We start from the raw sequence: 56,162 nt of genomic DNA on the forward strand, positions 1-56,162 counted from the left end.
GGCTGGACTGGTACAACTACCACCGACCCCACACCGGCATCGGCGGCCGAACACCAGCCAGCCGCGTCACCAACCTGTCCAGTCAGCACACCTAGAGCACCTCGATGACCTCGGCGGTGCGATCACCCGCGTGCGTCCCCCAACCGCAGTTCGTCATGCCGTCGTTGGGACGCCGAGTTCTGTGAGCAGGGCACGCACGCGCTGCTCGATCTCGTCCCGGATGGGCCGGACCGCGTCGACTCCTCGACCCGCCGGGTCGTCCAGCTGCCAGTCCAGGTACCGCTTGCCGGGAAAGACCGGGCAGGCATCCCCGCAGCCCATCGTGATCACCACGTCCGAGGACTGCACGGCCTCGGTGGTGAGGGTCTTCGGCTTCTGGGCGGAGATGTCGATGCCCACCTCGGCCATGGCCTTGACGACGGCCGGGTTGACCGCGTCGGCGGGGGCGGAGCCGGCCGAGCGGACGTCGACCTGGTCGCCGCCGAGGTGAGTGAGGTAGGCGGCGCCCATCTGGGAACGGCCGGCGTTGTGGACGCAGACGAACAGGACCGAGGGCCGCGCGGCGGGGGTGCTCATGGCGGGCGTCCTTCCAGGAGGGCGGAGGAGGTCAGGAGGAGGCGAGTTCGGGTTCGCCGTGCGGTGCGACGACCTGGTCCCCGGCGGGGGCAGGACGGCCGTACACCGTCAGGACGGCGCCCAGCCCGAGCACGGCTCCGGCCAGTTGCGCGGCGATGAACGGGGTGACGGAGGCGGGAGCGATGCCGGCGAAGGTGTCGGTGAAGGCCCGGCCGATGGTCACTGCCGGGTTCGCGAACGAGGTGGAGGAGGTGAACCAGTAGGCGGCCCCGATGTACGAGGCCACGGCCGTCGGCGCCAGGGATGTCCGGCCGACGCGGTCGAGGCCGAAGACCAGCAGGATCAGCCCGGCCGTGGCGACCGCCTCACCGAGCCACAGGTGAGGGGCGGACCGGTCGTGCGTGGACCACTCGACCAGCGGCCTGGCGAACATCGCGTCGGCCAGGATCGCTCCGCCGACGGCCCCGGCGATCTGCGCGGGCACATACGCGGCCACGTCCCGCAGGGAGAGGCCGTCGGCCCTGCGGCGGCCGGTGAACCAGGCGGCGAGGGTGACGGCCGGGTTCAAGTGTGCGCCGGAAACCGGCCCGAGCAGGGCGATCAGCACGCCCAGGCCGAAGACGGTGGCGAGGGAGTTGGCGAGCAGCTGCACGCCCACGTCGTGCGACAGCTCGGTGGCCTGGATGCCGGAACCGACCACCACCGTCACCAGCAGCCCGGTGCCGACGGCCTCAGCGGCGAGGCGTCGGCCCAAGGGGGCGCTCACGCGCCGGCTCCGGCAGTCCGCGGTGCGGTCAGGAATGCGGCAAGCCGGTCCAGGACGCCGGGCAGGACCCAGTAGTACACCCAGGTCCCGCGCCGTTCGCAGTCGATGAGTCCGGCCTGCCGGAGCAGCTTGAGGTGGTGGGAGATCGTCGGCTGGGACAGCTCGAAGGCCGGGGTCAGTTCGCACACACAGACCTCGCCCTCCCCGCGAGAGGCGATCATCGACATCAGCCGCAGCCGGACCGGGTCGCCCAGGGCCTTGAACACCTTCGCCAGGTCGGCCGCCTGGTTCTCGTCCAAGGGGGCGGCGGACAGTCCGGCGCAGCAGGTGTCGTCCTGGCCGATCACCTCAAGCTCTTGTTTCGACATGCCTCTATGTTGACGTTTTTCGATTCAGCGCGCAAGGTTTCATCAATGAACGTCAATACAAGCCGTTCCGGGGCATCGTCGTGCCCCGTCCTCTGGGGGCGAGCCATGAGCGAGCAGTCCACTGACCTGCGCGAAACCGTCCGTCAGCGCTACGCGGCGGCGGCCGTGAAGGTGACCGAGGGGGGCATCGCCTGCTGCGGGTCGCAGCGGGTCGAGGCCGACGAGAACTTCGGCTCGACCCGGTACGCCGCCGATCAGCGGGACGCCCTGCCCGCGGAGGCGGTCGCCGCGTCGCTCGGCTGCGGCAACCCGACCGCTGTCGCTGAACTGCGTGAGGGCGAACGCGTCCTCGACCTGGGGTCGGGCGGGGGCATCGATGTCCTCCTCTCCGCCCGCCGTGTCGGTCCCACCGGCACGGTGTACGGGGTGGACATGACCGACGAGATGCTCGCCCTGGCTCTGGCCAACGCCGAGAAGGCGGGTGCGACGAACGTGGAGTTCCTCAAGGGCACCATCGAGGCGATCCCGCTGCCGGCGAACACCATCGACGTGGTGATCTCGAACTGTGTGATCAACCTGTCCGTCGACAAGCCTGCCGTGTTCGCCGAGACCTTCCGGGTCCTGAAGCCCGGCGGTCGCATCGGCGTCTCGGACGTCGTCGCCGACGACACCCTCGGCCCCGAGCAGCGGGCCGAGCGCGGTGACCACGTCGGCTGCATCGCCGGGGCCCTGTCCTTCGCCGAGTACCGCCGGGGCCTCGAGGCGGCCGGCTTCACGGACGTCGAGATCACTCCCACCCACCCGGTCGCCGACGGCATGCACTCCGCGATCGTCCGCGCCGTGAAGCCCGCCGGCGCCCCCGAGACGGACGGCCCCGCCGCGGCGGCCGTCTGTTGCGGCGTGACCAGCTGTTGCACGCCCGACGAGCAGGTCACCGATCCGCCGACCACTGTCGCTGAGGCCAAGACCGCGAGCGGCTGCGGATGCCAGGACTGACACCGGCGCGGCGGCAGACGGCTGCCGAGGAACGTCGCCCGGCCCAGGCCGCTCCGCCGCCCGGAAGCCGTTGTCAGACCTGCCCCTTACCCTCACGAGTGATGGCACAGGTATGGAAATGCTCGGGACTGCGCTGGTCGCCGGAGGGTCCCGTGCTGGTGTGGGACGGCGGGCGGTGCAGTGCGCTGCCCCGGGGGAAGCGGGTCGGCTTCGCCGTGCCGGAAGGGGGCGTGCGGACGTGCGTGGGGGCGCGGGGGCATGCCTGTCCGGTGCGGGCCGTGGTGCCGGGGCGGAGTACGGGGGCCCGGTGCGAGGAGTGCGCGCGGCTGGACCGGGCGCACTCCGTGGCCGCCGACACGTTCGCCGACGACCCGCGGCCGTACCGGGTGTATCTCGCGTGGTTCGGCCCCGGCATGGTGAAGGTCGGGATCACCGCGGTCGAGCGGGGCTCGGCCCGGCTGCTGGAGCAGGGCGCCGTCTGTTTCAGCCGGCTCGGCACCGGCCCGCTGATGGCTGCCCGGCGCGCCGAGGAGCTGCTGCGGGCCGCGCTCCAGGTGCCGGACCGGATTCCGTACGCCGAGAAGCGCGCGGTGCGGTCGGCGTTGCCGGGGACCGAGGAGGAGCGTGCGGCTCAGGTGCGGGAGCTGCATGCGCGGGCCGTGGCGCTCAGCGGATGGCCCGATTCCCTGCGTCCGGAGCCCTGTGAAGTCATCGATCACATGGGTGTGTTCGGGCTCGCCGGCGTTCCGGTCGCCTTCGGGGAAGTCGTGGAGCTCGTCCCGGGTGGCGGTGTGAGTGGTGAGCTGGTCGCCGCAGCCGGGCCCGATCTGCATCTGGCGGTCGGCGGGCGTGGGGTGGTGGTGCTCGACACGCGGCTGATGACCGGCTGGGAGCTGGTGCCCCCTGCGGCTGAGGGGGCCGCTGGACTCAGCTTCCCCGTCCGGGAGTTCACACGACGGCCGGAGGGCCTGTTCTGAGGCTTCCGGGATTCCAGGGGGGGTGAGGCAAAGACTCGCATCCCGTACGGATCCCTTTCGGCAAGGGGCACGGACGCCGAACAGGGCCGCACCCGACCGTGGTTGACATGAGTGATCGAAGTACTTCCGGGACCTCGCCGGGGTCGAGCACGCGCGCGTCTTCGCGGGAGTGACCGTTTCCCAGGGGCCGCCTGAGAGGTGCCTGTGTGTTTCTCAGGAAAATCACAGATGGGGGAAAGCCTCTTCTCAGAGGACCCCGACAAGGTGTGCACCATGACCACGACCTCGCCCCAGGGGCGCACCGAACTGCTGAGGCCGGACGGGAGCCCCGTCCGAGTGCTTGTGGTGGACGACGAGCTGTCGATCACCGAACTGCTGAGCATGGCACTTCGTTACGAGGGCTGGCAGATCAGGAGTGCGGGGGACGGACAGGGAGCCATCCAGAGCGCCCGTGAGTTCCGGCCCGACGCCGTCGTGCTGGACATGATGCTGCCCGACATGGACGGGCTGACCGTCCTCGGGCGGCTGCGGCGCGAACTGCCGGACGTGCCCGTCCTCTTCCTGACCGCCAAGGACGCGGTGGAGGACCGTATCGCCGGGCTCACCGCCGGCGGCGACGACTACGTCACCAAGCCGTTCAGCCTGGAGGAGGTCGTGGCGCGGCTGCGGGGGCTCATCCGGAGGTCCGGGGCCGCCGACCGGCGGTCCGACTCCGTGCTCGTCGTCGGCGACCTGACGCTGGACGAGGACAGTCACGAGGTCAGCCGGGCCGGCGAGGGCATCCACCTCACCGCCACCGAGTTCGAGCTGCTGCGCTTCCTCATGCGCAACCCGCGGCGCGTGCTCAGCAAGGCGCAGATCCTGGACCGGGTGTGGTCGTACGACTTCGGCGGGCAGGCCAACGTCGTCGAGCTGTACATCTCCTATCTGCGGCGGAAGATCGACGCGGGGCGCGAGCCGATGATCCACACCAGGCGTGGGGCCGGTTACCTGATCAAGCCCGCCGTGTCGTGAGCGGGCGACGACGGCCGGGTCCGCGGAAGCGACGAGCGGGACAGCCGCGCACCCTGCGGGGGCGGCTCGTCGTCGCTTCCGTGGTGCTGATCGCCGTCGTGTGTGCGGTGATCGGGACGGTGACGACGCTGGCGCTGCGGACCCATCTGTACGGCCAGTTGGACGGGCAACTGCGTGAGGCCGCGGCGCGTGCGTCGGGCGTGCCGCCCGGCCCGGACAAGGACGTCGGCCTGCCCGGCCAGGGCATGCGACGGAACCCACGCCGCAAGGCGACCGACCTCAGCGAGTTCGTCCGGCACGGCCCCCAGCCCGGCGGCACGGTCGCGGCCACGGTCGTGGGCGGCTCCGTCACCGATGGCAAGGTCGGCAAGAAGTCCACGTCGACGTTCGACATGAGCGCCCAGGACCTCACCGCCGCCCAGAAGACCGCCCTCGGCGAGGTCGTCCGGGACGGCAATGCGCACAGCGCGGAGCTTCCGGGGCTCGGTACGTACCGCGTCCAGTACGAGAGCGGCTACTACGTCGCCCTCCCGACCACGGACGTCGACGGCACCATCAGTACCCTCATCCTCGTCGAGATCAGCGTCACCGCCGCCGGTCTCATCGCCGCCACCCTCGCGGGGACCGTGATCGTCGGCGTGGCCACCCGCCCCCTCCGCAAGGTCGCCGCCACCGCCACCCGGGTCTCCGAACTCCCGCTGCACACCGGCGAGGTGAACCTCAGTGAGCGGGTTCCGGAGTCCGAGTGCGATCCGCACACCGAGGTCGGCCAGGTCGGCGCCGCGCTCAACCGGATGCTGGACCATGTGCACGGCGCCCTGCACGCCCGGCAGCAGAGCGAGATGCGGGTACGGCAGTTCGTCGCCGACGCCAGTCATGAGCTGAGGACTCCGCTCGCCTCCATCCGCGGGTACGCGGAACTCACCCGACGCGGGCGGGAGCAGGTAGGGCCCGACACCCGGCACGCGCTCGGCCGGATCGAGTCGGAGGCGGGCCGGATGACCCTCCTCGTCGAGGATCTCCTCCTCCTCGCCCGGCTCGACGCGGGCCGGCCGCTCCAGTTCGAGCAGACCGATCTGATCCCGCTCGTCGTGGACACCATCAGCGACTCCCGTGCGGCCGGGACGGACCACAACTGGCGGCTGGACCTGCCCGACGAGCCCGCGCTCGTGTCGGCGGACGCGGCACGGATCCAGCAGGTGCTGGTCAACCTGCTCGGCAACGCGCGCAAGCACACCCCGCCCGGTACGACCGTCACCGCGCGCGTGCAGCGGCGCGGGCCGTGGATGTGCGTCGACGTCGAGGACAACGGGCCGGGCATCCCGCCGGAGCTGCTCCCGCACGTCTTCGAGCGATTCGCCCGGGGGGACTCCGCCCGCTCCCGCGCCACCGGATCCACGGGCCTCGGCCTCGCCATCGTGCAGGCCGTCGCGGCCGCGCACGGCGGTGCCGTCACCGTCGACAGCGTTCCTGGCCGGACCGTGTTCACCGTGCACCTGCCGGCCCTCACCCCCGCCGTCCCGCAGCCCGCGCCCGAAACCAACCGGCAATCGCACTCACAGGCACAGCACAGTGCCACCACATGGGTGCAACAGGGCACTTGAGTTGAGTCGGTTCCATGCGAACCGACTCTTCTCCCGGCACCCTGCCGGCGCGGGAGCACCTCCCGGCCGGCGACGCCGGTACGCCTGTCCTGGACGTAGTGATCCCCGTCCACAACGAGGAGAAGGACCTCCAGCCGTGCGTCCGCAGACTGCACGAGCACCTCACGCGCACCTTCCCGTACGCCTTCCGCATCACGATCGCGGACAACGCGTCCACGGACACCACCCCGCAGGTGGCCGCGCGGCTGGCGGCGGAGATCCCCGAGGTCACCAACTTCCGCCTGGAGCAGAAGGGCCGCGGACGGGCCCTCAGGGCCGTGTGGTCCGCGTCCGAGGCGCCGATCCTCGCCTACATGGACGTCGACCTGTCCACCGACCTCAACGCCCTGCTGCCGCTGGTGGCGCCGCTGATCTCCGGTCACTCGGACCTCGCGATCGGCTCGCGGCTGACCCGCACCTCCCGGGTCGTGCGCGGTCCCAAGCGGGAGTTCATCAGCCGGGCCTACAACCTGATCCTGCGCGGCTCGCTCCAGGCGCGCTTCTCCGACGCCCAGTGCGGATTCAAGGCCATCCGGCGCGACGTGGCGCAGGTGCTGCTGCCGCTGGTGGAGGACACCGGCTGGTTCTTCGACACCGAGGTGCTGGTGCTCGCCGAGCGCGCGGGGCTCAGGATCCACGAGGTGCCGGTCGACTGGGTCGACGACCCGGACTCCACCGTGCACATCGTGAAGACCGCGACCGACGACCTCAAGGGCGTGTGGCGGGTCGGCAGGGCGCTGGCCACCGGGTCGCTCCCGCTGGACCGGCTCACCCGGCCCTTCGGCGACGACCCGCGTGACCGCGAGCTGACCAACGTCCCCACGGGGCTGGCCCGTCAGCTCGTCGGTTTCTGTGTCGTCGGAGGCCTGTCGACCCTCTTCTACCTCCTGCTCTACAGCGTCTTCCGGCAGTTCTCCGGCTCCCAGACCGCCAACGCGCTCGCGCTGCTGGTCTCGGCGGTCGCCAACACGGCCGCCAACCGCCGGCTCACCTTCGGGGTGCGCGGCCGGGGCGGCGCCGTACGGCACCAGGCACAGGGCCTGGTCGTCTTCGGCATCGGTCTCGCACTGACCAGCGGCTCCCTGGCCGCCCTGAACGCGGCCGGCTCCAGCCCGGCGCACTCCACCGAACTGGCGGTGCTCATCGCCGCCAACCTCGCCGCGACCGTGCTGCGGTTCCTGCTCTTCCGTGCCTGGGTGTTCCCGGACCGCGACGACTCCGGCACCGGCACCGGCCCGACGGCGGTCGCCCCGTCGTACGGCACGACCCCGCCGTACGGCACGAACGCTCCGTACGCGCCGCTGCCCCAGCGCCCGGTGCGGCACCCGTCGTACGAGCCGTACCAGACCCAGACGGACGCCACCATGCGGCTGCAGCCGGTGCGCCCGCACGACACCGACCCGGGGGATGCCCGATGACCACGCAGCACGACCAGCAGAGCGGTACGGCCGTGTGGGGGCCGCCCCCCACCGCTCCCCCGCAGCCGCACCGGGCCGGCGAAGCCAAGCAGCCGTTCCCGCGCAGACTGTGGCGCGGCCGGCCCGAGGACCCGCGCTGGGTGCGCCCGGCCTTCCTCGGCCTGCTGGCCGCCACCCTCCTGCTCTACCTGTACGACCTCAGCGCCTCCGGTTACGCCAACTCCTTCTACTCGGCGGCCGTACAGGCGGGCAGCAGGTCCTGGAAGGCGTTCTTCTTCGGCTCGCTGGACGCGGGCAACGCCATCACCGTCGACAAGCCGTCGGCCTTCATGTGGCCGATGGAGCTGTCGGTCCGGATCTTCGGCCTGAACTCCTGGGCGATCCTCACACCCGAGGTCCTCATGGGCGTCGGCACGGTGGCGGTCGTCTACGCGGGAGTACGGCGCCGGTTCAGCCCGGTGGCGGGTCTGGTCGCGGGCGCGGTGCTCGCGCTCACCCCGGTCGCCGCGCTGATGTTCCGGTTCGACAACCCGGACGCGATGCTGGCCCTGCTGATGGCGCTGGCCTGCTACTTCGTCGTACGGGCGGTGGAGGACGGCCGGACGAGGTGGCTGGTCTCGGCCGGGGCGGCGATCGGCTTCGCCTTCCTCGCCAAGACGCTGCAGGCCGTCCTGATCCTGCCGCCGCTGGCGATCGTCTACGCCGTCTGCGGGCCGGTGAAGCTGAGGAAGCGGCTCGGCCAACTGGCCCTTGCCGCGACCGCGTTGGTCGTCGCCGGCGGCTGGTGGGTGGCGATCGTCGAACTGTGGCCGGCCTCCTCCCGCCCCTACATCGGCGGTTCGCAGAACAACAGCTTCCTGGAGCTGACCTTCGGCTACAACGGCCTCGGCCGCATCAACGGCGACGAGACCGGCAGCGTCGGCGGCGGGGGCGGCGGCAACGGCTCCGGCCGCTGGGGTGCGACCGGCTGGGACCGGATGTTCGGCTCCGAGATCGGCAGCCAGATCTCCTGGCTGCTCCCGGCCGCGCTGATCCTGCTGGTCGCGGGCCTGTGGGCGACCCGGAAGCTGCGCCGTACGTCCGTGACGCGGGCCTCGTTCCTGGTGTGGGGCGGCTCGCTGCTGATCACCATGGCGGTCTTCAGCTACATGGCGGGCATCTTCCACCAGTACTACACGGTGGCGCTCGCGCCCTACCTCGCCGCCGTCGTCGGCATGGGCGCCGGGCTGCTGTGGGAGCGGCGGGGGGAGACCTGGGCGTCGATCACCCTCGCCGCGTCCGTGGTGGCGGCGGCTGTCTGGGGTTACGTCCTGCTCAACCGCACCTCGGCCTATCTCCCCTGGCTGAAGTGGCTGGTGCTGATCGGCGGTACGGCGGCCGCGCTGGGCCTGGTCTTCGCCGGCCGTATCTCCCGGCGGCTGGCTCTCGGGGCGGCGGCGGTGGGCCTGGTGGCCGCGCTCGCCGGTCCGACGGCGTACACCCTGAGCACGGTGGACTCCGCGCACACCGGCTCCATCCCGACGGCGGGCCCGGCGGGCGCGAGCATGATGGGCTTCGGCGGCGGCCGGGGGCCCGGAGGCGGCAACGGCGGCATGCGCGGCGGCTTCGGCGGTGCGATGCCGGGCCGGCAGGGTCAGCAGGGCAAGCAGGGCCAGGGCCAGCAGGGCCGGCAGAACGGCAACGGCTTCCCCGGTGGCGGTGGCTTCGGCGGTGGCATGCCGGGCCAGCAGGGCCAGAGCAGCCAGGGCCGGACCGGCAACGGCTTCCCCGGCGGCGGTCCGATGGGCGAGGGCGGTCGTATGGGCGGTGGCGTCGGCGGTCTGCTGAACGGCGCGAACGTGTCCTCCGCCGCGAAGAAGCTGCTGGCGGCGGACGCCTCGAAGTACACCTGGGTCGCCGCGTCCATCGGGTCCCAGAACGCGGCCGGCTATCAGCTCGCCACCGGTGACCCGGTGATGGCGATCGGCGGCTTCAACGGCACCGACCCGTCCCCGACCTTGGCGCAGTTCAAGAAGTACGTCGCGGAAGGGAAGATCCACTACTTCATCTCCGGCGGAGGCATGGGCGCAGGCATGGGCGGCAGCAGCAGCGGTGCGTCGTCCCAGATCAGCTCGTGGGTCCAGAGCACCTTCAAGAAGGTCACGGTCGGTTCGGCCACCTTCTACGACCTCACCCGGAAGAAGAGCGGCTGACCAGCCGAATTCGGTTGGCGGGAAAAGTGTCGTACACCGTATAGGAACCCCTATACGGTGTACGACATGTCCGTGTCCCAGGCTTCTCCGCCCCAGACCTCCCAAGGCCACCCCCAGCGCTGGCTGATCCTCGGCGTCATCTGTCTCGCCCAGCTCACCGTGCTGCTCGACAACACCGTCCTGAACGTGGCCATCCCCTCGCTCACCCGCGAGCTGCACGCGGCCACCTCGGACATCCAGTGGATGATCAACGCCTACTCCCTGGTGCAGTCCGGGCTGCTGCTCACCGCGGGCAGCGCCGCCGACCGCTACGGCCGCAAGAAGATGCTCATCGCGGGGCTCGCCCTGTTCGGCACCGGCTCGCTGGTGGCCGGACTCGCCGGGTCCACCGGCCAGTTGATCGCCGCGCGGGCCGGGATGGGCATCGGCGGCGCCCTGCTGGTGACCACCACGCTGGCGGTGGCCATGCAGATCTTCACCCCCGAGCAGCAGCCGAAGGCGATCGCGACCTGGAGCGCGGTCAACGCGCTGGGTTTCGCGGCCGGTCCGGTGATCGGCGGCTTCCTGCTCGACCACTTCTGGTGGGGCTCGATGTTCCTGGTCAACATCCCGGTCGCGGCACTCGCCCTGATCGCGGTCACGGCCCTCGTACCGGAGTCGAAGAACCCTCGCGGCGACCGCCCGGACCTGATCGGCGCGCTGCTGTCCACCATCGGCATGGCCTCGCTCGTCTACGCGGTCATCTCCGGCCCGCCGCACGGCTGGACCTCCCCGCGGGTGCTCGGTACGGCGGCCGTGGCGGTACTGGTCCTCGGTGCCTTCGTCCGGTGGGAGAGCCGGATCGCCGAGCCGATGCTCGACCCGCACTTCTTCCGGGACCGGCGGTTCACGGGCGCGGTCGCCGGCGCCGTGCTCATCATGTTCGGGATGGGCGGCGCGCTGTTCCTGCTGACCCAGCACCTGCAGTTCGTGCTCGGGTACGGGCCGCTGGAGGCGGGCCTGCGGACCGCTCCCCTCGCCCTGACCGTGGTGCTGCTCAACTTCACCGGCCTGTCCGCGAAGTGGTCCGGCCGGCTGGGCACGCCGGTGTCCATCGCGCTCGGGATGGCGCTGATGTCCTCCGGACTGGTGGCCATCGCGGTCGCCTCCGACGGTTACGCCGGGACGTTGCTCGGTCTGCTGCTGATCGGCGCGGGGTGCGCGGTGGCCAATCCGGCGATGGCGCACGCGATCATGAGCGCGATTCCTCCGGAGAGGGCGGGGGTGGGGGCCGGTGTCAACGGCACGCTTGCCGAGTTCGGGAACGGGCTCGGTGTCGCCGTTCTGGGGGCTGTGCTCAGCTCTTCCGTGGCGTCGGGGGATTCGTTGTCTTCTGCGCTCGGGGCCGGTCAGTCGGTGGGGGCGGTTGCTGTGCTGCTGGGCGGGTTTGTGGCAGCGGGGCTGTTGAAGCGGGCGGACCGGAAGGTTGCTTAAGAGCTCAGCCCCGCGCCCCTTAAGTTGGACCAGTGGGCGGAAATCAGAAAGGTGCGCCGGTGGTGAAGGACGCAGGTCGGTCGGCGCGAGCCAGCGTGTGGCTGGAGGACAAGGCCCGCCGTGGTGGCCGCAGTGGCGGGCAGCCCTCCGGGCTCGACCGGGCGCGGATCACCGACGCGTCCGTACGACTGCTGGACACCGAAGGCCTCGCGAAGTTCTCCATGCGGCGGCTGGCCGCGGAGCTGAACGTCACCGCAATGTCCCTGTACTGGTACGTCGACACCAAGGACGACCTGCTCGAACTCGCCCTGGACGCGGCCTTCGGCGAGCTGCGGCTGCCGGATCCGGACGCCGAGGGGGAGGACTGGCGCGAGCAGCTGCGCGGGCTGGCGGTCGAGTACCGGGCCCTGCTGGTGCGCCACCCCTGGCTGTCGCCGCTGGCGGGGCGCTACCTCAACATCGGCCCGAACTCGCTGGCCTTCTCCCGTGCCGTCCAGCGGGTCGTCCGCCGGGCGGGGCTGCCCGCGCACGGGGTGATGGGGGCGATCTCGGCGGTCTTCCAGTTCGTGTACGGCTTCGGCACGATCGAGGGCCACTTCTTCGCCAGGGTCGCGGACACCGGGCTGAGCCCCGACGAGTACTACGAACACGCCATGGCCCAGGTGACCGAGGCCCCGCGGACCGCGGAGGTCGTCGAGGAGTCGAAGGACCTCATGGCGGCCCGCGGCGGGGACACGGTCGGCGAGATGCTGGACCGGGACTTCGACTTCGCCCTGGAGCTGCTCATCGCCGGTATCGAGGCGATGGTCGGCCGGGGCTGAGCCCGGCTATCCCTCCTCCACCAGCCGCGCCGGAAACCCTCCGGTCGCCACCGGCCCCCACCGCTCGGGCGTCACCTGGATGATGGACTTCCCCTGCTTGACCATGGCCTCGCGGTATTCGTCCCAGTCGGGGTGTTCGCCGGCGATGTTGCGGTAGTACTCGACCAGCGGTTCCACCGAGTCGGGCGTGTCGATGACCTCGGCCGTGCCGTCGATCTGGACCCAGGGGCCGTTCCACTCGTCGCTCAGCACGACCAGGCTCACCCGGGCGTCCCGCTTGGCGTTACGGGTCTTGGCCCGCTCGGGGTAGGTGGAGACGACGATCCGCCCCGAGTCGTCGACCCCACAGGTCAGCGGGGAGGCCTGTGGCCCGCCGTCGGCACGGCGCGTGATGAGCAGGGCGCGATGGCGGGGCCGTACGAAAGCGAGCAACTCGTCCAGCGACACGCGGGTGTTGGTAGCGATGTTCGGTGCCATGCCAGCACCTTAGACCGCGGGCAGGGAATCTCCCTGTACCGCCTGGATGTCCAGCTCCACCTTCAGCGTCGTACCGATCGCCGCGATGCCCGCCTGGAGAACCTGGTTGTAGTTCATCGCGAAGTCCTCGCGGTGCAGCTCGGCCGTCGCGCGGAACGCGGCCCGCGTGCCGCCCCACGGGTCGGCGCCGGTGCCGAGGTAGGCGAGGTCCAGGTCGACCGGGCGGACCACGCCGTGCATGGACAGCTCGCCGTGGACCGTCCAGCGGTCGGGGCCCGACCGGGTCAGGCCCGTCGAGCGGTAGGTGATCTCCGGGTGCCGCTCGACGTCGAGGAAGTCCGCGGACTTCAGATGCCCGTCGCGCATGCCGTTGCCCGTGTCGATGGACCCGGCCCTGATCACCGCCTCGACGCGGGACTTGGTGACGTCGTCCGGTGCGATCTCGATCGTGCCGCCGAACTCCGTGAACCGGCCGTGCACGCTGGAGATCCCCAGGTGCTGCGCGACCGCGGCGACGGAGGAGTGCACCGGGTCGATGGTCCAGGGCCCGGGCGGCGGCAGTTCGGTGCCGCCCTGACGGGCCAGCGTGACCGTGCCGACCTCGGCCCGGCCGCTCGCGGTGACGATCGCGGAGGAGGCAGCGGGCGCGTAGCCGACGGCCGTCACGATCACGGTGTACGCCCCCGGTGCCAGCTCGGTGGCGTCCCGTACGGCTCCCTCGGCGTCCGCCTCGGCGCGCAGCACCTGCGTGCCGGTCATGTCGGTCACCGTGACGACCGCGTGCGACACGGCCCACCCGTCCCGCGTGCGGATCTTCGCGGTCAGTCCCATCCCGTTTTCTCCCTGCAAAAAGCCTTACAAAATGGTCGTACGACGAACCGGCCCGTGGCGGGGCGCCTCCGGTCGGAGCGTGCCCCGCCACGGGCCGGGCGGAACTACTCGCCGGGGTGGGCGAGTTCGATGTCGTGGCCGTCGGCGCCCGGGCCGGCGACGGTCAGGGCCGTCGCCACCGGCGGGTAACCGGTCGCGATGACCGTGTACTCGCCGCTGTCCAGGTCGGTGAAGGCGTACGCGCCGTCCGTGCCGGTGGTGGCGGTGCCGACCACGTTGCCCGCCTGGTCGACGAGCGTGACCCGGGCGTCGGCCAGCGGACCGTGCGGGGCCCGGACGACGCCCTGGAGGCGGGCGCCGGCGTCCAGGTCGATCTCGATCCGGGTGAGGCCGGTGGCACCGATCTCGACCGGCAGGGCGCGCGGACGGAACCCGCTCGCGTTGACCGCCATGGTCACCGCGCCCGGCACCAGGTCGGTGAAGGCGAAGTCGCCCTGCTCCCCGGTGGCCGCGGTGGCCAGCAGATCACCGCGGACGTCGGTGACGATCACCATGGCGTCCTTGACCGGCAGCGCGCTCCCGGCGGCCCGGACCACACCGGTCAGCCCGCTGGTGCCGCTGAGCAGGATGTCGTACGACACCGGCTCCTCGCCCACCACGACGGTGGAGGCCTGCGGCTGGTAGCCGTCGGCGGAGGCGATCAGGACGTACGACCCCGTGCCGGGGGCGTCGACCGAGTAGGAGCCGTCGGCCTGGGCGACCGCGCGGCCCAGCTGGCGGCCGGACAGCGAGATCAGGGTGACCGCGGCCTGCGGCACCGGGACGCTCTCGGCGCCGCGGACGAAGCCGTGCACCGGGGTGCCGCCACCGGTACCGGGCTCGGCGAGCGTGGCGACGGCGGTCGCCGCCGGTGCAGCGGCCGTGGCCTCGAAGGTGTCCGACACGACGGGGGCGGCCCAGCTGGGCACCTGCTGGTGCGCGGGTTCCTGCACGGTGTCCTCCGCAGTGGTCGCAGTGGTCGCGGTGGTCTCCACAGGGGCTGTGGCCGGGGCCTCGGTCTCGGCGGCCTGGGCGAGCGCGCCCTTCGTCTTCAGCGGGACCTCCTTGATGAACAGGGTGATCAGGAAGGCGAGGGCGGCGAGGCAACCGGCGATGAAGAAGACGTCGGCGATGCCGTGGCCGTAGGCGCTCTCCATGAGCGTCCGCAGCGGTGCCGGCAGCTTGTTCATGTCCGGGATGCTGTCGGTGGAGCTGGAGCCCGCCAGAGCCGCCTGGTACTTCGGGCTCAGGGCGGAGATGCCGTCCTTGACGTAGTGCGTGATCCGGTGGGACATCACCGCACCGAGCGCCGAGACGCCGACCGCACCGCCGAGGGAGCGGAAGAAGGTGACCGTGGAGCTGGCCGAGCCGAGGTCGGACGGGGCGACCTGGTTCTGGGTGGCGAGCACCAGGTTCTGCATCATCATGCCGATGCCGAGACCCAGCAGCGCCATGAAGATCGCCATCTTCCAGTACGCGGTGTCGTACCGGATGGAGCCGAGGAGGCACAGGCCGGCCGTCACCAGGACGCCGCCGCTGACCAGCCACGCCTTCCAGCGGCCGGTGCGGGTGATGAACTGGCCCGAGACGGTGGAGGAGACGAACAGACCGCCGATCATCGGGATGGTCATGACGCCGGACATCGTCGGGGACTTGTCCCGGGCCAGCTGGAAGTACTGGCTGAAGAACACCGTGCCGGTGAACATCGCGACGCCGACGAACAGGGAGGCGAGGGACGCCAGGGTGATGGTGCGGTTCCTGAACAGGCGCAGCGGGATGATCGGCTCGCTCGCCCTGGACTCCACGAGGACGAACAGCGCGCCGAGGACGATCGAGCCCGCGACCATCGTGTAGGTCTGCCAGGACAGCCAGTCGTACTTGTCACCGGCGAAGGTGACCCAGATCAGCAGCAGGGAGACGGCGGCGGAGATGAAGAAGGCACCGCCCCAGTCGACCTTCACGTCCCGCTTCACGACGGGCAGGTGCAGGGTCTTCTGCAGCACGATGAGCGCGATGACCGCGAACGGGACACCGACGTAGAAGCACCAGCGCCAGCCCAGCCAGGAGGTGTCGGTGATGACACCGCCCAGCAGCGGGCCGCCGACGGTGGCGACGGCGAACGTGGCGCCCAGGTAGCCGGAGTAACGGCCACGCTCACGCGGGGAGATCATCGCCGCCATGACGATCTGCGCCAGTGCGGACAGACCGCCGACGCCGATGCCCTGCACCACGCGGCAGGCGATGAGCATGCCGGCGTTCTGCGACAGACCGGCGGCGGCCGAGCCCAGGACGTAGATGACCAGGGCTATCTGGACGAGCGCCTTCTTGCTGTAGAGGTCGGCGAGCTTGCCCCACAGGGGAGTGGCCGCGGTCATCGACAGCAGGGCGGCGGTGACCACCCACGTGTACGCGGACTGGCCGCCGCCGAGGTCACCGATGATGTGCGGCAGGGCGTTGGAGACGATCGTGGACGACAGGATCGCCACGAACATGCCGAGGAGCAGGCCCGACAGAGCCTCCATGATCTGCCGGTGTGTCATCGGGGCGTGGCCCGCCGTGGAGCCTCCCCCGTGCTTGGCGTGAGCCCGCACACCGGCTGGTGTGGTCGTTGCCATGGGCTTCCTTCTCTTACGTGCTTGCGGGTGTACGGGTGGTCTCTTCGACTACGGGAGCGGCTGCGGCGGCCGGGAGCCGGAGCGGGGCGGACCGGCAGTCGCCGAAGGACGCGCGCAGGCGGGTCATCAGCCGGATCAGCTGGGCCACCTCGTCATCGGTCCAGTCGGCGAGCCGCTCGGCGAGCAGATGCGTGGTCCGCCGGGACAGCTCCTCCCGTTCTTCCAGGCCCGCGGGCGTCAGGCGCAGGATGCGCGAGCGCTTGTCCGCCGGGTCCGGGTGCCGCTCGATCCAGCCGCGCGCGGCGACGTGCGCGACATGCCGGCTGGTGACCGACATGTCCACGGCGAGCAGCTCCGCGAGCTTGCTCATGCGCATGTCTCCGTGGCGGCCGAGCAGGGTCACCACGGCGGCGGAGCCGGCGGGACAGTCGGGCGGCAGGATCCTGCCCATGTCCCGTTTCACGGCTCCGAAGGCGCTGAGCTGACGCGCCAGCTCTTCGAACTGCGCCTGCTCGGCCATCACACCTCCCGTATTCGTTGCTTGAGGCAACCTTAAGCCTGCTTGGTTGCTGCAGGCAAATAAACGAGGGATCCAGCCGCGTAAAAACTTGACAAAGGCAAGCATTGCAACCGTAAATATGCAGGTCGGTGCGGGCGGGGTGCCCCCGTCTGTCCCGGTGGCCCCGCACTTGGGTCGGTCGCGCGGATTCGCTAGTGTCTCGGGCCATGGCTAACACCCAGGGCCCCCAGGGCAATTACGACCCCGCCGGCAGCACCCAGATGTTCCGCGCGTTCGTCGACGAGGCCCCCCAGGGCCGCCAGCAGCAGGCCGCGGCCTCCTCCGGGCCGCGCGTCGGCGTGATCATCGGTGTCATCGTGGCCCTCGCCGTGGTGGCCGGCATCGCCTGGCTGGCGCTGAAGTAGCACCCGCTCCCGGCGATCACTTCCACTGGACGGACACGTCCCGCGTCTCGGTGTGCATGCCGAGCGGCACGCGCCAGGCGTCGACGCACACCGTCCAGGTGTGGTCCTCGTGCGCGCCCGGCCCGATCGGCACCGGGAGGTCCACCGTGGAGTCGACCGTCCCCCAGTCGATACCGAGCGCGCCGATGATGTGCGTACCGAAGGTCACGGTGCCCGAACGCACCGCCGTGCCCCCGGAGTTGCGGAAGCCGACGGTCACCTTCTGGCACCAGCGCTGATCCGTCGGCTCGGTCGCCGGGGTGCCCCAGGAGAGCTCGGCGGGGGTGGACGTCGTGCTGCCGCTGGGGGCCGGGCCCGACGGGGCGGCGGGTGGTGTCGTGCGACCGGCCGGGCCACCGCTTCCTCCTTCGCCGGCCGGGCTGCTCGGGATGCCGGGGGAGGCGTCGCCGCCGGGGGCGGTGGTGGTCTGCTCCGGGGTGCCCGAGGGGCCGGTGCTTTCCGGCTGCGCGGCCTTGCCGGGTGAGCTGCCACCGCTGCTGCTCCTCGCCCCCTCGAGCGGTACCAGCGTCACCGATCCCGTGGGCGCGGCGGCCGTCGGGCCGTGCTGCCCCGAGCCGACGGCCACATAGCCGCCGCCGGGACCGTTCGCAGCGGCGCATGCGACCAGGACTCCGCCCAGGACGACGACGGCCGCCGACGCTGCCGTAACGGCGCCTCGGCGGCCACGTGTCCATGTCGTACGCGTCGACCCGACCGTCCCGCTCGCCCCTGTTGCCCGCAGCATCGGGACAGTGTGACTGACGGCCCGTCAGAACTGAACCCTCAGTCCGAGATCAGCCCCTCCCGCAGCTGGGCCAGCGTCCGGGTCAGCAGCCGGGAGACGTGCATCTGGGAGATGCCGACCTCCTCGCCGATCTGGGACTGGGTCATGTTGGCGAAGAAGCGGAGCATGATGATCCGGCGCTCCCGGGGCGGGAGTTTGGCCAGCAGGGGCTTGAGGGACTCGCGGTACTCCACGCCCTCCAGGGCCGTGTCCTCGTAGCCGAGCCGGTCGGCGAGCGAACCCTCGCCGCCGTCGTCCTCGGGGGCCGGGGAGTCCAGCGAGGAGGCGGTGTAGGCGTTGCCGACCGCGAGGCCGTCGACCACGTCCTCCTCGGAGACGCCGAGCACGGCGGCCAGCTCGGTCACCGTCGGGGAGCGGTCCAGCTTCTGGGACAGCTCGTCGCTGGCCTTGGTGAGGGCCAGACGGAGCTCCTGGAGTCGGCGCGGGACGCGCACCGACCAGGACGTGTCCCGGAAGAACCGCTTGATCTCGCCGACCACCGTCGGCATCGCGAACGTCGGGAACTCCACGCCCCGTTCGCAGTCGAAGCGGTCGATCGCCTTGATCAGGCCGATGGTGCCGACCTGGACGATGTCCTCCATCGGCTCGTTGCGGGAGCGGAAGCGCGCGGCCGCGTAGCGGACCAGCGGCAGGTTCAGCTCGATCAGGGTGTCCCGGACGTAGGCCCGCTCGGGACTGTCCTCGCCGAGTGCGGCGAGCCGCAGGAAGAGGGAGCGGGACAGGGTGCGGGTGTCGATGTCCCCCGAGGCCGGCGGGGCCGGGAGATCGGCGGGCGCCGGGAGGTCGGCGGCCGCCGGGGCGGGCGGGGCCGGCACGGCGTCGAGGGCCGTGACGCCCTCGATGCCGTCGAGGACGTCGAGAGCGTCGAGCTCCTTGGGCGCTGCCTCGCTCGTCGCGGGCGCCAGCACCTTCGAGCTGCCCTGTTCTGCGGACATGCCACCCCCTTTGGGTCGCGGGACGGTCGTGGCGGCGCGGCCTTTCGAGCAACGCAGCCTTCACCTGAATACCGGCTCCGAAGGCCCGGCAAACGCGTCTCCCGCAGAATGTCACATGTCGGCAACACGCTGTAGTGACATGTCGACATGCGAGATGCGAATCGGCCCTGGAAAGAAGGGGTCTGACGCTTTTTAGGTTCCCAACTGTCGGCATCTGCGCTGGTGAGCGATTCGCCCGCCGTGGTGATGCATCGATCGGGTTTGCGATGCAGGTGGTGATCCCGAGCGTGCTTCCGTGCGCCCGCTGTGCTCCGCCTCGAGCGCTTCTAGGCGTCGATTCGATTCGCCGAGCGCAGGCGCTGGAAGCTGCGGGCGAGGAGCCGGGAGACGTGCATCTGGGAGACGCCGAGTTCCGCGCTGATCTGTGACTGGGTGAGATTGCTGTAGTAGCGCAGCAGCAGGATTCTCTGCTCGCGCTCGGGGAGTTGGACGAGCAGATGCCGGATCAGGTCGCGGTGCTCCACGCCGTCCAGGGCCGGGTCGTCGTAGCCGATCCGGTCCAGCAGGCCGGGCAGCCCGTCGCCCTCCTGCGCGGCCTCCAGCGAGGTGGCGTGGTACGAGCGTCCCGCCTCGATGCAGCTCAGCACCTCCTCCTCGGTGATCCTGAGCCGCTCGGCGATCTCGGCGGTGGAGGGGGAGCGGCCGTGGAGCGTGGTGAGGTCCTCGGTGGCGCTGTTGACCTGTACCCACAGCTCGTGCAGCCGGCGCGGTACGTGGACCGTGCGGACGTTGTCCCGGAAGTACCGCTTGATCTCGCCGACCACGGTCGGCATGGCGAAGGTCGGGAACTGCACGCCCCGGTCCGGGTCGAACCGGTCGATGGCGTTGATCAGGCCGATGGTGCCGACCTGGACCACGTCCTCCATCGGCTCGTTGCGGGAGCGGAAGCGGGCGGCCGCGTAGCGCACGAGCGGGAGGTTCGCCTCGATCAGCGCCCCGCGCACCCGGTGGTGCTCCGGCGTGCCCGGGGTGAGCTGCTTCAGCTCGGCGAAGAGCACCTGGGTGAGGGCTCGGGTGTCGGCACCGCGCCGCTTCTCGGGGGCCACGGGGGCGGGAGCGGGGGCGGGGGCGTCCGCCTCCTCCTGGGGCGGCGCAGTACTGGCCGACACGGTCAACGCCACCTCTTCGTCTCTCAATGATCGGTCAAAAGCGGTCATAGCATCACAAGACATGTGCACTGTGTGCAAGCACCCGATAACCCCGTGTTGTGTTCAAACATCGACAAGTTGGGGCTTGAGACGCATGAAAGCCCCCCGCCGTTGCGGCGGGGGGCTTCCGGGCGGAAGTGGTCAGAATTCGTAGTCGGCGATCACCCACGTGGCGAACTCGCGCCACAGCGCGACGCCCGCCTGATGGGCCGGGTGCTCCAGATAGCGCTTGAGGGCGTCGGTGTCCTCGACCGCCGAGTTGATCGCGAAGTCGTAGGCGATCGGCCGGTCGCTGATGTTCCAGGCGCACTCCCAGAAGCGCAGCTCCTCGATCTGGCCGCCGAGGGCCTCGAAGGCCTTCACGCCCGCCACGACCCGCGGATCGTCACGCTCGACGCCCTCGTTGAGCTTCAGCAGGACCAGGTGGCGGATCATGGGATGTACCTCAGCTCTTTCCTCCGTTGGCGACCCACGTCATGAAGTCACCCACGGCCTTGGCCGCGTCCGATATGCCCTCGAAGACTATCTGGACGTAGTGGGCCGCCTTGGGCGGGTCCGTGATGATCACGTACAGCGCGAAGACCACGAGCACGTATACGGCGATCTTCTTGGCGTTCACCGCCACCGCGGCCTCCCCTGTCCGTGCGCCCCTGCTGCCGGCCGCGAGTGTAACCTTCACGCCCTTTTTGGATACCAACGGCCCGCCACCGGGGGTCATTTGCCCCGCCCTGTGGTCAAGGGTCCCTTACGGCGTGCACAGGGCTCCCTTGCGACGAAAAGGGCCCCGTCTTTCGACGGGGCCCTTCTTCGAGCGGTAGCGGAGGGATTTGAACCCTCGGTGACTTGCGCCACACTCGCTTTCGAGGCGAGCTCCTTCGGCCGCTCGGACACGCTACCGAGGGAGACCTTACAGCAAGGTGGGTCGTGCTCTGAAATCGGTATTCAGCGGTCCCGGAAGAACCCGGTGAGGAGGCGGGCGCACTCCGCCTCGAGAACGCCCTCGACGACCTCCGGACGGTGATTGAGCCGCCGGTCGCGGATCACGTCCCACAGCGAGCCCGCCGCGCCCGCCTTCTCGTCCCGGGCGCCGTAGACGACCCGGTCGAGGCGGGACTGGACGATCGCGCCCGCGCACATGGTGCACGGTTCCAGGGTGACCACGAGCGTGCAGCCGGCCAGCCGCCACTCCCCGAGCAGGGCGGCGGCCCGCCGGATCGCGAGGACCTCCGCGTGGGCCGTGGGATCGCCGGTGGCCTCGCGCTCGTTGTGCCCGACGGCGAGCACCGTCGTACCGTCCGGGGACAGCACGACGGCGCCGACGGGGACGTCGCCGCCCTGGACGGCCCGTTCGGCCTCGGCCAGGGCGAGTCGCATCGACGCCCGCCAGCGGTCGCGTACCGGGTCCGGTGCGGCGGACGGCTCCTGCACGCTCAGCGGACGGTCTCCAGCACCTCCGAGGCGCCCAGGGCCTCGGCGATCGCGCCCAGCGCGTCCTCGGCGTCCAGCGAGCGCAGCTCCTTCTCGCTGATGCCCAGGTCGTCGAGGATCTGGCTGTCACCCACGGGGCTGTGCGGAACGGCGTCGGCGGCGACGCCCTCCTCCTCGTCGTCCTCGTCGGACTCGGACTCGCCGTCCTCCGTGCCGTCGAGGTCGAGGGAGTCCAGGTCGGGGCCGTCGTCGGCACCCGGCTCCCGGCCGAGCAGCTCGTCGGTGAGCAGCAGCTCGCCGTACGCGCTGCGCTGGGCGGCGGCCGCGTCCGAGACGTAGATGCGAGGGTCGTCCTCACCGTCCACGCGGACCACGCCGAACCACGCGTCCTCCTGCTCGATCAGCACGAGCACCGTGTCCTCTTCGGGAGAGGCTTCCCGGGCCAGGTCGGCAAGATCCGACAGGGTCTCCACATCGTCGAGCTCTGTGTCGCTCGCTTCCCACCCGTCTTCGGTGCGCGCGAGCAGTGCGGCGAAGTACACCGTGACTCTCCCACTGGTCATAGGCGTGCCGGTTGGGGGTCCCCCCGGCGGAGGTACTTGGGCGGAGGCGGCTTGGGCTCCGAGCCCCGCCCACTCGGAATCGTGGCAGAAACATGGCCGTCAGGGGACGTCTTCGGCTCCCTGTGTCTTGCGCGTTCGTTGCCGCCACCTGCGGATCGTACGCGGCTTTTCCGGGGACTCACGCACGCCCACCGCGCAAATCCGGGTCCGCGCGCGGATCTTCCTTACCCAGAACTTCCCTACAGTGCCGAGCTCATGGGGGTTCCTCCCTACCAGCGGAACGTCCGCATGCGCATCGCGTGGCGCAGTCGCGCGGCCTTGGCGCGTCGCGGCTGGACCCGGGCGCGCAGGGCGCGGGCCTCGGCGAGGTCGCGCAGGAACCGGGCGCGGCGGCGCCGCCGCTCGGCGTCCGTCTCCGGTGCCCCGGGCCCGGCTTTCTCGGGACCGCCCGCGCCGGCGGGCGGGTCAGACAGGTCAGGCACGCACACACCACCCCGGTCCGTCCCTCCCACTTTCCCTCGGACGGGCGGTTTGACGCCAGAGCGAGGCGGTACGGGGCGCAGGTACCGTTGGGGGCATGCGTCTCCACGTCGTCGACCACCCCCTGGTCGCTCACAAGCTCACCACGCTGCGCGACCAGCGCACCGACTCCGCGACCTTCCGCCGGCTCGCCGACGAACTGGTCACCCTGCTCGCCTACGAGGCCACGCGGGACGTGCGCACCGAGGCCGTCGACATCCGGACGCCGGTCGCGCAGACCACCGGCGTCAAGCTCGCCCGCCCGCGCCCGCTGGTCGTGCCGATCCTGCGCGCCGGCCTCGGCATGCTGGACGGCATGGTGCGGCTGCTGCCGACCGCCGAGGTGGGCTTCCTGGGCATGATCCGCAACGAGGAGACGCTGCAGGCCTCCACCTACGCCTCGCGCATGCCGGAGGACCTCTCGGGCCGCCAGGTGTACGTCCTGGACCCGATGCTGGCCACGGGGGGCACCCTGGTCGCGGCGATCCAGGAGCTGATCAAGCGCGGCGCCGACGACGTGACCGCCGTCGTGCTGCTCGCCGCCCCCGAGGGGGTCGAGCTGATGGAGCGGGAGCTGGCGGGGACGCCGGTGACGGTGGTCACGGCGGCCGTGGACGACCACCTCAACGAGCACGGGTACATCGTGCCGGGGCTGGGGGACGCGGGGGACCGGCTCTACGGGGCCGCCGAGTAGGGCGGGCCCTTCTCAGCAGCTCTTCTTGGTGGTTGCCGACGGTGCAGGTGCGGTCAGCTCGGTCAGCGCCTGCTCCGCGGCCGCCGGCTTCTCCAGGCCCTTGAAGGCGTCGCCGAGCACGAGGTCGACGTCGGTGCCCTTGCGGGCGTCGGCGCGTTGTTCGGCGCCGGTGAGCTGTGCCCCCAGTACGGCCAGTGAGGTGTTCTGGGCGGAGGGCGCTCCGAGGAGTATCCCGGCGCTCTTCACCTTCTTGTCGTACTCCCCGGGCGCGTTGCCCACGGACCCGATGCGGAAGCCCCGCTTCTTCAGCTCGTCGGCGGTGGACTTGGCCAGCCCGGTGCGCGCGGTGGCGTTGTAGACGTTCACGGTGATCTGGCCCGGCTTCGGCAGGGACTTCACCTGTGCGGCCGTATCGGCCTTGGTGTGGCAGCCGGTCTTCGTGCCGGCCGTCGTGGTCTTCTTGCTGCCGCCGGTGAAGACGTCGATGAGCTGCAGGGTGCCCCAGCCGATCAGGCCGAGCACGGCGACGGATGCCACCACGGCGGCCACGAGCCTGGCGCGTCGGCGCGGCGGACGCATCCGGGGGTATTTGTCCCCCGTGATCCGGTACTGGCCGCCCATGCCAGGGGGAGTGAGCATGCTCATGGGCGCAGCGTAGTGCGCCTGAGCGGCGCTGCCTATTAGATGATCAGTCGATGCCGCTCAGCGGAACCCGAAAGGGTCAAGGGTCAAGGGCCGTGTCGCGCCGGGTCAGTCGAGCTCGAGCACGCGCGCGTGCAGCACCTGGCGCTGCTGGAGGGCGGCACGGACCGCGCGGTGCAGCCCGTCCTCCAGGTAGAGGTCGCCCTGCCACTTCACGACGTGTGCGAAGAGGTCGCCGTAGAACGTCGAGTCCTCGGCCAGGAGGGTCTCCAGGTCGAGCTGCCCCTTGGTCGTCACGAGCTGATCGAGGCGGACCGGGCGCGGCGCGACGTCCGCCCACTGCCGGGTGCTTTCCCGGCCGTGGTCGGGGTACGGCCGGCCGTTTCCGATGCGCTTGAAGATCACACGGAAAGCCTACCGGTCAAGACCTTCCGGGCGCAGCCATGGCGGCCGAGTGCAACGCCTGAAAAGATCCGGCAAATGGGTTACAAGTAGTGCTATCGGGTACGGGGTGCCACCGGCGCCGACCGGACCGGGTCCCTCCAGTCGATCGACACGGCGGATTTCCTCCGTACGGCTGAGCGCGGGGGCCTCCCGAGACCCGTCCGGCACGCACGACACGGTCCGGGCACGCCTGGCGCGGCACGCGCGGCACGGTCCGGCGGAGGCGGTGGCCCGCCCCCGCCGGTGCCCGTTCAGCGGTCGTCCCGGCCCTCGGGCGGCCGCTGCGGTTCTTCCTTCTTCCGTTCCGGCTGGGGTGCCGTCGCCCGCCGGGCCTCCGCGCGCAGCAGGGCGCGCAGGACGGCGTAGGGATCCATGGGCATGGCTGTGCTGCTCCTTGTGTCCGACTGACGTGTGACCGGCCTTTCGCGGGGGCGCGGGTCCGTCAGCAGCGCAGGACCACCGTGCGGAGCAGGGGCAGGGCGTACGGCACCCGTGGCGTGCCGGGGCGGGGCCGTACCGGCGGCCCGGCGGGTGCCGGGTCGGGGAGGGGTGCGGGACGCTCGGGTACGTCGGCCCGGTGGACGGCGTGGGCGGGCGGCCGTAGGAGTGCGTCGAAGACATCGTGCTCGAAGGCCTCGGCGGACGCCCCCAGCGCGGGGGCCGCCTGGGCCTGCGCATGGGCGCCGGGCACCCAGAAGGCGAGCAGCAGCACGAGCACCCGCAGCCAGGTACGGCTCCGGGGGACACCAGGCCCTGTCGCCGGACTCCTGCCCGCCCCGCGACGGGCTCGCGCGGGGGCACCCCCGTCGCGGCGGGCGCGAGGCCCGCCCTCCGGGCGGACGACGGGAGTTCGGCGACAGGGCTGAGCGGTCCTGCTCACCTCGGGTCTGTCCCCGGGGCGTGTGGGGAGTGCAGCCTGCCGGGGCGGAGATCCGCCCGCACGGCGTACGGGCGCCGGGCGCGGTTGACGCCGCCGCTCACACCGTGTGGGGGACGGCCTTGGCCCGGCCCCGGATGCCGAACGCGGTGACGATCTCCCCGATGCCCACCGCGACCAGCCAGATGCCGGCCACGAGGGTCAGCACGGCGACCGACCGGAACGGCGAGTCGATGAGCACGATCCCGGCGATGAAGGTGATGACCCCGAGGAAGATCTGCCGGCCCCGGGCGGGCATCCGGGGGTCGTGCAGGGCGGCCAGGGTCTGGGTGATCCCACGGATCAGCCACCCGATGCCGATCCACAGGGCGAGCAGCACGATCGACTGCATCGGCCCGCGGAAGCAGAACAGGCCGAGCATGATGGACAGGGCGCCGCTGATGAAGGCCAGCACGCGCAGCGAGGTCGCCCGGTGCGTACCGAACGCGGCGACCAGCTGGAAGATGCCGCTGATCACCAGGTAGATCCCGAACAGGACGCCGGCGGCGAGCAGGGAGGCGCCGGGCCAGACGAGCACCAGGATGCCGAGGATCAGCGAGGCGATCCCGGTGACCAGCACCACCTGCCAGGCGGCCCGGGACAGCGCGTGCAGGGGCCCCTCGAACGGCGGCTCGGGCTCACGCCGGTCGCCGGGTGGCGCGGCCGCGTGCACGTTCCGGTCGTCGTACTCACGGCCCCACTCCGGACCGCTGTTCGGTGCCTCGGTCATGGTCCATGCTGTGAACGCCGGGGGTGGGCGGGCCATCGGGGAGGGCCGGTCGGGTGAACCGCCCCTGCTTCACGCCCCCTTCGCGGCCTTGGCCGCAGCCTTCATCTCCTGTTTGTGCGCCCGCACCTTCGCCAGCGACTCCGGTCCGGTGATGTCGGCGACCGACCGGAAGGACTCGCGCTCGCCGTACGCCCCCGCGGCCTCCCGCCAGCCCGTCGGCGTGACGCCGAGCTGCTTGCCGAGCAGCGCGAGGAAGATCTGGGCCTTCTGCTTGCCGAACCCGGGCAGGTCCTCGAGCCGTTTCAGCAGCTCGGAACCGCTCGGCACGCCCCGCCAGACCGCCTCCGCGTCCCCGTCGTAGTGCTCGACGAGGTACTGGCACAGCTGCTGGATGCGCTTGGCCATCGAGCCCGGGTAACGGTGCACGGCCGGCTTCTCGGCGAGCAGCGCGGCGAAGGCCTCGGGGTCCATCGCGGCGATGTCGTGCGCGTCGAGGTCTCCGGTGGCCGCGACGCCGAGCCGGTCGGCGATGGTCCGGGGCCCCTTGAACGCCCACTCCATCGGGACCTGCTGGTCGAGCAGCATGCCGGTGAGCGCGGCGAGCGCGGACCGCCCGAGCAGCGCGTCGGCGTCGGGGTCCTGGGCGAGGTGCAGGGTGACGTCCATGCGTCGATGGTCGCCCGGCGGCGGGCGCGCCGCAGCCGGGGTGGTCCGCCGGCGCCTCCCTCTCTCGCGTACGATCCCTTCCGGGAAAGTTAGGCAAGGCTAACCTAAAGAGGGATTCCGGGTGACCACCGAGACGTACCGCGACGCCTGGGGCATCCCCCATCTACGGGCCTCCAGCACCCTCGAACTGGCCCGCGCCCAGGGCCGGGTCACCGCGCTGGACCGCGCCTGGCAGCTGGAGGTCGAAGGCCATCGCTCCCGGGGCACCTCGGCCGCCTTCCTCGGCGCCGGCGCCCTGTCCTGGGACGTCCTCGTCCGCCGGGCCCGCCTCGAGGACACGGCACGCCGGTGCTTCGCCGCGCTGGAACGCCGGGACACGGAGACGGCCGACTGGGTCCGGGCGTACGTCGACGGCGTCAACGAGGGCCTGCCGGCCGGTGCCCGCCGGGCGCCCGAATTCGCCCGCACCGGTCTCGCCCCCACCCCCTGGCACCCCTGGACCCCGCTCGGCGTCTGGCTCGCCACCCACCTGCTGTTCGCCGGCTTCCCGGCCAAGCTCTGGCGCGAGCAGGCGATACGGCACCTCGGTCCCGGCGCCGTCGGCCTGTTCGCCACGGACGGCCCCGGCACCGCCGGCAGCAACGGCTGGCTCGTCTCCGGTGCCCGTACCGCCACCGGGCACGCCCTGATCGCCGGCGACCCGCACCGCTTCATCGAGGACCCCGGCGTCTACCAGCAGATCCGCCTCTGCTGCCCCGAGTTCGACGTCGTCGGGCTGGCCGTGCCCGGTGTCCCCGGCATCGCGCACTTCGGGCACACCGGCACGGTCGCCTGGGCCATCACCAACGCCATGGCCGACTACCAGGACCTGTACCGCGAACGGCTGCGGCGCACCGGCGCGGGTGTCCAGGCCCTCGGCCCGGACGGCCACTGGCACCGGGCCACGCGGCACACGGAGACGGTGGAGATCGCGGGAGAGCCGCCCGTCGAGATCGAGATCGTCGAGACGGACCGGGGCCCGGTGATCGCCGGGGGCCCCGAGGGCCTGGAGTCGGGGCTCACCCCGGAACCGTCGAAGACGGCCCTGGCTCTGCGTCACCCGCCCCGCGTCACGGCCGACCTCGGCTTCAGCGCCCTCCTCCCCCTCCTGAGGGCCCGCACGGTGAGGGACGTCGACCGTGCGCTGGACGCCTGGGCCGAGCCCGTCAACGTCGTACAGGCCGCCGACACCCACGGAGGCACCCTCCACCGCGTCGCCGGCCGCGTACCGGTCCGCGCGGAGGCCAACCGGCTCCAGCCGGTCCCCGCCTGGCAGCCCGGCCACGACTGGCACGGCTGGCACCGGACGCCGTACGCCCCCGTCGAGGACGGCATCGCCGTGATGGCCAACCAGCGCGGCACCGCCGCCCCGCTCGGCGTCGAGTTCGCCCCACCGCACCGCGCCGACCGCATCCGCGCCCTCCTCGACGCGCGCCGCACCTGGACCGCCGACGGCATGCCGGCGATCCACACCGACACCCACCTCGCCTCCGCCGCCCCTCTCCTCGACCACCTCGCCGCGCTCGACGGCCTCACCCCCGCCGCGGCCGCGCTGCGCGACCGCCTGCTCGCCTGGAACCGCCGCATGGACGCCGACAGCACCGACGCGGCCGCCTACGCGGCACTGCGCGGCGCGGTCGTACGCCGGCTCGCCGCCCACCCGGTGTTCGCCCCGCTCACCGAGGTCCCGGCCTACCCGGAGGTCCTGCTCCCCTGGCTGGCCCTCGGCCCGCGCATCGGCCACGCCCTCGAACACCTGCTGCGCGCCGAGGAGTTGTACGGCGTCGACCGCCCGGCCGCGGTCCGCGCGGCCCTGGAGGAGGTGGCCGCCGAACCCCCGGACGGCCCCTGGTCCACGACCCACCGCCTCGCCCCCTGGCGCGCACTGCCGTACCCGGACGGGCGGGAGGAACCGGAACCCGGGCTCGCGGGAGACCACGACTGCGTGCTGTGCACCTCCGCCGTCCCCGGCCTCACCGACCGTTCGGCCCGCGGCCCGGCCGCCCGGTTCGTCTGGGACCTGGCCGACCGCGCGGGCAGCGGCTGGGTGGTCCCCTTCGGCGCCGACGGCGTCCCCGGCGCACCCCACCACCACGACCAACTCCCCCTGTGGCTCAAGGGGGAACTCGTCCCCGTCGTCACCGACTGGACCCTGCTGACCCTGCTGGAACGCACCGAGGGAACCTCATGACCGACCTCCACGAACAGCACGTCGACGGCTTCGGCACTGTCCGCATCCGCCCCCTCGACCCGGCGTCCGACGCGGACGTCGTGCACGGCTGGGTGAGCCAGGAACGCGCCGTCCACTGGGGCATGAACGGCCTCACCCGGGACCAGGTCGCCGGGATCTACGCCCACATGGCCGGCCTCGACACCCACCACGCCCACCTCGTCACCAGGGACGGCGCGCCCGCGGCCCTGCTCCAGACGTACGAACCGGCCGCGGACCGGGTCGGCGCGTGCTACGACGTCCGCCCCGGCGACCTCGGCGTCCACGTCCTGCTCGGCCCGGCCGGCCCCGACGGTCCGCGCCCCGGCTGGACCTCGGCCCTGCTGACCGTGATGACGGCCTACGCGCTGCGGGGCCTGGACCGGCGCCGGCTCGTGGTCGACCCGGACGTCCGCAACACCAGGGCGATCGCCCGCTTCGAACGCCAGGGCTTCGTGCGTGGCCCCGCGGTCGTCCTGCCCGAGGTGGACCTCCCCGACGTGTACCTGCCGGAGAAGCACGCCCAACTCGCCTTCCTGGACCGGGAGGTAGCCTTCCCCGGATGACGATGACGCCGGACGATCTGATCGCGCACTACGGCCTCGAACCCATCCCCCGCGAGGGCGGACTGTTCCGGCGCACCTGGGAGGGGCCCGAGCGCCCGGACGGCCGGCCGGAGGGATCCGCCATCGTCGCCCTGCTCACCGCGGACGACTTCTGCGCCCTGCACCGCCTGCCCACCGACGAGGTCTGGCACTTCTACCTCGGCGACCCTCTCGACCTCCTGCTGCTCGCCCCCGACGGCACCACCCGCACCGCCGTCCTCGGCCCCGCCCCGCTGTCCGGCCAGCATGTCCAGCTCACCGTGCCGGCCCGCACCTGGATGGGCGCGCGGGTGGCGCCGGGCGGCGCGTGGACGCTGTTCGGCTGCACGATGGCGCCCGGATTCACCTACGCGGACTACGAACACGGGAACGCGGCCGACCTGACGGCGCGTCATCCGTCCGAGGCCGCCCGGATCGCGGAACTGTGCCGCCCATGAACAGCGGTCCGCTGAACCTGCTCGCCGGACAGACCGCCCTGGTGACCGGCGCGGGCGGCGGCATCGGCCGCGCCATCGCGCTGCGCTTCGCCGAGGAGGGCGCGGCGGTGGCCGTCCACTGCCGTACGGCGGTGGAGGCGGCCGGCGAAGTGGCGGCCAGGATCCGGGAGTCGGGCGGCGAGGCCGTCGTACTCCGGGCGGATCTGACGGACGAGGACGCCTGCCACCGTCTGGTCCGGGAGGCGACGGACTGGTCCGGCGGCCGGCTCACCGCCCTCGTCAACAACGCGGCCGTGCAGCCCGTCCAGCCCCTGCCCGGCATGACGGCCGCCGAGTGGCGGGCGGTCGTCGACACCGACCTCACCAGCGTCTTCGCCTGCACCCAGGCAGCCGCCGCCCACATGCGCGCTCACGGCGGCGGCACCATCACCCACATCGCCTCCATCGAGGCCGGCCACCCCGCGCCCGGCCACGCCCACTACGGCGCGGCCAAGGCGGCGGTGGTCATGCACGCCCGCGCGGCGGCCCTGGAGTACGGGCCCGACGGCATCCGGGTCAACAGCGTCTCGCCCGGCCTCATCCACCGGGAGGGCCTGGCGGAGGCCTGGCCGGACGGCGTACGCCGCTGGCTGGCCGCCGTCCCCACCGGCCGGCTGGGCCGCCCGGAGGACGTGGCCGACGCCTGTGTGTTCCTGGCCTCACCCCTCGCGAGCTGGATCACCGGCCATGACCTGACCGTCGACGGCGGCATCTCGGCCCGGCCGACCTGGTGAGCGGCGGCGGTGGTCCGGTTCGGCGGGCCAGGTGAGCGCTCCGGCCGGTCTCCGCGTACTCATACGGAGGACAAGCTGTGAGGCGTGCGAGACGTAGTCCTACGAGGGCATGCGGCGACGGAGGGGACGAGGTGGGGACGAGGTGCTGCTGCGCGAGCGACACCGGAGGCGGCCACGACGGCTGACCCTGCTGTGCGCGGGGCTCCTGCTCCTCCTGCTCGGCACGGCGGCCCCCGCGTCGGCCCACGCGGCCCTGCGCACGACCGACCCCGCCGACGGAACCCTCCTGCGCACGGCCCCCCGGTACGTCACCCTGACCTTCACCGAATCGGTCGGCCTGCTCACCGACTCCTTCCGCGTCTACGACCCCACCGACCACCGGCTGCGCACCGGCCCCGCCGAGCACACCCCCGGCCACTCCGACACGGCCCGCGTCGCGCTCCCGGCCAAGCTCGCCACCGGCACCTACACGGTCGCCTGGCGCGTGGTGTCCGCGGACAGCCACCCGGTGTCCGGCGCCCTCACCTTCTCGGTCGGCACCCGCACGGCGACGGCCGCGAACCCGGCGCCCGACGACGCGGAGAACGCCGTCACGGCGGGCCTCTACAACATCGCCCGCTACCTCGCCTACCTCTCCCTGGCCGTCCTCCTCGGCGCGGCGGCGTTCGTGGCGTACTGCCGCCCGCCGACGGCGGCCCCGCTGCGCACCCCGGTGCAGGCCGCCGCCTGGACCCTGCTCGCCGCCACGACGGCGCTGTACCTCCTCCGGGCGCCCTACGAGGAGGGCACCCCGCCCACGTTCTCCGTGAGTTCCCTCGCCCACACGGCCACCACCCGCCCCGGCGCCCTCCTGCTCACCCGCCTGACGCTGCTGCTCCTGGCCGCCGCCGGCATGGCGCTCCTGCGGGCCCGCCGCCGAAGGCTCGCGCGCCGTACGACGCTCGCCGTGGCCGCGGTCCTGTCCGTGCCGCTCGCCCTGACCTGGACGGCGGCCGAGCACGCCTCCGCGGGCATCCAGGTCCCGCTGGCCGTCACCGCCGCCACGCTCCACCTGCTGGCCATGGGAGCCTGGCTGGGCGGCCTCACGGCTCTCCTGCGCACCCTGCGGCGCACCTCCCCCGACACCCTGGCCCGCTTCTCCCGCCTGGCCTTCGCCTCGGTGACGGTCCTGGTGGTGACCGGCGTCTACCAGTCCTGGCGCGGCCTCGGCTCCTGGCAGGCGCTCACGGACACGACGTACGGCCGCACGCTGCTGGCCAAACTCGCGGCGGTCGCCGCGCTGCTCCTGGCGGCGGCCTGCTCCCGCGCCTGGACGACCCGCCTGGCCCGAGAACCCCGTTCAGCCGTCGCCCGCCTGCCCGAACCGGTCACGGTCCCCCCGGGCCCGCGGCCTCCTCTGCCTCCGCCGCCCCCGGAGCGCCCCACCCCGCCCTTCCACACCCTGCGTCGCTCGGTGCTGGCGGAGGCGGCCGTCGGGGTGGTGGTGCTGGCCCTGACGACCCTGCTGACGAGCACCGTGCCCGGCCGCGCGGCCACCGAGGCGGCGCGGACCGGAACACCGACGAGCGGCATCCCGACGGCCTCCGTCACCACGATCCCCTTCGACGTCGGCACCCCCGGCGGCCACGGCAAGGTCCAGATCACCTTGGACCCGGGCCGCGTCGGCCGCACCTCCGTCCAGGCGGTGGTCTACGGCCCCGACGGCGGCCTGTCCACGGTTCCCGAACTCCGCGTCACCCTCACCCTGCCCGCCCAGCACCTCGGCCCCCTCGACACCCGCGTCACCGACCGCGGCGGCTACTGGTCCAGCGACACATTCGACGTCCCCCTGCCCGGCACCTGGACGATGAAGGCGACGGTCCGCGTGTCCGCACTGGACCAGGTGACGGTGTCGGCACCGGTGCGGGTGACGCGGTAGGTCGGGCCGCCGGCTCGGCGGGCAACCGCCGGACCAGCTCCGCCGGAGCGGCTTCCGCCGCCGGGCGGTACGGCGCCCGGACGGTCGGCGCGGCGGCGGCGAAGCGGGGCCGGGTCAGCAGGACGAGCGGGTAGACGGTGTAGCCGATGCGGGTCGCCGGGGACAGCACGATCGCCAGGATCAGACCGTCGGGACCAGTTCGGTGATCAGACGCCCCGACAAGGGGCTCTGCGCGGACGGTGCGGTGGGGCCGAGGGTGGCCACCGACGCACGCCTTCGCCCCCTGGTCCCGCGACAGCGCGCGGCGCGAGAGTGTGCGGTGTGTCACGAAGCCCCTCGGCGCCCCTCCAGGACACCTGTCCGCGACTGCGGCCCGCTCGCGGCACAAACGACGAGGGCCCCGACCAGAATCTGGTCGGGGCCCTCGCTTCGCCTCTTCAGGCGGCTGCGGAGGATACGAGATTCGAACTCGTGAGGGGTTGCCCCCAACACGCTTTCCAAGCGTGCGCCCTAGGCCTCTAGGCGAATCCTCCGCCGGAAACATTACATGACCGAGGGGAGTGCTCGCGAACCCGTTCCCGCAGGCCCCCGTCGGGTACAGCCCGCGGGCCGCGATCGGGTACTGTGGGGCGCAGCCCCTCACGTGGCGCTATCTGACTGAACTCCCCCAGGGCCGGAAGGCAGCAAGGGTAGGTCGGCTCTGGCGGGTGCGTGGGGGGCCCTTGCGTTCCGGGACCGGCATCCGAGGTCCGCGGTCCGGGTTCTGCGGCGGGGCAGGTTGTCAGTGGGCGCCATTAACCTCGTATGCGTGTCGTCTCTCGCGCTGTACCGCCGCTATCGCCCGGAGACCTTTGCCGAGGTCATCGGGCAGGAGCATGTCACCGACCCGCTGCAGCAGGCGCTGCGGAACAACCGGGTCAACCACGCGTATCTGTTCAGCGGTCCGCGCGGCTGCGGCAAGACGACCAGCGCGCGGATCCTCGCCCGCTGTCTGAACTGTGAGCAAGGTCCCACTCCGACGCCGTGCGGCGAGTGCCAGTCGTGCCGGGACCTCGCCAGGAACGGCCCCGGCTCGATCGACGTCATCGAGATCGACGCGGCCTCTCACGGTGGTGTGGACGACGCCCGTGAGCTGCGCGAGAAGGCCTTCTTCGGCCCCGCGAGCAGCCGGTACAAGATCTACATCATCGACGAGGCCCACATGGTCACGTCGGCCGGCTTCAACGCGCTGCTGAAGGTCGTCGAGGAGCCGCCGGAGCACCTCAAGTTCATCTTCGCGACCACCGAGCCCGAGAAGGTCATCGGCACCATCCGGTCGCGCACCCATCACTACCCCTTCCGGCTCGTGCCGCCCGGCACCCTGCGGGACTACCTCGCCGAGGTGTGCCAGAAGGAGGAGATCCCGGTCGAGGACGGCGTGCTGCCCCTCGTCGTGCGCGCCGGAGCGGGCTCCGTGCGTGACTCCATGTCCGTCATGGACCAGCTCCTCGCCGGTGCCGGAGCGGACGGTGTGACGTATGCCATGGCCACCTCCCTCCTCGGCTACACCGACGGCTCTCTTCTCGACTCCGTCGTCGAGGCCTTCGTCACCGGTGACGGGTCCGCCGCCTTCGAGGTCGTCGACCGTGTCATCGAGGGCGGCAACGACCCCCGCCGCTTCGTCGCCGACCTGCTGGAGCGACTCCGCGACCTGGTGATCCTCGCCGCCGTGCCGGACGCCGTGGAGAAGGGGCTGTTCGACGCCCCGGCCGACGTCCTGGAGCGCATGCAGGCCCAGGCCTCCACCTTCGGCGCCGCCGAGCTGAGCCGTGCCGCCGACCTCGTCAACACGGGCCTGACGGAGATGCGCGGAGCCACCTCGCCCCGCCTCCAGCTGGAACTGATCTGCGCCCGCGTGCTGCTCCCCGCCGCCTACGGCGACGAGCGGTCCGTGATGGCCCGCCTCGACCGTCTCGAGCGCGGCGTCCAGTTCTCGGGCGGCGCCGGCGCGCCCGCCATGGGCTACGTCCCCGGGCCGGAGGCCCACGGCGGCGCCCCCATGCCGCCTGCCGCCGCCTCCGTACCGCCCGGCGGCGGCCCGGCGGCGGCCCGCGCGGCCGTACGAGCCCCCAACGGCCCGGGTGCCGGTGGTCCTGCCGCCAACGGCCCGGGTGCCGGTGGTCCCGGCGTCGGTGGCCCGGCGGCCCCCGTGCCCACGCCCGCCCCCGCCCCCGTGCCTACGCCCGCCCCCGCGCCCACGGCCCCCGCACCGGCTCCGGCAGCTGCTGCCACTCCGGCCGCCCCCGCCCCCGCGCCTGCCGCCGCCCAGGCCCAGGTGCCGCCTTCCGGCGCCCCCGCCGGTCCTTCCACCCCGGCCCCCGCCGCTCCCGGCGCCTGGCCCACCGCCGCTGCCGCCGGTAGCGGCCGACGCCCCGGCGGCTGGCCCACGGCGGCGGCACCGTCGGGTGGCGCGCCCCAGGGTCAGGCCCCCGACCGCGCCCCGGCCCAGCAACAGCCGCCGGCACCCCCCGCGGCTGCGGCGTCCCCCGCAGCCGCGGCACCGCCCACGGCCGCCCCCGCCGGCGGCCTCGACCCCCGCGTGCTGTGGCCGAACATCCTGGAGGCCGTCAAGAACCGCCGCCGCTTCACCTGGATCCTGCTCAGCCAGAACGCGCAGGTCACAGGCTTCGACGGCACCACCCTCCAGCTCGGCTTCGTCAACGCCGGCGCCCGTGACAACTTCGCCGGCAGCGGCAGCGAGGACGTGCTGCGGGCGGCGCTGGCCGAGCAGTTCAGCGTGCAGTGGAAGATCGAGGCGGTCGTCGACCCGTCCGGCGGAGGTTCGGCGCCCTCGCCCGCCGGAGGCGGCGGAGGGTACGGCGCCCCGGCCGCCCCCCGCCCCGCCGCTCCGCAGCCCGCCCCGCAGGCGCCCGCACCCCCGCAGTCCGGTCCCGGGGCAGGGCCCGCCGCGCCCACCTCCGCGCCCCGGCCCGCCGCCGCGCCCGAGCCGCCCCCGGTCGCCCCCGAGGACGACATCCCCGAGGACGACGACCCGGACCTGGACGAGTCGGCCCTGTCCGGCCACGAACTGATCGTGCGGGAGCTCGGGGCGACGGTGGTGGAGGAGTTCTCGAACGAGTAGGGCGCTCCCGGACACCCCCGAACTCCATGCCGGGCGCACCCCAGGGCCCCCTTTGGAGGAAACCCCAACAAACCCGCCCCCCGGTCTTCGGCAACCTTGCCATTAGGCTGACCCCCGTGAAGGTCCTCGTCATCGGCAGCGGCGCCCGCGAACACGCCCTGTGCCGCTCCCTGTCCCTCGACCCCGACGTCACCGCGCTGCACTGCGCCCCCGGCAACGCCGGCATCGCCGAGGCCGCCGAGCTGCACCCGGTCGACGCGCTCGACGGCGAGGCGGTCGCCGAGCTGGCCGTCGGCCTCGGTGCCGACCTGGTCGTCGTCGGCCCGGAGGCCCCGCTGGTCGCCGGTGTGGCCGACGCCGTCCGCGCGGCGGGCATCCCGGTGTTCGGCCCGTCCAAGGAGGCCGCGCAGCTGGAGGGCTCCAAGGCCTTCGCCAAGGACGTCATGGCGGCGGCCGGGGTACCGACCGCCCGCTCCTACGTGTGCACGACGGCCGAGGAGGTCGCCGAGGCGCTGGACGCCTTCGGCGCCCCCTACGTCGTCAAGGACGACGGCCTCGCCGCCGGCAAGGGCGTCGTCGTCACCGGCGACCTGGAGGCCGCCAGGGCCCACGCCGCCGCGTGCGACCGCGTGGTCATCGAGGAGTTCCTCGACGGCCCCGAGGTGTCCCTCTTCGCGATCACCGACGGGGAGACGGTCGTACCGCTCCAGCCCGCCCAGGACTTCAAGCGCGCCCTGGACGGCGACGAGGGTCCGAACACCGGCGGCATGGGTGCGTACTCGCCGCTGCCGTGGGCCGAGCCGAAGCTGGTCGACGAGGTACTGGAGACGGTTCTCCAGCCGACCGTGGACGAGCTGCGCCGTCGCGGCACCCCCTTCTCCGGTCTGCTCTACGCGGGCCTGGCGATCACCAGCCGCGGCGTCCGGGTGATCGAGTTCAACGCCCGCTTCGGCGACCCCGAGACCCAGGTCGTGCTGGCCCGGCTGAAGACCCCGCTGGCCGGCCTCCTGATGGCCGCCGCCACCGGCAACCTCGCCGATCTGCCGCCCGCGCGCTGGAGCGAGGACGCGGCCGTCACGGTCGTCGTCGCCTCGCACAACTACCCCGCCACTCCCCGCACCGGCGACCCGATCACCGGTCTGGACGAGGTGGCCGCCCAGGACGCCCCGCACGCGTACGTGCTGCACGCCGGGACCAGGCGGGAGGGCGACGCCGTCGTCAGCGCGGGCGGCCGCGTGCTGTCCGTCACCGCCACCGGCAAGGACCTGACCGAGGCGCGCGAGCGGGCGTACCGGGCGGTGGGCCGGATCCGTCTGGACGGCGCCCAGCACCGCACCGACATCGCCGCGAAGGCGGCGGCCCAGGCGGCGAACGCCTGACCCGCCCACCTGCTGACAACAGGCCCCGGATCCCCTGATCCGGGGCCTGATCTTTGCTGTCTGTCACCCACCTCTGACCAAAGCCATTCCATCGAGTGAGCAATCGGCCATACGGCTGACGTGGGCCGGGGCCCCAACTAGGGTGCCGCGCAAGCGTTCCGGCACTTGGCCCACCGGCATTGCGTTGTCAGTGGCGGGTGCCACAGTGGGGGAGTGAGCACCACCAGGACAGCACGGCATCGGCAGCGAGGGGGTGAGAGCGGGACGTGACCGGAATCGGTGCGGAGATGGGCGCGCAGGCCGCGCGCTCCCGGGCCCTCGCCGTACTGCGGGTCCGGGGCCGGGCGCTGGGCGTGGCCCTGCTCCCCGCGGCCGCCGAGGTGATCCTGTTGACCGGCGGCTCCACCGGCCACTTCGTCGGCCGGGGCTGGGACGTGACCCGCTGGGTCGTGGGCGTGCTCGCCGTGCTGGTGCTGCTGGCCGCCGCCGGCATCGCCCTGGTCGTGGCCCGGGCCCGCCCCGCCGTCAGCCCGACGGTGCCGGTCCCGGAGAAGTCCGCCCCGGACCTGTACCGGATGGTGCGCGACCTCGCCGACCGGCTGGACGTGCCGGCTCCCTCGGCCATAGCGCTCACCCCGGACTGCGACAGCTGGCTGGAGGACCGTACGCACTCGGCGCACGGCCCGCCCCCGCGCCCCGCCCCCGGCGAGGACGAGCTGGCGGGTCCGGGCCGCCGCCGCGCACCCGCCGCGCCGGTGCTCGTCATCGGCTCCCCGTTCCTGTGGTGGATGCGGGTCGGCGAGCTGCGCGCGGTCCTCGCCCCGGTCATCGCCGGTACGGGCCCTTCGGCGCACCCGGACATAGCGGCCGCCCGGCGCTTCGTGCGCGGCCTGGACGCGGCGGTCGCGGTCGCCTCGACACCGGGCCGCTGCCCGCTCACCCGTGGCGTGTGCGGCGCCCTCGGCTGGGTGGCCCGGCTGCTGCTGCGCGGCTGCCGGGAGCACGCGACGCAGATGGAGCGCGGGGTCGCGGCTGCGGCGGCCGAGCGGGCCCAGGCCGTCGACTACGGCCTGCGGATCGTCGCCCAGGAGCAGGTGGGCCTCGCCTACGCGGGCTGGGACCGGCTGCTGACCAGGGTCGCGCTGCCCGCCTGGCGCATGGGCCGCTGGCCCTCGCGGCTGGACGCGGGCGTGGTGGCGGCCCTCACCGAGCTGTCCCGGCGTGACCGCCTGGCAGAGGGCTTCACCTCCCGGCTCGGCGAGCGGCCCGCGTGCGATCTGCTGGAGGAGCCGGGCGCCGTCGACGAGGCCGCGTCCCTCCTCGCCGCCCGCCTGTTCCACGGCGGTCCCGCGGAGCGCGGCCCGGACTGGGCGCCGGTGGACTGGCAGGCGTATCCGGAGGAGGTCGTGGACCGCACCTGGCGCGCCTCCGCGGCCCGCCTGCACAGAGTCCTGGACTCCCTGGGCGTCCGCCCCTCCCTCGACCCCACGACCCCCGACCCCGGCGGCCCCACCCTGGCCCGCGTCCTGGACCACCTCACGGAGCCGGACACCCGAGCAGCGATACCGCACGCCCCCGCCCCCACCCCGCAGGCCGCCGACGGCGAGGACGCCCCACAGGGGCCACCCGTACCCGACGACGAGAGCGTCACGGGTGGTGCGGGTGGCGACGAAATCCCCGCCGAAGGCGAAGCCGAGGCGGACGCTTCTCACGCCGGAGCGCCGCAGGCGACCCGCGAAGCCGAGGCGGAACCGGCGGCGGACGACCCCGGCACCGAGCGCAGCGCCACCCTCGCCGCAGGCCTGAGCGCCGCCCTCGCCCGTGAGGAGGCCGACGCCCCGAGGACCGGCGCGACCGCCACCGGCGCCACCCCCGACCACGCCCTGTGGGACGACGGCGGCCTGCCCCTCTTCCCGCTGCAACCCCCACGCACCGCCCGCGACCTGCTCACCGATCACGTCACGGCGATGGTGTGCTGCGCGGCCATGGACACGGCCGGCGCGGTCCCCGCCCTGGACTGGCTGGACGGCCCCGCCCTGCTCCTCGGCGGCGAGCGGGCCACCGACCTCACGCCCAAGGTCCTCAGCCTGATCGAGGAGGGAGACCCGGGCCCGCTGCGCGACTGGCTGGCCGCGTCCGGAATACGGCCCGAGAAGCCCGTACGGCTCGTCTGAGGACCGCCCGGAACGGGAGCTCTGTCTTCCACTTCAGGTCAATTCGCAACGACTAGTGACCGAGCCCGTGCGTTATGTGATGTGCTGGGAGCGACCAAGCACCTGGCAAGGGCGTGCGACATACGACAGCACGGCCGAGGACGCCGAGGACCGCGCGCAGCGCCGAGCACACCGAGCACACCGAGCACCACCGAGACAGGACCACACGGGGGGCACGAGGGAGGGGAGCGACCATGGCCTCGGACCACATCCGCCGCTGGGAGTCCGGAGCGCTCGCGCACGCCGTCACGGACCCCTTCGGCCAGGGCCCCGTGCCCTGGCTGCGCGGCAGTGAGACCTACTTCGACGACACCGGTCATGTCGTGCCCTGGTACGTCGACCCGAGCCCGCAGCCGCTCAAGGGGGTCGGTTCCGCGCCGCGCGTGCCCGGACCCCGCTCGGCCGACGACGTGCACCGCCAGATCAAGGGCTTCACCGCGACCGGTGCGGTGACGCCCGGCGAGGCGATCGACTTCCACATCACGGTCGACCCGCCCCAGGAGTTCAGCGTCGACATCTACCGGATCGGCCACTACGGCGGCGACGGCGCCGCGAAGATCACCACCAGCCCGCGCCTGTCCGGCATCGTCCAGCCCCCGCCGCTGGCCGCCGACCGCACGGTCTCCTGCCACCACTGGTGGCTGTCCTGGCGCCTCCAGGTGCCCGCCCAGTGGCCCATCGGCGCCTATGTGGCCGTCCTCACCACCGCCGACGGCCACCGCTCCCACGTGCCGTTCACGGTCCGCGACGACCACCCCGCCGACCTGCTCCTGCTGCTGCCGGACATCACCTGGCAGGCGTACAACCTCTACCCGGAGGACGGCCGCACCGGCGCCAGCCTCTACCACGCGTGGGACGACCAGGGCCGGCTGCTCGGCGAGGCCGACGCGGCGACCACGGTCTCCTTCGACCGGCCGTACGCCGGGGCGGGCCTGCCCCTGCACGTCGGTCACGCCTACGACTTCATCCGCTGGGCCGAGCGCTACGGCTACCACCTCGCCTACGCCGACGCCCGCGATCTGCACGCCGGCCGCGTCGATCCCGGGCGCTACCGGGGCCTGGTCTTCCCCGGGCACGACGAGTACTGGTCGGTGCCGATGCGCCGGGCCGTGGAGGACGCCCGCGACCGGGGGACCTCGCTGGTCTTCCTCTCCGCCAACACCATGTACTGGCAGGTGGAGCTGGGCCCGTCCCCGTCCGGCGTGCCGGACCGGCTGCTGACCTGCCGCAAACGCAAGGGGCCGGGGAAGCCGGTGTTGTGGCGGGAGATCGACCGGCCCGAGCAGCAACTGGTCGGCATCCAGTACGCGGGCCGGGTGCCCGAACCGCACCCGCTGGTCGTCCGCAACGCCGGGCACTGGCTGTGGGAGGCGACGGGCGCGCACGAGGGCGACGAGATCGAGGGCCTGGTCGCCGGCGAGGCCGACCGGTACTTCCCGCGCACCCCGCTGCCCGCGCACGAGGAGCGCATCCTGCTCGCCCACTCCCCTTACACCGACAACGACGGCGTCCTGCGCCACCAGGAGACGTCCCTGTACCGCGCCCCCTCCGGCGCCTGGGTGTTCGCCTCCGGCACCTTCGCCTGGTCCCCGGCCCTCGACCGCCCCGGCCATGTGGACCCCCGCATCCAGCGCGCCACGGCGAACCTCCTGGACCGCATCTGCAAACGCGACTGATCACCAGGAACGACACGACCCCCTGGCCGAAACCCATCACCCCCATAAGGGAGAATCGAGGCATTGGACAGAACCACGGGGAGGAACCGTGTCCGGATTCGTAGAAAAGCCCGAGCCGATCCAGGTTCCGGGCCTGGTGCACCTGCACACCGGAAAGGTGCGCGAGCTGTACCAGAACGAGGCGGGCGACCTCGTGATGGTCGCCAGCGACCGCATGTCCGCCTACGACTGGGTGCTGCCCACCGAGATCCCCGACAAGGGCCGCGTCCTCACCCAGCTCTCGCTGTGGTGGTTCGACCAGCTGCGCGACCTGGCCCCCCACCACGTGATCAGCACGGAGCTGCCCGAGGGCGCCCCCGCCGACTGGGCGGGCCGCACCCTGGTGTGCAAGTCCCTGAAGATGGTCCCGGTCGAGTGCGTGGCCCGCGGCTACCTCACCGGCTCGGGCCTGCTCGAGTACAACGACTCCCGTACGGTCTGCGGCCTCGCCCTCCCCGAAGGCCTCGTCGACGGCTCCGAACTCCCCGCCCCGATCTTCACCCCGGCCACCAAGGCCGAGGTCGGGGAGCACGACGAGAACGTCTCCTACGAGGAGGTCGCCCGCCAGGTCGGCGCCGACACCGCCGCCCAGCTGCGCCAGGCCACCCTCGCCGTGTACTCCAGGGCCCGGGACATCGCCCGTGACCGGGGGATCATCCTGGCGGACACCAAGTTCGAGTTCGGCTTCGACGGCGACACGCTGGTCCTCGCCGACGAGGTCCTCACCCCCGACTCCTCACGCTTCTGGCCGGCCGACCAGTGGCAGCCGGGCCGCGCCCAGCCGTCGTACGACAAGCAGTTCGTCCGGAACTGGCTGACCTCCGCCGAGTCCGGCTGGGACCGCAAGAGCGAGCAGCCCCCGCCGCCGCTGCCGCAGAAGGTGGTGGAGGCGACCCGGCAGAAGTACGTGGAGGCGTACGAGCGGCTGACGGGCATGCGCTGGGACTAGGGCCTGTCGCCCCGGCCCACCGGGCCGGGGTACGCCGGGGGTACCTGGGGTACGAAAAGACCCCGGTCCAGTGGACCGGGGTCTTTTTCCCGAGCGGACGACGAGGCTCGAACTCGCGACCTCAACCTTGGCAAGGTTGCGCTCTACCAACTGAGCTACGTCCGCGTTGCGCCGTGGCGCGAGAGCAACTATACCCAACCTCGCCCGCGTGCGAGACGCACTGCCGCATGACGGTTTTCGGCGCCGAGCTTCGTGACGGCCGAGGAGAGGTAGTTGCGCACGGTCCCCGGGGACAGCCCGGCCCGCTCGGCGATCTCCGTGACCGGCGCGCCGTCGGCGGCCAGCTCCAGCACCTCGGCCTCCCGCGCGGTCAGCGGGGAGTCCCCGGCGGCGATCGCGTCGGCGGCCAACTCCGGGTCCACATAACGGTTTCCGGCGTGCACGGTCCGAATGATCTCGGCGAGCCGCTGGGCGCTGACCGTCTTCGGGACGAACCCGCGCACACCGGCCGCGAGCGCCCGTTTCAGATGGCCGGGCCGCCCGTGCCCGGTGACGATCAGCACCCGGCAGCCGGGCAGTTCGGCGCGCAGGGATGTGGCGACCTTCACACCGTCGGCGCCCGGCATCTGGAGATCCAGCACCGCGACATCGGGTTCATGGGCCCGCGCCATCGCCAGCGCCTCGGGTCCGCTGGCCGCCTCCGCGACGACAAGGAGATCGTCCTCCAGCGACAGCAGCGCGGCCAGAGCGCCCCGGATCAGATGCTCGTCGTCGGCGAGCAACAGCCGTACCGGTGTGCTCATGACGTGACTTCACTCACTTTCTTGTCCAACGGCACCTCTGCCACCACCCGGAACCGGCCCCCGTCGACCGCCCCGGCCTCCAGGGTGCCGCCGAGGACCGCGAGCCGTTCCCGCAGCCCGGCGAGCCCGGAACCCCCACCCCCGTCGGGGGCTCCGGCCAGCCCGTCGTTCTCCACCGTCAGCACCACGCGCCCCTCCGACACCCCCAGGCACAGCGTGCAGCGTCCGGCATCCCCGTGCCGCAGCACGTTGGTCGTCGCCTCGCGCACCACCCAGCCGAGGGCGGACTGCACGTCGCCGGGCAGCCCCGCCGGCTCCGCGCGGACCTCGCAGTCGATCCCGGCGGCCGTCAACACACCCTTCGCTCCGGCGAGTTCAACCCCGAGGTCGGCCTTCCGGTAGCCGCGCACGACGGCTCGTACCTCCCGTTGGGAGTCCTGTGCGATGCGCTGCACCTCGATCATCTGTTCCACGGCCTCCGGCCGCCCCCGCCGGGCCAGTTGGACGGCCAGCTCGCTCTTGAGAGAGATCACGGACAGGTTCCGCCCCAGCACGTCGTGCAGATCCCGCCCGAACCGCAGCCGCTCCTCGGCGACGGCGAGCCGGGCCTCCACCTCGCGGGCGCGCTCCGCCTCCCACAGGACGGCCAGCGTCCAGGCGCCGCACCGGCCGGCGAGCAGCGCGAAGACCGCCTGGAAGGCGGTGATCACGGCGGTCGCCACCAGGCCCACACTGTCGTGGTCGGCGAGCCCGACGGCCCCCGTGAGCAGGACCGTCAGCACCGCCGACCCGCGCAGGAACACCCGCACCGGGACCGTGATGCCGTAGAGCAGTGCGAACGGCAGCAGGCAGCCACCGATGGCGAACCGGACGGCCGTCGGCGTCGCCGCGTCCAGCCCGGCCAGCGCCACGATCAGTGCCAGCGCCAGCCCCAGCAGGACGGCCGGAGTGCGGTGCGTGCCGGCGGGCAGCGCGGCGCGCCCCAGGTAGTGGTCGAGAGCGGTCCGGGTGAGCCGGTTCGAGAACGCGCACTGCAGGACCCCGACGAGGACGAGGAGGCCACCGAGGACGAGAGCCACCGGCCGGTGGGCGAGACCGCCGGGCAGCGGCAGCAGCAGCCAGCAGCACAGGATGAACCAGACCGTGCAGTACCAGCTGACGACGCTGAACAGCTCGACCCGCTCGGCTTTGCCGCGCGCGCCCCAGTGCCGCTGCTGCCAGCGCCGTATGCGCCCCGTCATCCGCGCGTCCCCCGTTCCTCAGCGCCGTGGTTCCCAGCGGAACCACCGCCGTACAGCAAACACCGCGAGGATCGTCCAGGCCAGGGCGGTCGCCAGGGCGCCCAGGGTGTCGTGCACGCTCAACTGCCCGGTCCAGCCGCCCCGTACGAGCCGGATCGCCGGGGACAGCGGCAGCAGGTCGCAGACGGAGGCGAGCCCCTTGGGCATGACCTCGGTCGGGAACGTGATCCCGGAACCGAGCATCGACACGAACACCAGCGGCAGCGCGGTGACCTGGCCGCTCTCCACGGTCCGGGTGAAGGACGCGGTCAGCGCGGCGAGCCCGGCGCCGACCACGAGCCCGGCCAGCAGACCCGGCAGGAGGAGGTACGGCGCCCTGGGCGCGCCGGTGTGCAGCAGCACCGCGCACCCCGCGCACAGCAGCAGCGCCTGGGCGAGTCCGATGCCGACCGCGGGCAGCGCGCTGCCGGTGAGGATCTCGGCGTCGGAGAGCTCGCCGGTGCGCAGCCGCTTGAGGACGAGTTCCTCGCGGCGGGCGACGTAGGTGTTCACCAGGGAGGTGTAGACGGCGAAGAGAAAGGTGAAGCCGATCGCGGCCGTCAGCGTGGTCGTGCCGAGGCTCAGCCCCTGCTTCTTCAGAGCGGCCTGGTCGAGCGCCGGCCGCAGGCTGAACGGCAGGACGAGCGGCACGAACAGCGCGGTGAACACGACCCCCCGGTTACGTCCGAGCAGCGCGAGTTCCGCCCGCCCCAGGGCCCCCAGCCGCCGCCCGGCCACCCCGTACCTCCCCCGCACACGAACACCGCCCACATCACTCCCCTCGATTCCGGCCGTACGCACACCGCGTCCCCCCGCGCCACCACGTCCCCGCGCCCGCACCCAGCTCCCGCTCATGCCGCCGCCTCCCGTTCCCGCTCCCGTGCGATTCCCAGAAACGCCTCCTCCAGCGAGGCCGAGCGCACGTCCAGGCCGCGCAGTTCGACCCCGGCGCGGTCGGCCCAGGTCAGTACGGCGGTCGCGGTCCGCTGGAGCTGGGTGGTGCGCAGCCGTACGACCCTGCCGTCGCTCTCGTGCGCGCAGACGCCGAGGTCGGCCAGCGGCGGCAGATCCCCGAGGAAGTAGCCGTCGGGAAGCTCGAACGAGAGGCGGGAGGGGCGGCCCGCGGTGACCTCGGCCGGGGTTCCGGCGGCGGCGATCCGTCCCGCGTGGAGGATGGCGAGCCGGTCGGCGAGCCCTTCGGCCTCCTCCAGGTAGTGCGTGGTGAGCAGCACGGTCGTGCCCGCGTCGCGCAGGGCACGCACCAACTCCCAGGTGTCCCGGCGGCCTTCCGCGTCGAGCCCGGTCGTCGGCTCGTCGAGGAAGAGCACCTCGGGGTCGCCGAGCAGGGCGAGCGCCAGGTCGAGCCGGCGCCGCTCCCCGCCGGAGAGCTGCTTGACCCGGACGCCGGTCCGCCCGCTCAGCCCCACCAGGCCCAGCACCTCCGCCTCCGGCCGGGCCCCGCTCGTGCACCCGGCCCACATCCGGGCGGTCTCGGCGACGGTCAGCTCGGCCGGGAAGCCGCCCTCCTGGAGCATCACGCCGGTGCGTGGCCGTACGGCGGCCCGCTCGTGGTAGGGGTCGTGGCCGAGGATCCGGATCCGGCCCCCGGCGGGCGAGGCGAGCCCTTCGAGCAGTTCGACCGTCGACGTCTTGCCCGCGCCGTTGGTGCCGAGCAGCGCGAAGATCTCCCCGCGTGCCACGGAGAAGGTGATTCCGCGTACGGCCTCGAACCCGCCCCCGTAGACACGCCTGAGGTCGGTGACCTCAATCACGTGTTCGTGTTCGTCGTAGTGCATGAGGACAGCGTCCCGGCGGCCGGGCCGGGTCGGCAGTGCGCGGTGTCATCGCTCGGCATGACAAATGTCAGAGCGGATCACGGACAATGAAAAGACCCCGGTCCAGTGGACCGGGGTCTTTCTCCCGAGCGGACGACGAGGCTCGAACTCGCGACCTCAACCTTGGCAAGGTTGCGCTCTACCAACTGAGCTACGTCCGCACTGCTCCCGACCGGCTCCCACCGATCGGTGCGAGCACCAGCCTACCTGATCCACAAGAGTGGTCGTGACAACCGGTGCCGGAGCGGGTGACAGGAATCGCACACTGCGCCTTCCCCCTGGAAGGGGGATGTTCTGCTACTGAACTACACCCGCACGCTCCTCGGGGTTTCGCCCTTTCGGCCTCGCCCCTCGGCGTGTCCCAGACATTAGCTGATCAACGGGGGGGTCGCGCAAGTCGGCTTCCCCTGGTGCCCGGTATGCCCAAGTGCACGGCCCTCAGGGTCCGCTGACGGACCCTGAGGACTGCCCCTTCGCGGGCTCCTGCGGCCGGGCCGCCCGTACGGCTCCACGGCCCGGTGCGCCTCACTGCGCGGCGCTGAACGCCTCGTAGACCTTCTTGGGGATGCGTCCGCGGGCGGGGACGTCCATCTTGTTGGCCTGGGCCCAGGCGCGGACGGCCGCCGGGTCGGGGGCGACCTCCGTCTGCCTGTACGCCTTGCCGGAGCGCGACCGCTTGCGGCCGGCCTCGACGTAGGGCGCGAGCGCCTTGCGCAGTTTCTTGGCGTTGGTTTCGTTCAGGTCGATCTCGTACGACTTGCCGTCGAGTCCGAAGGCGATCGTTTCCGCCGCTTCCGAGCCGTCGATGTCGTCAAAGAGCGTGACCACGACTTTTTGCGCCACGAATATCGGTCCCTTCGTGCGGCACGTCGATACAGCTCACCGGCGACGACGTGCCGAGTATCGGCTATTGCCAATTCATTTGTACAGTGCTCGGCAATGCAAAGTGAAGCCCGACTAAATCCGTCCGCGTGTCCGAAGACAATAGGCGAACGGGGCGGACTGTGGAACTTTCCCAGAACTTTTCACGGCGGTACGGCTTCGACACCCGATCGTGATGCGCCTCACGTAGTTTCCTACAACTCTACCCGCGTAGAAATTTTGTGCGGGTAGTCTGAAGGAACCTGCTCAGCACCACACACCGGGAGTGCCAGTGGCACGCGTCGTAGTCGACGTCATGCTCAAGCCGGAGATCCTCGACCCCCAGGGCCAGGCGGTCCAGCGTGCGCTGCCGCGCCTGGGTTTCGAAGGGATCTCGGACGTCCGTCAGGGAAAGCGTTTCGAACTGGAAGTTGACGGGCCGGTCGACGAGGCCGCGCTCGCCCGCATCCACGAGCTTGCGGAATCCTTCCTCGCCAACACCGTGATCGAGGACTTCACCGTCAAGGTCGAAGAAGTGGCGGAGGCGGCCAAGTGACCGCTCGTATTGGCGTCGTCACTTTCCCGGGCAGCCTCGACGATCAGGATGCCCAGCGCGCGATCCGCCTCGCGGGCGCCGAACCGGTCGCCCTGTGGCACAAGGACAAGGACCTCAAGCAGGTCGACGCCGTGGTCCTCCCCGGCGGTTTCTCCTACGGCGACTATCTGCGCGCCGGTGCCATCTCCCGGTTCTCGCCGGTGATGGAGTCCGTGATCGAGCAGGCGAAGGCCGGCCTTCCGGTCCTCGGCATCTGCAACGGCTTCCAGATCCTCACCGAGGCCCACCTCCTCCCGGGCGGGATGCTCGGCAACGACCACCTCCACTTCATCTGCCGCGACCAGAAGCTGCGGGTGGAGAACGCGGAGACGGCCTGGACCAGCGACTACCGCGCCGGCCAGGAGATCCACATCCCGCTGAAGAACATGGACGGCCGGTACGTCGCCGACCGGTACACGCTGGACAAGCTGGAGGCCGAGGGCCGGGTGGCCTTCCGGTACCTCGACTTCAACCCCAACGGCTCGCTCAACGACATCGCCGGCATCACCAACGAGGCCGGCAACGTCGTGGGCCTCATGCCGCACCCCGAGCACGCCGTGGAGCCGCTGGTCGGTACGGGCCGTACCGACGGGCTCCCGTTCTTCACCTCGATCCTCAAGAAGCTGGTCAACGTATGAGCCGGACGCCTCTGGACACGGTCGAGCACGCGGCCGCGACCCCCGACGTCGAGCTGCCCTGGGCCGAACTCGGCCTGAAGAAGGACGAGTACGAGCGGGTGGTGGAGATCCTCGGCCGCCGCCCGACCGGCGCCGAGCTCGCCATGTACTCGGTCATGTGGTCCGAGCACTGCTCGTACAAGTCCTCCAAGGTCCACCTCCGCCAGTTCGGCGAGAAGGCGCCCCAGAGCGACGCCCTCCTCGTCGGCATCGGCGAGAACGCGGGCGTGGTGGACGTCGGCCAGGGTTACGCCGTGACCTTCAAGGTCGAGTCGCACAACCACCCCTCCTACGTCGAGCCCTACCAGGGCGCGGCCACGGGCGTCGGCGGCATCGTCCGCGACATCATCGCCATGGGCGCCCGCCCGGTCGCGGTGGTCGACCCCCTGCGCTTCGGCGCGGCGGACCACCCCGACACCAAGCGCGTCCTGCCCGGCGTGGTGGCGGGCATCGGCGGCTACGGCAACTGCCTGGGCCTGCCCAACATCGGCGGCGAGGTCGTCTTCGACTCCTGCTACCAGGGCAACCCGCTGGTCAACGCCGGTGCCATCGGTGTGATGCGGCACGAGGACATCCACCTCGCCAAGGCCTCCGGCGCGGGCAACAAGGTCATCCTGTACGGCGCCCGGACCGGCGGCGACGGCATCGGCGGCGCCTCGATCCTCGCGTCGGAGACCTTCGACGACGCCAAGCCCTCCAAGCGCCCCGCGGTCCAGGTCGGTGACCCCTTCCAGGAGAAGCTCCTCATCGAGTGCACCCTGGAGGCCTTCAAGGAGAAGCTGGTCGTCGGCATCCAGGACCTGGGCGCCGCCGGCCTCTCCTGCGCGACCAGCGAGCTGGCGTCGAACGGCTCGGGCGGCATGCGCGTGACCCTGGACGACGTCCCCCTGCGCGACTCGACCCTCTCGCCCGAGGAGATCCTCATGAGCGAGTCGCAGGAACGCATGTGCGCGGTCGTGGAGCCCGAGAAGGTCGACCGCTTCCTGGAGATCTGCGCCAAGTGGGACGTCATCGCCACCGTCATCGGTGAGGTGACCGACGGCGACCGCCTGGAGATCTTCTGGCACGGCGGGAAGATCGTGGACGTCGACCCGCGCACGGTCGCCCACGAGGGCCCGACGTACGAGCGCCCGTACGCCCGCCCCGACTGGCAGGACGCCCTCCAGGCGGACGACGCGAACAAGCTCCCGCGCCCGGCCACCTCGCAGGAGCTCAAGGACCAGGTCCTGAAGCTGGTCGGCTCCCCCAACCAGGCCTCCAAGAGGTGGATCACCCAGCAGTACGACCACCTCGTGCAGGGCAACACCGTCCTCGCCCAGCCGGAGGACTCCGGCATGATCCGCGTGGACGAGGAGACCGGCCTCGGCGTCGCCATCGCGACGGACGGCAACGGCCGCTACGCGAAGCTCGACCCCTACACCGGTGCGCAGCTGGCCCTGGCGGAGGCGTACCGCAACGTCGCCACCACCGGCGCCAAGCCCCTCGCGGTCTCCGACTGCCTGAACTTCGGCTCGCCCGAGGACCCGGCTGTGATGTGGCAGTTCGCGGAGGCGGTACGGGGCCTGGCGGACGCCTGCCAGCAGCTCGGCACCCCGGTCACGGGCGGCAACGTCTCGCTCTACAACCAGACGGGCGAGGCGGCGATCCACCCGACCCCGGTCGTGGCCGTGCTCGGCGTCATCGACGACGTGACCCGCCGCACCCCGGTCGCCTTCCAGGAGGAGGGCCAGCTGCTGTACCTCCTGGGCGACACCCGCGAGGAGTTCGGCGGCTCGGCCTGGTCCCAGGTGGTCCACGACCACCTCGGCGGTCTGCCTCCGCAGGTCGACCTGGAGCGCGAGCGCCTCCTGGCCGAGATCCTCATCTCGGCCTCCCGCGACGGCATGATCGACTCCGCGCACGACCTGTCCGACGGCGGCCTGGTCCAGGCGGTCGTGGAGTCGGCCCTGCTCGGCGGCAAGGGCGCGCGTCTGGTCGTACCCGACGGCCTCGACGCCTTCACCTTCCTGCTCTCCGAGTCGGCCGGCCGCGCGATCGTCGCGGTGCCGCGCTCGGAGGAGGTCCGCTTCAACGACATGTGCGGCGCGCGTGGCCTGCCGGCCACCCGCATCGGTGTCGTGGACGGCGAGGCGGTGGAGGTCCAGGGCGAGTTCTCGCTCACCCTGGAGGAACTGCGCAAGGCCCACGAGGAGACCATCCCGGCCCTGCTGGCGTAACCGCCGTACACCCGCGAAGGCCCCGCCCGTCCCGACGGGCGGGGCCTTCGCGGGCCTCCTGGCTGAGCGATCGGCACGCCTTCGGCCTGGTCGAAAAGGGCCTGAGGGACCACGCCGTCAAGGCATAGGCTCACCGGCATGCCACCGGCCAAGAAGCGTGCCCGCAGCTACGACCCCGCCAAGACCCGCGCGGCGGTCCTCGCCCAGTTCGGACATGTCCGGGAGGCCGTGCGCGGCCTCAGCCGGGAGCAGCTCGCGCTGCCCACCCGGCTCGGCGAGTGGACCGTGGCCGAGCTGATCGTGCACATCGGCATGGCGCTCACCGCGATCCACCGGGCGCTCGCCCTGCCCGAGCCGCCGAAGGCGGACGCCGTCCTGCTCGACTGGCCCTTCGCCACCGCGGCCAACGCCGCCGCCATCGACGAGTTCACCCGCAACCTCGCCACCGAACACCCCGACCCCGACACCTACCTCGCGGACGTCGAGCAGACCCTGCGCACCCTGCTCGCGGAGCACTCCGGCGCCCGGATCCTGCAGACCAGCGCCAGCGCGCTGCCGCTGGACGACTACCTGGTCACCCGCACCGCCGAACTCGTCGTCCACACCGACGACCTCGCGGCCGCCGTGCCGGGGCTGGAGGTCCCGTACGACCGCCAGGCCCTGGCCACCGCCACCCGGCTGCTCGCCGACGCCCTCGCGGTGAAGGCTCCCGGCGGTTCCACCGAGGTGCGGGTGCCGCCGTACGCCGTGGTGCAGTGCGTCGAGGGGCCCCGGCACACCCGTGGCACCCCGCCCAACGTCGTGGAGACCGACCCGCTGACCTGGATCCGGCTCGCCACCGGGCGCCTGAGCTGGAAGGACGCCCTGGAGGAGGCGAAGGTGAGCGCGAGCGGGGAACGGGCGGACATCGGGGAGCTGCTGCCGCTGATGTCGTAGGTCACGGCTGAGCGGAACCGACGGGACCGGTCTACCGTCGAATCGCCATGAACCGGTACAAGAAGCGCATGATCCTCGCGCCGGCGGCCGCCTCGCTCGCCGCGCTCATGGTGGCGTGCGGCAGCGGGCGGGCGGACAGTGGTTCGGTGAGCGTCCAGCAACCGGGCCGGCAGCCCGTGACCGGCGTCGACTGGCGGGTCGACGGCCTCACCGTCGGCGGCACGACCCGGCACGCGCCCGCCTCCGCCCGCCTCCGCATCGACGAGGACGGCAAGGCGGCCGGCAACCTCGGCTGCAACCAGTTCAGCGCCCGGGTCACCGTGCACGGCGACCACCTCACCTTCGGCGACCTGCGCACGACCCGGATGGCCTGTGCCCCGGACCGGATGGCCTTCGAGCGCGCGCTCGCCCGCGCCCTCACCACCGGCACGCTTCTCGCCACGGCGGACCACGCGAAACTGACGCTCACCGACGGCGACGGCGACCGCATCCACCTGAGCCGCAACGCGCCCGGATGATGTGCGACACCTCACTCACGCATCCGGAGAACCGGCCCGCGGTCGACGCCCGCAGCGCCGCCGCCGACTCTCAGATCTCCGAGCGCACATCGCTGACCTGCGTAAACGCGGAAACCGACAAGGTGATCGGTAAGCCCTTTCCCGCTCAGGGTACGTATCCCCAATTCGGACCAGTGGTCGACCTCGCCTACACTCGGTGGCGTGCCACGTGGTGACGGTCGACTCAATCACGATCTGCTTCCCGGCGAGAAGGGCCCCCAGGACGCTTGCGGCGTCTTCGGTGTCTGGGCTCCGGGTGAAGAGGTCGCAAAGCTCACGTACTTCGGGCTCTACGCCCTCCAGCACCGGGGTCAGGAATCCGCGGGAATCGCGGTCAGCAACGGCTCCCAGATCCTCGTCTTCAAGGACATGGGCCTGGTCTCCCAGGTCTTCGACGAGACCTCGCTCGGCTCGCTCCAGGGTCATATCGCGGTCGGACACGCCCGCTACTCGACCACCGGCGCCTCCGTGTGGGAAAACGCCCAGCCGACGTTCCGTGCCACCGCGCACGGCTCGATCGCGCTCGGCCACAACGGCAACCTGGTCAACACGGCGCAGCTCGCCGAGATGGTCGCCGAGCTGCCGAACGACAACAACAGCCGCTCCACCCGGGTCGCGGCCACCAACGACACCGACCTGCTGACGGCCCTGCTGGCCGCCCAGGTCGACGCGGACGGCAAGCCGCTGACCATCGAGGAGGCGGCCCACCAGGTCCTCCCGAAGGTGCGGGGCGCCTTCTCCCTCGTCTTCATGGACGAGGGCACCCTCTACGCCGCCCGTGACCCGCAGGGCATCCGCCCGCTGGTCCTCGGCCGTCTGGAGCGCGGCTGGGTGGTCGCCTCCGAGACCGCCGCCCTGGACATCTGCGGCGCGAGCTTCGTCCGCGAGATCGAGCCGGGTGAGTTCGTCGCCGTCGACGAGAACGGCCTGCGCTCCTCCCGATTCGCGGAAGCGAAGCCCAAGGGCTGTGTCTTCGAGTACGTGTACCTGGCCCGCCCGGACACGGACATCGCCGGCCGGAACGTGTACCTCTCCCGCGTGGAGATGGGCCGCCGGCTGGCCAAGGAAGCCCCCGTCGAGGCGGACCTGGTCATAGCGACCCCGGAGTCCGGCACCCCGGCCGCCATCGGCTACGCGGAGGCCTCCGGCATCCCCTTCGGCGCGGGTCTCGTGAAGAACGCGTACGTGGGCCGTACGTTCATCCAGCCCTCGCAGACCATCCGGCAGCTGGGCATCCGCCTGAAGCTGAACCCGCTGAAGGAAGTCATCAAGGGCAAGCGCCTGGTCGTCGTCGACGACTCCATCGTGCGCGGCAACACCCAGCGGGCCCTGGTCCGCATGCTCCGCGAGGCGGGCGCGGCCGAGGTCCACATCCGGATCTCCTCGCCGCCCGTGAAGTGGCCCTGCTTCTTCGGCATCGACTTCGCCACGCGCGCGGAGCTGATCGCCAACGGCATGACCATCGAGGAGATCGGCACCTCGCTCGGCGCCGACTCGCTCGCCTACATCTCCATCGACGGCATGATCGAGGCGACCACCATCGCCAAGCCGAACCTGTGCCGCGCCTGCTTCGACGGCGAGTACCCGATGGAGCTGCCGGACCCCGAGCTGCTCGGCAAGCAGCTCCTGGAGACCGAGCTGGCCGCCGGCCCGGCCGCGACGGCCGCCGCCGACGCGATCCGCCGCCCGTAACACCCTGCACACCCCGCAGGACGACACGAAAGCTCTCACAGTCATGTCTGAGACAACCGGTGCCAGCTACGCAGCGGCGGGCGTCGACATCGAGGCGGGCGACCGCGCGGTCGAGCTGATGAAGGAGTGGGTGAAGAAGACGCAGCGTCCCGAGGTCCTCGGCGGCCTCGGCGGCTTCGCCGGGCTCTTCGACGCCTCCGCCCTCAAGCGCTACGAGCGTCCCCTCCTCGCCTCCGCCACGGACGGCGTCGGCACGAAGGTGGACGTCGCGCGCCGCATGGGCGTCTACGACACCATCGGCCACGACCTGGTCGCCATGGTCATGGACGACATCGTGGTGTGCGGTGCCGAGCCGCTGTTCATGACCGACTACATCTGCGTCGGCAAGGTCCACCCCGAGCGCGTCGCGGCCATCGTGAAGGGCATCGCGGAGGGCTGTGTGCTCGCCGGATGCGCCCTGGTGGGCGGCGAGACGGCCGAACACCCCGGCCTGCTGGGCGAGGACGACTTCGACGTCGCCGGGGCCGGTACGGGCGTGGTGGAGGCCGACCGGCTGCTCGGCGCGGATCGCATCCGTACGGGTGACGCGGTGATCGCCATGGCGTCCTCCGGGCTTCACTCGAACGGGTACTCCCTGGTCCGCCACGTTCTGCTGAACACGGCCGGCCTGGCCCTGGAGACGGAGGTCCCGGAGCTCGGCCGCACCCTCGGCGAGGAGCTGCTGGAGCCCACCAAGATCTACTCGCTGGACTGCCTGGCGCTGATCCGCACCACGGATGTGCACGCGTTCTCGCACATCACCGGCGGCGGACTCGCGGCCAACCTGGCCCGCGTCATCCCCGACGAGCTGCACGCGGTCGTCGACCGCTCCACCTGGACCCCGGGCGCGATCTTCGACCTGGTCGGGAAGACCGGGAACGTCGAGCGCCTGGAGCTGGAGAAGACCCTCAACATGGGCGTCGGCATGATGGCGATCGTCCCCGCGGAGTCCACCGAGGTGGCCCTCGCGACCCTGGCCGACCGCGGCGTCGACGCCTGGGTGGCCGGCGAGATCACCGACCGCGGCGACAAGGAGTCGGGCGCGGAGCTGGTGGGGGACTACGCCCGCTGAGCGGCGGCGGGTGACCGCACCCGCCCGGCCTGCGGATAGCACAGAAGCCGGTCGGTGGCTGTGCCACCGACCGGACTGTTACTCAGTGCAAGGTCAAGCGCCGCGACGGTGTTGTGAGGGACCCTCGTCCTCGTCCTCGTCGTCCTCATAGAGGTCGGCGTAACGGGAGTACAGGTCGTCCTCGTCATGCTCATCGTCCTCGAACGGCTCGCCGTTCGGCGGCTGGCTCGAAGTCGATGCGCCCAGTTCACTGGCCAGACGTGACAGGTCAGTCCCACCGCTGTTGTACTTCAGCTGGCGGGCGACCTTTGTCTGCTTGGCCTTGGCCCGGCCGCGCCCCATGGCTCGACCCCCTCGGTGACGGGGCTCAACGGCCCCAGAGTCTGACACGCGTTCATGATCCGGAACGGACCCTCCGCGGAGGGGCCGGTCCGTAGGGCTTCCACGGTACCTGAGCCCGCGCCCATACGGTACGTCGCCCGCAGCACGCGCGTGTGCCCAAGACCTTTGAGGCGCCCCGTCCTCGCTGGTCAGTGGCGATTTTAACCACTTATCGGGGAACGACCCGCCGATGGAAGTGAGAGTTCTCTCGAAGTACCCACCGGCGGGTACCGCTCACCCGGGCGACCGGGTCAGTGCGCGGCGTGTCCCGCGCGGGCCTCGGCCATCCGCTGCTCGGCGATCCGGTCGGCCGCGGCGGCCGGCGGAATCCCGTCTTCCTTCGCACGTGCGAATATGGCCAGCGTGGTGTCGAAGATCTTCGACGCCTTCGCCCTGCACCGGTCGAAGTCGAAACCGTGCAGTTCGTCGGCCACCTGGATGACCCCGCCCGCGTTGACCACGTAGTCCGGCGCGTAGAGGATCCCGCGGTCGGCGAGGTCCTTCTCCACGCCCGGGTGCGCGAGCTGGTTGTTGGCGGCGCCGCACACCACCTTGGCGGTGAGCACCGGCACGCTGTCGTCGTTCAGGGCGCCGCCGAGCGCGCAGGGGGCGTAGATGTCGAGCCCCTCGACGCGGATCAGCGCCTCGGTGTCCGCGACCGCCGTCACGCCGGCCGGGTACTGCTCGAGGATCCGCTGGACGGCGTCCGTGCGCACGTCCGTGACGACGACCTCGGCGCCCTCGTCGCGCAGGTGCTTCACCAGGTGGTGGCCGACCTTGCCGACGCCGGCGATGCCGACCTTGCGGCCGCGCAGCGAGGGGTCGCCCCACAGGTGCTGGGCGGAGGCGCGCATGCCCTGGTAGACGCCGAAGGCGGTGAGCACGGAGGAGTCACCGGCGCCGCCGTTCTCGGGGGAGCGGCCGGTGGTCCAGCGGCACTCCCGGGCCACGACGTCCATGTCGGCGACGTAGGTGCCGACGTCGCACGCGGTGACGTAGCGCCCGCCGAGCGAGGCGACCATGCGGCCGTAGGCGAGGAGCAGCTCCTCGGTCTTGTCGCGCTCCGGGTCGCCGATGATCACGGCCTTGCCGCCGCCGTGGTCGAGGCCGGCCATGGCGTTCTTGTACGACATTCCGCGCG

At 72.0% G+C, this 56,162-nt stretch carries 55 protein-coding genes, 5 tRNA genes and 1 other RNA gene (1 of these 61 running past the window's edge); 28 read left to right on the plus strand and 33 right to left on the minus strand.

Going from position 1 to position 56,162, the window contains the following annotated elements:
- Positions 1-153: 153 nt before the first annotated feature.
- From ACFYZB_RS36195 to ACFYZB_RS36205, 3 genes are read right to left on the minus strand one after another with little or no spacing between them, the layout of a single operon-like run.
- Positions 154-576, minus strand: coding sequence for an arsenate reductase ArsC (locus ACFYZB_RS36195; protein WP_388765752.1), 423 nt, complete (start codon positions 574-576; stop codon positions 154-156).
- A gap of 31 nt (positions 577-607) precedes the next feature.
- A complete protein-coding gene (locus ACFYZB_RS36200; RefSeq protein ID WP_388765754.1) occupies positions 608-1,342 on the minus strand; it encodes an aquaporin in 735 nt (244 codons plus the stop codon).
- Positions 1,339-1,710, minus strand: a complete 372-nt coding sequence (locus tag ACFYZB_RS36205) for a metalloregulator ArsR/SmtB family transcription factor (RefSeq protein WP_351208659.1) — start codon at positions 1,708-1,710, stop codon at positions 1,339-1,341. Before ACFYZB_RS36205 ends, ACFYZB_RS36200 begins: the two co-directional genes overlap by 4 nt.
- Positions 1,711-1,815: 105 nt before the next feature.
- Between ACFYZB_RS36205 and arsM the strand changes: the two genes are divergently transcribed.
- The 8 genes from arsM to ACFYZB_RS36245 all read left to right on the plus strand — a co-directional run bounded on the left by arsM (position 1,816) and on the right by ACFYZB_RS36245 (position 12,244).
- Entirely contained in the window at positions 1,816-2,706 is an 891-nt protein-coding gene (gene arsM / locus ACFYZB_RS36210; RefSeq protein WP_388765756.1) for an arsenite methyltransferase, read from the plus strand.
- Positions 2,707-2,807: 101 nt separating this feature from the next.
- Positions 2,808-3,683 (plus strand): DUF2797 domain-containing protein, encoded by an 876-nt coding sequence (locus ACFYZB_RS36215; protein WP_388765758.1) that lies wholly within the window; start codon positions 2,808-2,810, stop codon positions 3,681-3,683.
- A gap of 273 nt (positions 3,684-3,956) precedes the next feature.
- The gene (locus ACFYZB_RS36220) at positions 3,957-4,697 is read left to right on the plus strand and encodes a response regulator transcription factor (RefSeq protein ID WP_351208662.1); all 741 of its coding nucleotides are present in this window, start codon (positions 3,957-3,959) and stop codon (positions 4,695-4,697) included.
- Positions 4,694-6,301 carry an ATP-binding protein gene (locus ACFYZB_RS36225; protein WP_388765760.1) on the plus strand — a complete coding sequence of 536 codons (1,608 nt, stop codon included), beginning with the start codon at positions 4,694-4,696 and terminating at the stop codon, positions 6,299-6,301. Before ACFYZB_RS36220 ends, ACFYZB_RS36225 begins: the two co-directional genes overlap by 4 nt.
- 14 nt (positions 6,302-6,315) lie before the next feature.
- Entirely contained in the window at positions 6,316-7,758 is a 1,443-nt protein-coding gene (locus ACFYZB_RS36230) for a glycosyltransferase (protein WP_388765762.1), read from the plus strand.
- On the plus strand, positions 7,755-9,950 hold the full coding sequence (locus ACFYZB_RS36235; protein ID WP_388765765.1) for a glycosyltransferase family 39 protein: 2,196 nt from the start codon (positions 7,755-7,757) through the stop codon (positions 9,948-9,950). The genes ACFYZB_RS36230 and ACFYZB_RS36235 overlap by 4 nt, the downstream gene beginning before the upstream one ends.
- Before the next feature lie 66 nt (positions 9,951-10,016).
- Positions 10,017-11,423, plus strand: coding sequence for an MFS transporter (locus ACFYZB_RS36240; RefSeq protein WP_388765767.1), 1,407 nt, complete (start codon positions 10,017-10,019; stop codon positions 11,421-11,423).
- A 59-nt stretch (positions 11,424-11,482) separates the two neighbouring features.
- Entirely contained in the window at positions 11,483-12,244 is a 762-nt protein-coding gene (locus tag ACFYZB_RS36245; RefSeq protein WP_388765770.1) for a TetR/AcrR family transcriptional regulator, read from the plus strand.
- A gap of 6 nt (positions 12,245-12,250) precedes the next feature.
- On the opposite strand, the gene ACFYZB_RS36250 is transcribed toward ACFYZB_RS36245, so the two are convergent.
- The 4 genes from ACFYZB_RS36250 to ACFYZB_RS36265 all read right to left on the minus strand — a co-directional run bounded on the left by ACFYZB_RS36250 (position 12,251) and on the right by ACFYZB_RS36265 (position 16,726).
- On the minus strand, positions 12,251-12,721 hold the full coding sequence (locus ACFYZB_RS36250) for a PPOX class F420-dependent oxidoreductase (protein WP_388765771.1): 471 nt from the start codon (positions 12,719-12,721) through the stop codon (positions 12,251-12,253).
- A 9-nt stretch (positions 12,722-12,730) separates the two neighbouring features.
- The gene (locus ACFYZB_RS36255) at positions 12,731-13,552 is read right to left on the minus strand and encodes a YceI family protein (RefSeq protein WP_388765773.1); all 822 of its coding nucleotides are present in this window, start codon (positions 13,550-13,552) and stop codon (positions 12,731-12,733) included.
- Between the two features lie 104 nt (positions 13,553-13,656).
- Entirely contained in the window at positions 13,657-16,206 is a 2,550-nt protein-coding gene (locus ACFYZB_RS36260) for an MFS transporter (protein ID WP_388765774.1), read from the minus strand.
- Positions 16,207-16,219: 13 nt separating this feature from the next.
- Positions 16,220-16,726 (minus strand): MarR family winged helix-turn-helix transcriptional regulator, encoded by a 507-nt coding sequence (locus tag ACFYZB_RS36265; protein WP_388765776.1) that lies wholly within the window; start codon positions 16,724-16,726, stop codon positions 16,220-16,222.
- Positions 16,727-16,932: 206 nt separating this feature from the next.
- Between ACFYZB_RS36265 and ACFYZB_RS36270 the strand changes: the two genes are divergently transcribed.
- A complete protein-coding gene (locus tag ACFYZB_RS36270) occupies positions 16,933-17,130 on the plus strand; it encodes a hypothetical protein (RefSeq protein ID WP_351208671.1) in 198 nt (65 codons plus the stop codon).
- Between the two features lie 16 nt (positions 17,131-17,146).
- On the opposite strand, the gene ACFYZB_RS36275 is transcribed toward ACFYZB_RS36270, so the two are convergent.
- The 9 genes from ACFYZB_RS36275 to ACFYZB_RS36315 all read right to left on the minus strand — a co-directional run bounded on the left by ACFYZB_RS36275 (position 17,147) and on the right by ACFYZB_RS36315 (position 22,581).
- A complete protein-coding gene (locus ACFYZB_RS36275) occupies positions 17,147-17,914 on the minus strand; it encodes a hypothetical protein (protein WP_388765777.1) in 768 nt (255 codons plus the stop codon).
- Between the two features lie 38 nt (positions 17,915-17,952).
- Entirely contained in the window at positions 17,953-18,909 is a 957-nt protein-coding gene (locus tag ACFYZB_RS36280; RefSeq protein ID WP_351208673.1) for an RNA polymerase sigma factor SigF, read from the minus strand.
- Between the two features lie 326 nt (positions 18,910-19,235).
- Entirely contained in the window at positions 19,236-20,126 is an 891-nt protein-coding gene (locus ACFYZB_RS36285; RefSeq protein ID WP_351208674.1) for an RNA polymerase sigma factor SigF, read from the minus strand.
- Positions 20,127-20,258: 132 nt separating this feature from the next.
- Complete coding sequence (locus tag ACFYZB_RS36290) at positions 20,259-20,552, minus strand: Dabb family protein (RefSeq protein WP_351208675.1); 294 nt, start codon at positions 20,550-20,552, stop codon at positions 20,259-20,261.
- 10 nt (positions 20,553-20,562) lie between these two features.
- Entirely contained in the window at positions 20,563-20,742 is a 180-nt protein-coding gene (locus ACFYZB_RS36295) for a hypothetical protein (protein ID WP_055708362.1), read from the minus strand.
- Positions 20,743-20,929: 187 nt separating this feature from the next.
- Positions 20,930-21,014 (minus strand) — tRNA-Ser (locus ACFYZB_RS36300).
- 45 nt (positions 21,015-21,059) lie between these two features.
- On the minus strand, positions 21,060-21,491 hold the full coding sequence (gene tadA, locus ACFYZB_RS36305; RefSeq protein ID WP_351208740.1) for a tRNA adenosine(34) deaminase TadA: 432 nt from the start codon (positions 21,489-21,491) through the stop codon (positions 21,060-21,062).
- Positions 21,492-21,547: 56 nt separating this feature from the next.
- Positions 21,548-22,087, minus strand: a complete 540-nt coding sequence (locus ACFYZB_RS36310; RefSeq protein WP_388765895.1) for a hypothetical protein — start codon at positions 22,085-22,087, stop codon at positions 21,548-21,550.
- 290 nt (positions 22,088-22,377) lie between these two features.
- Positions 22,378-22,581 (minus strand): hypothetical protein, encoded by a 204-nt coding sequence (locus tag ACFYZB_RS36315; RefSeq protein WP_388765896.1) that lies wholly within the window; start codon positions 22,579-22,581, stop codon positions 22,378-22,380.
- 104 nt (positions 22,582-22,685) lie between these two features.
- Here ACFYZB_RS36315 and upp point away from each other — a divergent pair, with 104 nt between their 5' ends.
- Positions 22,686-23,321 (plus strand): uracil phosphoribosyltransferase, encoded by a 636-nt coding sequence (upp, locus tag ACFYZB_RS36320; RefSeq protein WP_228624343.1) that lies wholly within the window; start codon positions 22,686-22,688, stop codon positions 23,319-23,321.
- A 12-nt stretch (positions 23,322-23,333) separates the two neighbouring features.
- Here the strand turns inward: upp and ACFYZB_RS36325 are convergent, their stop codons facing one another.
- From ACFYZB_RS36325 to ACFYZB_RS36350, 6 genes are all read right to left on the minus strand, one after another.
- Positions 23,334-23,966, minus strand: a complete 633-nt coding sequence (locus ACFYZB_RS36325) for a LytR C-terminal domain-containing protein (protein ID WP_388765780.1) — start codon at positions 23,964-23,966, stop codon at positions 23,334-23,336.
- Between the two features lie 105 nt (positions 23,967-24,071).
- A complete protein-coding gene (locus tag ACFYZB_RS36330; RefSeq protein WP_003999914.1) occupies positions 24,072-24,368 on the minus strand; it encodes a type II toxin-antitoxin system VapB family antitoxin in 297 nt (98 codons plus the stop codon).
- 290 nt (positions 24,369-24,658) lie between these two features.
- Complete coding sequence (locus tag ACFYZB_RS36335; protein ID WP_388765782.1) at positions 24,659-24,787, minus strand: hypothetical protein; 129 nt, start codon at positions 24,785-24,787, stop codon at positions 24,659-24,661.
- 62 nt (positions 24,788-24,849) lie between these two features.
- Entirely contained in the window at positions 24,850-25,125 is a 276-nt protein-coding gene (locus tag ACFYZB_RS36340) for a hypothetical protein (RefSeq protein WP_388765784.1), read from the minus strand.
- Between the two features lie 259 nt (positions 25,126-25,384).
- A complete protein-coding gene (locus tag ACFYZB_RS36345) occupies positions 25,385-26,053 on the minus strand; it encodes an HdeD family acid-resistance protein (protein ID WP_388765786.1) in 669 nt (222 codons plus the stop codon).
- A gap of 69 nt (positions 26,054-26,122) precedes the next feature.
- Positions 26,123-26,719, minus strand: coding sequence for an HhH-GPD-type base excision DNA repair protein (locus ACFYZB_RS36350; protein ID WP_388765787.1), 597 nt, complete (start codon positions 26,717-26,719; stop codon positions 26,123-26,125).
- A 121-nt stretch (positions 26,720-26,840) separates the two neighbouring features.
- Here ACFYZB_RS36350 and ACFYZB_RS36355 point away from each other — a divergent pair, with 121 nt between their 5' ends.
- From ACFYZB_RS36355 to ACFYZB_RS36375, 5 genes are all read left to right on the plus strand, one after another.
- Positions 26,841-28,949, plus strand: coding sequence for a penicillin acylase family protein (locus tag ACFYZB_RS36355; protein WP_388765789.1), 2,109 nt, complete (start codon positions 26,841-26,843; stop codon positions 28,947-28,949).
- Positions 28,946-29,533 (plus strand): GNAT family N-acetyltransferase, encoded by a 588-nt coding sequence (locus ACFYZB_RS36360; RefSeq protein ID WP_388765790.1) that lies wholly within the window; start codon positions 28,946-28,948, stop codon positions 29,531-29,533. The genes ACFYZB_RS36355 and ACFYZB_RS36360 overlap by 4 nt, the downstream gene beginning before the upstream one ends.
- A 2-nt stretch (positions 29,534-29,535) precedes the next feature.
- Entirely contained in the window at positions 29,536-30,009 is a 474-nt protein-coding gene (locus tag ACFYZB_RS36365; protein WP_351208743.1) for a cupin domain-containing protein, read from the plus strand.
- Positions 30,006-30,782, plus strand: coding sequence for an SDR family NAD(P)-dependent oxidoreductase (locus ACFYZB_RS36370; protein WP_388765792.1), 777 nt, complete (start codon positions 30,006-30,008; stop codon positions 30,780-30,782). The genes ACFYZB_RS36365 and ACFYZB_RS36370 overlap by 4 nt, the downstream gene beginning before the upstream one ends.
- Positions 30,783-30,891: 109 nt before the next feature.
- A complete protein-coding gene (locus ACFYZB_RS36375; protein ID WP_388765793.1) occupies positions 30,892-32,700 on the plus strand; it encodes a copper resistance protein CopC in 1,809 nt (602 codons plus the stop codon).
- Between the two features lie 448 nt (positions 32,701-33,148).
- Here the strand turns inward: ACFYZB_RS36375 and ACFYZB_RS36380 are convergent.
- Positions 33,149-33,233, minus strand: a tRNA-Ser gene (locus ACFYZB_RS36380).
- A gap of 97 nt (positions 33,234-33,330) precedes the next feature.
- On the opposite strand from ACFYZB_RS36380, the gene ffs reads away from it, so the two are divergent.
- From ffs to ACFYZB_RS36410, 6 genes are all read left to right on the plus strand, one after another.
- Positions 33,331-33,427: signal recognition particle sRNA small type (gene ffs, locus ACFYZB_RS36385), an RNA gene on the plus strand.
- 81 nt (positions 33,428-33,508) lie between these two features.
- Positions 33,509-35,821: a DNA polymerase III subunit gamma and tau gene (locus ACFYZB_RS36390; RefSeq protein ID WP_388765795.1), complete on the plus strand. Its 2,313-nt coding sequence runs from the start codon at positions 33,509-33,511 to the stop codon at positions 35,819-35,821.
- A gap of 116 nt (positions 35,822-35,937) precedes the next feature.
- Positions 35,938-37,200 carry a phosphoribosylamine--glycine ligase gene (gene purD, locus ACFYZB_RS36395; RefSeq protein WP_351208686.1) on the plus strand — a complete coding sequence of 421 codons (1,263 nt, stop codon included), beginning with the start codon at positions 35,938-35,940 and terminating at the stop codon, positions 37,198-37,200.
- 266 nt (positions 37,201-37,466) lie between these two features.
- Entirely contained in the window at positions 37,467-39,374 is a 1,908-nt protein-coding gene (locus ACFYZB_RS36400; RefSeq protein ID WP_388765797.1) for a hypothetical protein, read from the plus strand.
- A gap of 233 nt (positions 39,375-39,607) precedes the next feature.
- Positions 39,608-41,089: a N,N-dimethylformamidase beta subunit family domain-containing protein gene (locus tag ACFYZB_RS36405; protein ID WP_351208688.1), complete on the plus strand. Its 1,482-nt coding sequence runs from the start codon at positions 39,608-39,610 to the stop codon at positions 41,087-41,089.
- An 88-nt stretch (positions 41,090-41,177) separates the two neighbouring features.
- Complete coding sequence (locus ACFYZB_RS36410) at positions 41,178-42,077, plus strand: phosphoribosylaminoimidazolesuccinocarboxamide synthase (protein WP_388765799.1); 900 nt, start codon at positions 41,178-41,180, stop codon at positions 42,075-42,077.
- Between the two features lie 92 nt (positions 42,078-42,169).
- Here the strand turns inward: ACFYZB_RS36410 and ACFYZB_RS36415 are convergent.
- The 8 genes from ACFYZB_RS36415 to ACFYZB_RS36450 form a co-directional block, all read right to left on the minus strand.
- Positions 42,170-42,242, minus strand: a tRNA-Gly gene (locus tag ACFYZB_RS36415).
- A 23-nt stretch (positions 42,243-42,265) separates the two neighbouring features.
- Entirely contained in the window at positions 42,266-42,880 is a 615-nt protein-coding gene (locus tag ACFYZB_RS36420) for a response regulator transcription factor (RefSeq protein ID WP_388765802.1), read from the minus strand.
- Positions 42,877-44,121, minus strand: a complete 1,245-nt coding sequence (locus ACFYZB_RS36425; protein ID WP_388765804.1) for a histidine kinase — start codon at positions 44,119-44,121, stop codon at positions 42,877-42,879. The genes ACFYZB_RS36420 and ACFYZB_RS36425 overlap by 4 nt, the downstream gene beginning before the upstream one ends.
- A gap of 18 nt (positions 44,122-44,139) precedes the next feature.
- Positions 44,140-44,898: an ABC transporter permease gene (locus tag ACFYZB_RS36430; RefSeq protein WP_388765806.1), complete on the minus strand. Its 759-nt coding sequence runs from the start codon at positions 44,896-44,898 to the stop codon at positions 44,140-44,142.
- Between the two features lie 113 nt (positions 44,899-45,011).
- Complete coding sequence (locus ACFYZB_RS36435) at positions 45,012-45,956, minus strand: ABC transporter ATP-binding protein (protein ID WP_388765807.1); 945 nt, start codon at positions 45,954-45,956, stop codon at positions 45,012-45,014.
- A 127-nt stretch (positions 45,957-46,083) separates the two neighbouring features.
- A tRNA-Gly gene (locus ACFYZB_RS36440) sits at positions 46,084-46,156 on the minus strand.
- Positions 46,157-46,238: 82 nt separating this feature from the next.
- Positions 46,239-46,310: transfer RNA gene (locus tag ACFYZB_RS36445), tRNA-Gly, on the minus strand.
- 210 nt (positions 46,311-46,520) lie between these two features.
- On the minus strand, positions 46,521-46,838 hold the full coding sequence (locus tag ACFYZB_RS36450) for an Lsr2 family protein (protein WP_351208694.1): 318 nt from the start codon (positions 46,836-46,838) through the stop codon (positions 46,521-46,523).
- 310 nt (positions 46,839-47,148) lie between these two features.
- Between ACFYZB_RS36450 and purS the strand changes: the two genes are divergently transcribed.
- From purS to purM, 7 genes are all read left to right on the plus strand, one after another.
- The gene (gene purS, locus ACFYZB_RS36455) at positions 47,149-47,412 is read left to right on the plus strand and encodes a phosphoribosylformylglycinamidine synthase subunit PurS (protein WP_279551917.1); all 264 of its coding nucleotides are present in this window, start codon (positions 47,149-47,151) and stop codon (positions 47,410-47,412) included.
- On the plus strand, positions 47,409-48,089 hold the full coding sequence (gene purQ / locus ACFYZB_RS36460; RefSeq protein WP_351208695.1) for a phosphoribosylformylglycinamidine synthase subunit PurQ: 681 nt from the start codon (positions 47,409-47,411) through the stop codon (positions 48,087-48,089). The genes purS and purQ overlap by 4 nt, the downstream gene beginning before the upstream one ends.
- A complete protein-coding gene (purL, locus tag ACFYZB_RS36465; protein ID WP_351208696.1) occupies positions 48,086-50,344 on the plus strand; it encodes a phosphoribosylformylglycinamidine synthase subunit PurL in 2,259 nt (752 codons plus the stop codon). The genes purQ and purL overlap by 4 nt, the downstream gene beginning before the upstream one ends.
- Positions 50,345-50,482: 138 nt before the next feature.
- A complete protein-coding gene (locus ACFYZB_RS36470) occupies positions 50,483-51,280 on the plus strand; it encodes a sterol carrier family protein (RefSeq protein WP_388765809.1) in 798 nt (265 codons plus the stop codon).
- A gap of 47 nt (positions 51,281-51,327) precedes the next feature.
- The gene (locus ACFYZB_RS36475) at positions 51,328-51,798 is read left to right on the plus strand and encodes an META domain-containing protein (protein ID WP_388765811.1); all 471 of its coding nucleotides are present in this window, start codon (positions 51,328-51,330) and stop codon (positions 51,796-51,798) included.
- 201 nt (positions 51,799-51,999) lie between these two features.
- Positions 52,000-53,529 (plus strand): amidophosphoribosyltransferase, encoded by a 1,530-nt coding sequence (purF, locus tag ACFYZB_RS36480; protein ID WP_351208699.1) that lies wholly within the window; start codon positions 52,000-52,002, stop codon positions 53,527-53,529.
- A 43-nt stretch (positions 53,530-53,572) separates the two neighbouring features.
- Positions 53,573-54,640, plus strand: a complete 1,068-nt coding sequence (gene purM, locus ACFYZB_RS36485) for a phosphoribosylformylglycinamidine cyclo-ligase (protein ID WP_351208700.1) — start codon at positions 53,573-53,575, stop codon at positions 54,638-54,640.
- Positions 54,641-54,733: 93 nt separating this feature from the next.
- Here the strand turns inward: purM and ACFYZB_RS36490 are convergent, their stop codons facing one another.
- On the minus strand, positions 54,734-54,982 hold the full coding sequence (locus tag ACFYZB_RS36490) for a DUF3073 domain-containing protein (RefSeq protein WP_055707141.1): 249 nt from the start codon (positions 54,980-54,982) through the stop codon (positions 54,734-54,736).
- A 290-nt stretch (positions 54,983-55,272) separates the two neighbouring features.
- Positions 55,273-56,162, minus strand: the 3' portion of a protein-coding gene (locus ACFYZB_RS36495) for a Glu/Leu/Phe/Val dehydrogenase dimerization domain-containing protein (RefSeq protein WP_351208701.1). The gene runs 217 nt beyond the window's last position; only the last 890 of its 1,107 coding nucleotides appear in the window; the start codon falls outside the window, past its right edge; its stop codon occupies positions 55,273-55,275.

Origin of the sequence: Streptomyces sp. NPDC001852 (assembly GCF_042891825.1) — a bacterium.
Lineage (GTDB): Bacteria > Actinomycetota > Actinomycetes > Streptomycetales > Streptomycetaceae > Streptomyces.

Bases quoted from the DNA above. Each gene is read 5' to 3' on its own strand.
- ACFYZB_RS36195 (WP_388765752.1), bottom strand. From the start codon at position 576: ATGAGCACCCCCGCCGCGCGGCCCTCGGTCCTGTTCGTCTGCGTCCAC.
- ACFYZB_RS36205 (WP_351208659.1), bottom strand. From the start codon at position 1,710: ATGTCGAAACAAGAGCTTGAGGTGATCGGCCAGGACGACACCTGCTGC.
- arsM (WP_388765756.1), top strand. From the start codon at position 1,816: ATGAGCGAGCAGTCCACTGACCTGCGCGAAACCGTCCGTCAGCGCTAC.
- ACFYZB_RS36215 (WP_388765758.1), top strand. From the start codon at position 2,808: ATGGCACAGGTATGGAAATGCTCGGGACTGCGCTGGTCGCCGGAGGGT.
- ACFYZB_RS36220 (WP_351208662.1), top strand. From the start codon at position 3,957: ATGACCACGACCTCGCCCCAGGGGCGCACCGAACTGCTGAGGCCGGAC.
- ACFYZB_RS36230 (WP_388765762.1), top strand. From the start codon at position 6,316: ATGCGAACCGACTCTTCTCCCGGCACCCTGCCGGCGCGGGAGCACCTC.
- ACFYZB_RS36235 (WP_388765765.1), top strand. From the start codon at position 7,755: ATGACCACGCAGCACGACCAGCAGAGCGGTACGGCCGTGTGGGGGCCG.
- ACFYZB_RS36240 (WP_388765767.1), top strand. From the start codon at position 10,017: ATGTCCGTGTCCCAGGCTTCTCCGCCCCAGACCTCCCAAGGCCACCCC.
- ACFYZB_RS36250 (WP_388765771.1), bottom strand. From the start codon at position 12,721: ATGGCACCGAACATCGCTACCAACACCCGCGTGTCGCTGGACGAGTTG.
- ACFYZB_RS36255 (WP_388765773.1), bottom strand. From the start codon at position 13,552: ATGGGACTGACCGCGAAGATCCGCACGCGGGACGGGTGGGCCGTGTCG.
- ACFYZB_RS36260 (WP_388765774.1), bottom strand. From the start codon at position 16,206: ATGGCAACGACCACACCAGCCGGTGTGCGGGCTCACGCCAAGCACGGG.
- ACFYZB_RS36265 (WP_388765776.1), bottom strand. From the start codon at position 16,726: ATGGCCGAGCAGGCGCAGTTCGAAGAGCTGGCGCGTCAGCTCAGCGCC.
- ACFYZB_RS36270 (WP_351208671.1), top strand. From the start codon at position 16,933: ATGGCTAACACCCAGGGCCCCCAGGGCAATTACGACCCCGCCGGCAGC.
- ACFYZB_RS36275 (WP_388765777.1), bottom strand. From the start codon at position 17,914: ATGCTGCGGGCAACAGGGGCGAGCGGGACGGTCGGGTCGACGCGTACG.
- ACFYZB_RS36280 (WP_351208673.1), bottom strand. From the start codon at position 18,909: ATGTCCGCAGAACAGGGCAGCTCGAAGGTGCTGGCGCCCGCGACGAGC.
- ACFYZB_RS36285 (WP_351208674.1), bottom strand. From the start codon at position 20,126: ATGACCGCTTTTGACCGATCATTGAGAGACGAAGAGGTGGCGTTGACC.
- ACFYZB_RS36290 (WP_351208675.1), bottom strand. From the start codon at position 20,552: ATGATCCGCCACCTGGTCCTGCTGAAGCTCAACGAGGGCGTCGAGCGT.
- tadA (WP_351208740.1), bottom strand. From the start codon at position 21,491: ATGCGACTCGCCCTGGCCGAGGCCGAACGGGCCGTCCAGGGCGGCGAC.
- upp (WP_228624343.1), top strand. From the start codon at position 22,686: ATGCGTCTCCACGTCGTCGACCACCCCCTGGTCGCTCACAAGCTCACC.
- ACFYZB_RS36325 (WP_388765780.1), bottom strand. From the start codon at position 23,966: ATGAGCATGCTCACTCCCCCTGGCATGGGCGGCCAGTACCGGATCACG.
- ACFYZB_RS36335 (WP_388765782.1), bottom strand. From the start codon at position 24,787: ATGCCCATGGATCCCTACGCCGTCCTGCGCGCCCTGCTGCGCGCGGAG.
- ACFYZB_RS36345 (WP_388765786.1), bottom strand. From the start codon at position 26,053: ATGACCGAGGCACCGAACAGCGGTCCGGAGTGGGGCCGTGAGTACGAC.
- ACFYZB_RS36350 (WP_388765787.1), bottom strand. From the start codon at position 26,719: ATGGACGTCACCCTGCACCTCGCCCAGGACCCCGACGCCGACGCGCTG.
- ACFYZB_RS36360 (WP_388765790.1), top strand. From the start codon at position 28,946: ATGACCGACCTCCACGAACAGCACGTCGACGGCTTCGGCACTGTCCGC.
- ACFYZB_RS36365 (WP_351208743.1), top strand. From the start codon at position 29,536: ATGACGCCGGACGATCTGATCGCGCACTACGGCCTCGAACCCATCCCC.
- ACFYZB_RS36370 (WP_388765792.1), top strand. From the start codon at position 30,006: ATGAACAGCGGTCCGCTGAACCTGCTCGCCGGACAGACCGCCCTGGTG.
- ACFYZB_RS36375 (WP_388765793.1), top strand. From the start codon at position 30,892: ATGCGGCGACGGAGGGGACGAGGTGGGGACGAGGTGCTGCTGCGCGAG.
- ACFYZB_RS36405 (WP_351208688.1), top strand. From the start codon at position 39,608: ATGGCCTCGGACCACATCCGCCGCTGGGAGTCCGGAGCGCTCGCGCAC.
- ACFYZB_RS36420 (WP_388765802.1), bottom strand. From the start codon at position 42,880: ATGAGCACACCGGTACGGCTGTTGCTCGCCGACGACGAGCATCTGATC.
- ACFYZB_RS36425 (WP_388765804.1), bottom strand. From the start codon at position 44,121: ATGACGGGGCGCATACGGCGCTGGCAGCAGCGGCACTGGGGCGCGCGC.
- ACFYZB_RS36435 (WP_388765807.1), bottom strand. From the start codon at position 45,956: ATGCACTACGACGAACACGAACACGTGATTGAGGTCACCGACCTCAGG.
- purL (WP_351208696.1), top strand. From the start codon at position 48,086: ATGAGCCGGACGCCTCTGGACACGGTCGAGCACGCGGCCGCGACCCCC.
- ACFYZB_RS36470 (WP_388765809.1), top strand. From the start codon at position 50,483: ATGCCACCGGCCAAGAAGCGTGCCCGCAGCTACGACCCCGCCAAGACC.
- ACFYZB_RS36475 (WP_388765811.1), top strand. From the start codon at position 51,328: ATGAACCGGTACAAGAAGCGCATGATCCTCGCGCCGGCGGCCGCCTCG.
- purM (WP_351208700.1), top strand. From the start codon at position 53,573: ATGTCTGAGACAACCGGTGCCAGCTACGCAGCGGCGGGCGTCGACATC.
- ACFYZB_RS36490 (WP_055707141.1), bottom strand. From the start codon at position 54,982: ATGGGGCGCGGCCGGGCCAAGGCCAAGCAGACAAAGGTCGCCCGCCAG.